Origin of the sequence: Pseudoduganella guangdongensis (genome assembly GCF_009857475.1) — a bacterium.
GTDB lineage: Bacteria > Pseudomonadota > Gammaproteobacteria > Burkholderiales > Burkholderiaceae_D > Rugamonas > Rugamonas guangdongensis.
Genome location: NZ_WWCJ01000027.1, coordinates 1 through 56,925, shown reverse-complemented (window position 1 = coordinate 56,925; position 56,925 = coordinate 1). Strand labels below are relative to the sequence as shown.

The 56,925-nt window shown below is 66.1% G+C and carries 49 protein-coding genes and 1 riboswitch (1 of these 50 only partly in view); of the genes, 31 read left to right on the top strand and 18 right to left on the bottom strand.

Features of this window, described 5'->3' with window-relative positions; genetic code table 11:
* The 8 genes from GTP41_RS24705 to GTP41_RS24670 all read left to right on the top strand — a co-directional run.
* Positions 1–329, top strand: the 3' portion of a protein-coding gene (locus GTP41_RS24705) for a DUF1800 domain-containing protein (protein WP_161028256.1). Its footprint begins 1,522 nt before the window's first position; 329 of the gene's 1,851 nt are visible here — the last part of the coding sequence; the start codon falls outside the window, past its left edge; its stop codon occupies positions 327–329.
* A gap of 15 nt (positions 330–344) precedes the next feature.
* Complete coding sequence (locus tag GTP41_RS24700; RefSeq protein WP_161028255.1) at positions 345–1,715, top strand: DUF1501 domain-containing protein; 1,371 nt, start codon at positions 345–347, stop codon at positions 1,713–1,715.
* A gap of 99 nt (positions 1,716–1,814) precedes the next feature.
* Positions 1,815–2,126: a hypothetical protein gene (locus GTP41_RS24695; RefSeq protein WP_161028254.1), complete on the top strand. Its 312-nt coding sequence runs from the start codon at positions 1,815–1,817 to the stop codon at positions 2,124–2,126.
* Positions 2,127–2,200: 74 nt separating this feature from the next.
* Entirely contained in the window at positions 2,201–2,521 is a 321-nt protein-coding gene (locus GTP41_RS24690) for a hypothetical protein (protein WP_161028253.1), read from the top strand.
* A gap of 58 nt (positions 2,522–2,579) precedes the next feature.
* Positions 2,580–4,688, top strand: a complete 2,109-nt coding sequence (locus tag GTP41_RS24685; RefSeq protein ID WP_161028252.1) for a TonB-dependent siderophore receptor — start codon at positions 2,580–2,582, stop codon at positions 4,686–4,688.
* 16 nt (positions 4,689–4,704) lie between these two features.
* On the top strand, positions 4,705–5,442 hold the full coding sequence (locus tag GTP41_RS24680) for an ABC transporter ATP-binding protein (RefSeq protein WP_161028251.1): 738 nt from the start codon (positions 4,705–4,707) through the stop codon (positions 5,440–5,442).
* Complete coding sequence (locus GTP41_RS24675; protein ID WP_161028250.1) at positions 5,439–6,872, top strand: DUF3526 domain-containing protein; 1,434 nt, start codon at positions 5,439–5,441, stop codon at positions 6,870–6,872. Before GTP41_RS24680 ends, GTP41_RS24675 begins: the two co-directional genes overlap by 4 nt.
* Positions 6,872–8,224, top strand: a complete 1,353-nt coding sequence (locus GTP41_RS24670) for a DUF3526 domain-containing protein (protein WP_161028249.1) — start codon at positions 6,872–6,874, stop codon at positions 8,222–8,224. Before GTP41_RS24675 ends, GTP41_RS24670 begins: the two co-directional genes overlap by 1 nt.
* 102 nt (positions 8,225–8,326) lie before the next feature.
* Here GTP41_RS24670 and orn read toward each other — a convergent pair whose 3' ends face one another.
* On the bottom strand, positions 8,327–8,914 hold the full coding sequence (gene orn, locus GTP41_RS24665) for an oligoribonuclease (RefSeq protein ID WP_202419872.1): 588 nt from the start codon (positions 8,912–8,914) through the stop codon (positions 8,327–8,329).
* Between the two features lie 57 nt (positions 8,915–8,971).
* Between orn and GTP41_RS24660 the strand changes: the two genes are divergently transcribed.
* The 13 genes from GTP41_RS24660 to GTP41_RS24600 all read left to right on the top strand — a co-directional run bounded on the left by GTP41_RS24660 (position 8,972) and on the right by GTP41_RS24600 (position 25,197).
* Positions 8,972–10,243, top strand: a complete 1,272-nt coding sequence (locus tag GTP41_RS24660; RefSeq protein WP_161028248.1) for a M48 family metallopeptidase — start codon at positions 8,972–8,974, stop codon at positions 10,241–10,243.
* 8 nt (positions 10,244–10,251) lie between these two features.
* Positions 10,252–10,593, top strand: a complete 342-nt coding sequence (locus tag GTP41_RS24655) for a 4a-hydroxytetrahydrobiopterin dehydratase (RefSeq protein ID WP_161028247.1) — start codon at positions 10,252–10,254, stop codon at positions 10,591–10,593.
* Positions 10,590–11,489 carry a ribosome small subunit-dependent GTPase A gene (gene rsgA, locus GTP41_RS24650; RefSeq protein WP_161028246.1) on the top strand — a complete coding sequence of 300 codons (900 nt, stop codon included), beginning with the start codon at positions 10,590–10,592 and terminating at the stop codon, positions 11,487–11,489. The genes GTP41_RS24655 and rsgA overlap by 4 nt, the downstream gene beginning before the upstream one ends.
* Positions 11,490–11,499: 10 nt before the next feature.
* Complete coding sequence (locus tag GTP41_RS24645; protein WP_161028245.1) at positions 11,500–14,346, top strand: tetratricopeptide repeat-containing sensor histidine kinase; 2,847 nt, start codon at positions 11,500–11,502, stop codon at positions 14,344–14,346.
* A 45-nt stretch (positions 14,347–14,391) separates the two neighbouring features.
* Complete coding sequence (gene argF / locus GTP41_RS24640; protein WP_161028244.1) at positions 14,392–15,321, top strand: ornithine carbamoyltransferase; 930 nt, start codon at positions 14,392–14,394, stop codon at positions 15,319–15,321.
* A 20-nt stretch (positions 15,322–15,341) separates the two neighbouring features.
* On the top strand, positions 15,342–16,574 hold the full coding sequence (locus GTP41_RS24635; protein ID WP_161028243.1) for an argininosuccinate synthase: 1,233 nt from the start codon (positions 15,342–15,344) through the stop codon (positions 16,572–16,574).
* A 96-nt stretch (positions 16,575–16,670) separates the two neighbouring features.
* Entirely contained in the window at positions 16,671–18,482 is a 1,812-nt protein-coding gene (locus tag GTP41_RS24630) for a methyl-accepting chemotaxis protein (protein WP_161028242.1), read from the top strand.
* Positions 18,479–18,937: a chemotaxis protein CheW gene (locus GTP41_RS24625; RefSeq protein ID WP_161028241.1), complete on the top strand. Its 459-nt coding sequence runs from the start codon at positions 18,479–18,481 to the stop codon at positions 18,935–18,937. The genes GTP41_RS24630 and GTP41_RS24625 overlap by 4 nt, the downstream gene beginning before the upstream one ends.
* Entirely contained in the window at positions 18,934–20,184 is a 1,251-nt protein-coding gene (locus GTP41_RS24620; RefSeq protein WP_161028240.1) for a CheR family methyltransferase, read from the top strand. Before GTP41_RS24625 ends, GTP41_RS24620 begins: the two co-directional genes overlap by 4 nt.
* A complete protein-coding gene (locus GTP41_RS24615; RefSeq protein WP_161028239.1) occupies positions 20,181–20,852 on the top strand; it encodes a chemotaxis protein CheW in 672 nt (223 codons plus the stop codon). The genes GTP41_RS24620 and GTP41_RS24615 overlap by 4 nt, the downstream gene beginning before the upstream one ends.
* Positions 20,849–23,161 carry a hybrid sensor histidine kinase/response regulator gene (locus GTP41_RS24610; RefSeq protein ID WP_161028238.1) on the top strand — a complete coding sequence of 771 codons (2,313 nt, stop codon included), beginning with the start codon at positions 20,849–20,851 and terminating at the stop codon, positions 23,159–23,161. The genes GTP41_RS24615 and GTP41_RS24610 overlap by 4 nt, the downstream gene beginning before the upstream one ends.
* Entirely contained in the window at positions 23,158–24,183 is a 1,026-nt protein-coding gene (gene cheB / locus GTP41_RS24605; RefSeq protein WP_161028237.1) for a chemotaxis-specific protein-glutamate methyltransferase CheB, read from the top strand. The genes GTP41_RS24610 and cheB overlap by 4 nt, the downstream gene beginning before the upstream one ends.
* 9 nt (positions 24,184–24,192) lie before the next feature.
* On the top strand, positions 24,193–25,197 hold the full coding sequence (locus GTP41_RS24600) for a diguanylate cyclase (protein WP_161028236.1): 1,005 nt from the start codon (positions 24,193–24,195) through the stop codon (positions 25,195–25,197).
* On the opposite strand, the gene murB is transcribed toward GTP41_RS24600, so the two are convergent.
* Entirely contained in the window at positions 25,190–26,215 is a 1,026-nt protein-coding gene (gene murB, locus GTP41_RS24595; RefSeq protein WP_161028235.1) for a UDP-N-acetylmuramate dehydrogenase, read from the bottom strand. The two genes, GTP41_RS24600 and murB, sit on opposite strands and share 8 nt — an antisense overlap.
* Before the next feature lie 134 nt (positions 26,216–26,349).
* Between murB and GTP41_RS24590 the strand changes: the two genes are divergently transcribed.
* Both GTP41_RS24590 and GTP41_RS24585 read left to right on the top strand, forming a co-directional pair.
* A complete protein-coding gene (locus GTP41_RS24590) occupies positions 26,350–26,835 on the top strand; it encodes a YajQ family cyclic di-GMP-binding protein (protein WP_161028234.1) in 486 nt (161 codons plus the stop codon).
* A gap of 13 nt (positions 26,836–26,848) precedes the next feature.
* Positions 26,849–28,108, top strand: coding sequence for a nitronate monooxygenase (locus GTP41_RS24585; protein ID WP_161028233.1), 1,260 nt, complete (start codon positions 26,849–26,851; stop codon positions 28,106–28,108).
* An 89-nt stretch (positions 28,109–28,197) separates the two neighbouring features.
* Here GTP41_RS24585 and GTP41_RS24580 read toward each other — a convergent pair whose 3' ends face one another.
* Positions 28,198–29,121 (bottom strand): exopolyphosphatase, encoded by a 924-nt coding sequence (locus GTP41_RS24580; protein WP_161028232.1) that lies wholly within the window; start codon positions 29,119–29,121, stop codon positions 28,198–28,200.
* Between the two features lie 51 nt (positions 29,122–29,172).
* Complete coding sequence (locus GTP41_RS24575) at positions 29,173–30,096, bottom strand: LysR family transcriptional regulator (RefSeq protein ID WP_161028231.1); 924 nt, start codon at positions 30,094–30,096, stop codon at positions 29,173–29,175.
* 97 nt (positions 30,097–30,193) lie between these two features.
* Here GTP41_RS24575 and GTP41_RS24570 point away from each other — a divergent pair, with 97 nt between their 5' ends.
* Complete coding sequence (locus tag GTP41_RS24570; protein WP_161028230.1) at positions 30,194–30,922, top strand: SDR family oxidoreductase; 729 nt, start codon at positions 30,194–30,196, stop codon at positions 30,920–30,922.
* Here GTP41_RS24570 and GTP41_RS24565 read toward each other — a convergent pair.
* From GTP41_RS24565 to GTP41_RS24550, 4 genes are read right to left on the bottom strand one after another with little or no spacing between them, the layout of a single operon-like run.
* The gene (locus GTP41_RS24565) at positions 30,874–32,367 is read right to left on the bottom strand and encodes a DUF3482 domain-containing protein (RefSeq protein ID WP_161028229.1); all 1,494 of its coding nucleotides are present in this window, start codon (positions 32,365–32,367) and stop codon (positions 30,874–30,876) included. The genes GTP41_RS24570 and GTP41_RS24565 overlap by 49 nt on opposite strands.
* Entirely contained in the window at positions 32,364–33,770 is a 1,407-nt protein-coding gene (locus GTP41_RS24560) for a DUF2868 domain-containing protein (protein WP_161028228.1), read from the bottom strand. The genes GTP41_RS24565 and GTP41_RS24560 overlap by 4 nt, the downstream gene beginning before the upstream one ends.
* Positions 33,767–34,258, bottom strand: a complete 492-nt coding sequence (locus GTP41_RS24555) for a nuclear transport factor 2 family protein (protein ID WP_161028227.1) — start codon at positions 34,256–34,258, stop codon at positions 33,767–33,769. The genes GTP41_RS24560 and GTP41_RS24555 overlap by 4 nt, the downstream gene beginning before the upstream one ends.
* Positions 34,259–34,273: 15 nt before the next feature.
* Complete coding sequence (locus GTP41_RS24550; protein ID WP_161028226.1) at positions 34,274–35,722, bottom strand: family 16 glycosylhydrolase; 1,449 nt, start codon at positions 35,720–35,722, stop codon at positions 34,274–34,276.
* Positions 35,723–35,995: 273 nt separating this feature from the next.
* Here GTP41_RS24550 and GTP41_RS24545 point away from each other — a divergent pair, with 273 nt between their 5' ends.
* The 3 genes from GTP41_RS24545 (at position 35,996) to GTP41_RS24535 (ending at position 40,710) form a co-directional block, all read left to right on the top strand.
* Positions 35,996–38,914 (top strand): TonB-dependent receptor, encoded by a 2,919-nt coding sequence (locus tag GTP41_RS24545; protein ID WP_229503056.1) that lies wholly within the window; start codon positions 35,996–35,998, stop codon positions 38,912–38,914.
* A gap of 73 nt (positions 38,915–38,987) precedes the next feature.
* Positions 38,988–39,713 carry a SapC family protein gene (locus GTP41_RS24540; protein ID WP_161028224.1) on the top strand — a complete coding sequence of 242 codons (726 nt, stop codon included), beginning with the start codon at positions 38,988–38,990 and terminating at the stop codon, positions 39,711–39,713.
* On the top strand, positions 39,697–40,710 hold the full coding sequence (locus GTP41_RS24535) for a cupin-like domain-containing protein (RefSeq protein ID WP_161028223.1): 1,014 nt from the start codon (positions 39,697–39,699) through the stop codon (positions 40,708–40,710). Before GTP41_RS24540 ends, GTP41_RS24535 begins: the two co-directional genes overlap by 17 nt.
* On the opposite strand, the gene GTP41_RS24530 is transcribed toward GTP41_RS24535, so the two are convergent.
* From GTP41_RS24530 to GTP41_RS24495, 8 genes are all read right to left on the bottom strand, one after another.
* On the bottom strand, positions 40,700–41,968 hold the full coding sequence (locus GTP41_RS24530; protein WP_161028222.1) for a sugar MFS transporter: 1,269 nt from the start codon (positions 41,966–41,968) through the stop codon (positions 40,700–40,702). The genes GTP41_RS24535 and GTP41_RS24530 overlap by 11 nt on opposite strands.
* Before the next feature lie 9 nt (positions 41,969–41,977).
* Positions 41,978–44,425 carry a glycoside hydrolase family 3 protein gene (locus GTP41_RS24525; protein WP_161028221.1) on the bottom strand — a complete coding sequence of 816 codons (2,448 nt, stop codon included), beginning with the start codon at positions 44,423–44,425 and terminating at the stop codon, positions 41,978–41,980.
* A gap of 9 nt (positions 44,426–44,434) precedes the next feature.
* Positions 44,435–45,805 carry a GH1 family beta-glucosidase gene (locus GTP41_RS24520; protein WP_161028220.1) on the bottom strand — a complete coding sequence of 457 codons (1,371 nt, stop codon included), beginning with the start codon at positions 45,803–45,805 and terminating at the stop codon, positions 44,435–44,437.
* 82 nt (positions 45,806–45,887) lie between these two features.
* Positions 45,888–46,916: a LacI family DNA-binding transcriptional regulator gene (locus tag GTP41_RS24515; RefSeq protein ID WP_161028219.1), complete on the bottom strand. Its 1,029-nt coding sequence runs from the start codon at positions 46,914–46,916 to the stop codon at positions 45,888–45,890.
* A gap of 14 nt (positions 46,917–46,930) precedes the next feature.
* On the bottom strand, positions 46,931–48,037 hold the full coding sequence (locus GTP41_RS24510; RefSeq protein ID WP_161028218.1) for an ABC transporter ATP-binding protein: 1,107 nt from the start codon (positions 48,035–48,037) through the stop codon (positions 46,931–46,933).
* A gap of 4 nt (positions 48,038–48,041) precedes the next feature.
* The gene (locus tag GTP41_RS24505) at positions 48,042–48,887 is read right to left on the bottom strand and encodes a carbohydrate ABC transporter permease (protein ID WP_161028217.1); all 846 of its coding nucleotides are present in this window, start codon (positions 48,885–48,887) and stop codon (positions 48,042–48,044) included.
* Entirely contained in the window at positions 48,884–49,702 is an 819-nt protein-coding gene (locus GTP41_RS24500) for a carbohydrate ABC transporter permease (RefSeq protein WP_161028271.1), read from the bottom strand. The genes GTP41_RS24505 and GTP41_RS24500 overlap by 4 nt, the downstream gene beginning before the upstream one ends.
* 15 nt (positions 49,703–49,717) lie before the next feature.
* The gene (locus tag GTP41_RS24495; protein ID WP_161028216.1) at positions 49,718–50,941 is read right to left on the bottom strand and encodes an ABC transporter substrate-binding protein; all 1,224 of its coding nucleotides are present in this window, start codon (positions 50,939–50,941) and stop codon (positions 49,718–49,720) included.
* 170 nt (positions 50,942–51,111) lie between these two features.
* Positions 51,112–51,206, top strand: a riboswitch (glycine riboswitch).
* A 150-nt stretch (positions 51,207–51,356) separates the two neighbouring features.
* On the opposite strand from GTP41_RS24495, the gene GTP41_RS24490 reads away from it, so the two are divergent.
* Together GTP41_RS24490 and GTP41_RS24485 are read left to right on the top strand one after the other, a co-directional pair.
* On the top strand, positions 51,357–52,004 hold the full coding sequence (locus GTP41_RS24490) for a hypothetical protein (protein ID WP_161028215.1): 648 nt from the start codon (positions 51,357–51,359) through the stop codon (positions 52,002–52,004).
* 12 nt (positions 52,005–52,016) lie between these two features.
* Positions 52,017–52,598, top strand: a complete 582-nt coding sequence (locus tag GTP41_RS24485; protein ID WP_161028214.1) for a C39 family peptidase — start codon at positions 52,017–52,019, stop codon at positions 52,596–52,598.
* A gap of 25 nt (positions 52,599–52,623) precedes the next feature.
* On the opposite strand, the gene GTP41_RS24480 is transcribed toward GTP41_RS24485, so the two are convergent.
* The gene (locus tag GTP41_RS24480; protein ID WP_161028213.1) at positions 52,624–53,949 is read right to left on the bottom strand and encodes a metallophosphoesterase; all 1,326 of its coding nucleotides are present in this window, start codon (positions 53,947–53,949) and stop codon (positions 52,624–52,626) included.
* 115 nt (positions 53,950–54,064) lie between these two features.
* On the opposite strand from GTP41_RS24480, the gene GTP41_RS24475 reads away from it, so the two are divergent.
* A complete protein-coding gene (locus GTP41_RS24475; RefSeq protein ID WP_161028212.1) occupies positions 54,065–55,468 on the top strand; it encodes an MBOAT family O-acyltransferase in 1,404 nt (467 codons plus the stop codon).
* Positions 55,469–55,470: 2 nt separating this feature from the next.
* Positions 55,471–56,685, top strand: coding sequence for an alginate O-acetyltransferase AlgX-related protein (locus GTP41_RS24470; protein WP_161028211.1), 1,215 nt, complete (start codon positions 55,471–55,473; stop codon positions 56,683–56,685).
* Between the two features lie 45 nt (positions 56,686–56,730).
* On the opposite strand, the gene GTP41_RS24465 is transcribed toward GTP41_RS24470, so the two are convergent.
* Positions 56,731–56,925: integrase core domain-containing protein (locus GTP41_RS24465; RefSeq protein ID WP_161028210.1), on the bottom strand; the 195-nt coding region annotated here is incomplete at its 5' end.

The window sequence follows — 56,925 nt, the reverse complement described above, 5'->3', positions numbered from 1 at the left end:
CGCTCCCCGGCAAGCCCGAGCTGTTCGGGCCCGAGTTCCAGCTCTACACGCCGGCGCAGGCGATTGGCCGCGCCAATTTCCTGTACGGCTTCATCGCCGGCAATTTCTCCGGCATGGCCAGCATCAACCTCGCGCCCTACCAGGCCGTGGCCGGCGACCCGACCGCCCTGCTCAACCTGGTTGACGCCAATCTGCTGCAGGGGCGCATGACGCCTTCGACGCGCGCCGCCATCGGCGCCACCCTGCAAGCCACCACCGACCTGAAGCAGCGCGCCATCACCGCCCTGTATCTGACCGCCATCGCGGCCGACTTCGCCGTACAGCAGTAAGAAAGGACACACACCATGTGCAAAGAAAAAATGTCGCGCCGCCGCTTCCTCGGCGCCAGTGCGCACGCCGGCATGCTGGGCGCCATGTCCACCCTCGGCCTGCTGGGCATGACGCGCCCCGCGCAAGCCGCCGTGGGCGACTACAAAGCCCTGGTCTGCCTCTACCTGTACGGCGGCAACGACGGCAACAATATGATCGTGCCGCTGGACGCCGCGCACTACGGCGCCTACAGCAATATCCGCCGCAGCGGCGGCCTGGCCTTGTCGGTGGAAGCCAAGACCCTGCTGGCCGCGCGCAGCGCCCGCCTGCAGGATGGCACGGAGCAGCCCTTCGCCTTCCACTACGGCATGCCCGAGATCGACGCCCTGTTCGCGCAAGGCCAGGTGGCCGCCCTGCTCAACGTCGGCAACCTGCGCCAGCCGCTGACCAAGGCCCAATACCAGAGCGGCGCCGGGGTGCCGCCGCAACTGTTCTCCCACCCCGACCAGAACCAGCAGAACCAGGCCGGTACGCCCTCCGGCGCCGGCACCGGCTGGGGCGGCCGCCTGGCCGACGCCCTCGGCGCCAATGGCGACCTGGACGCCGTCTCAATCGGCACCAACGGCCTGTTCGTGTCCGGCACCACGGTGCAAAGCAACCTGCTGCCCGGTAATGGCCAGTTGAGCCTGGCCGGCATGAACTTCTGGCCGCAAAGCGAAGCCGACAAACGGCGCGCCGCCCTGGTGCAAGCGCTCTCGGCCAGCAACCCCAACCTGATCGCCACCGCCGCCAACAAATCGCTGCTGAACGGCATGGAGCTGGCCAAGGACTTGCAAGCCGCCGCCAACGGCGCCGCGCTGCAAACCGTGTTCCCCGGCTACGCTATTGCGCAGCAGCTGAAGACCGTCACCCAATTGATCCGCCTGCGCGCCGCGCAAGGACCGGGGCGGCAGGTCTACTTCGTCTCGCTGGGCGGCTTCGACACGCACGGCGGCCAGGCCTGGCAGCAATTCGACTTGCTGCGCCAGGTCTCGCAATCGGTGGCCGCCTTCCAGAACGCCCTGCGCGAGATCGGCGCGGAACAGAACGTCACCACCTTCACCATGTCCGACTTCGGCCGCACCCTGCAGCCCAACAGCGGCGGCACCGACCACGCCTGGGGCAACCACCAGTTGATCATCGGCGCCGCCGTCAAGGGCGGCCTGTACGGACGCTTCCCCGAGTTCGTGCTGGGCGGCAAAGACGACGCCACCGGGCGCGGCGCCTGGATCCCCCACCTCTCGAACCAGCAGTACGGCGCCACGCTGGGCCGCTGGTTCGGCGCCGAACCGGACGCCCTGGAGCAGCAGGTCTTCAAGAACGAGCTGGCGAACTTCCCCCTGAAAGACCTCGGCTTCATGCTGTAGAAAATTCGGGGTCAGGTCTGACAATCGGACAAAAGATGCGCTTCGCGCAACTTTTGTCCGATTGTCAGACCTGACCCCGAATTGCTATACTGGCGCGTGATGAATACGACCGCACTCCGCAAGCACGGAATTTGGCGCCTGGTACTGGCGCTGTGCGCGCTCGTGTTCGCTTTGCAGATGCTGGCCGCTGCCACGCACAAGCACGATCTCGCTGACAAGATCGATGATTGCGTGGCGTGCCAGATGTCCTCGCATTTCCCGGCTGACTTGCCGGCGACGCCGCCGGCTTTGCTGGCAGTCTTCCTGGCGGTGGCCTACCTGCTGGCACGCCTGCCTTCGGCACCGGCTTTCGTTGCCTCTCCCCGCTACCTGATCCCGCCGCGGCAAGCGCCGCCCCGCATCACTGCGTGACCTGACGCCCCTGCCCTTTTGCGCGCAGGGTTCCTAGCCACGTTCGCGGTTTGCTGCCGCTTTCCCTGATGCTTATGACCCGACGCACCGGCGTGCCGTCGCGGCCTGCTACCCGCTTTGCGCTGGTTGCCCTACTGGCGACGGCGCTGCTGATGGCAGTTGCGGCCGGCCTGCGCCATCGAATCGTCCATGCCTGGCCCGATGCTGCGCTGGCACATGCCTGCCTGGCCTATGACGCGGCCACCCTGGCCGAGCGCTTGCCGGCGGCGGCGCCTTTGCTGGCGCCTGCCGCCAGCCTGCCGCGCCCGCAGCCTTGCGCGGCGCCGGTTTCGCACGCGCGGCCTGCTGCGCCGCCATATCTGCCGCGCGGGCCGCCCGTGCTCGCCTTGCCCTGACCAAATCCGGCGCCGCCGTTGTGGTGGCGCCTTGTTCAAGCAAGACGAGAAAGACAATATGACGAAGAATTTACGCTTGCGCGCCGTTCCGGCCGCGCTGGCACTGCTCATCCCTACGGTTCATGCGGAACCAATCGAAGCCGTTGAAGTGGTGGGCCGCCGCGACTCGGGCAGCTACCTGGCGGACGACGCGCAAGGCAGCAAATCCAGCCTGCCGCTGCGCGAGCTGCCGCAAGCGGTGCGCATCATGCCGCGCCAGGCGCTGGACGACCTGGGCGCGCTGCGCATCGACGATGCGCTCGATTACGCCGGCGGCGTGTCGCGCCAGAACAGCTTTGGCGGGCTATGGGACAACATCGCCATTCGCGGCCTGGCGGGCGATCCGAACAACGGCATGGCTTTGCTGCTGAATGGCTTTGCGGCCAACCGGGGCGGCATCAATGCGCCGCGCGATACCGCCAATGTGGAGCGCATCGAGTTCCTGAAAGGACCGGCGGCGGCGCTGTACGGCTCCAGCGAGCCCGGTGGCACGCTGAATATCGTCAGCAAGCGTCCGTTGTGGCGGCCGGCACTGGCGCTGGATGCAGTGGTGGGCAGCTTCGGCCTGCGCCGCGCGGCACTGGATGCGACCGGGCCGCTGGGCGAGTCGCTGGCCTGGCGCCTGAATGCTGCCAGCGAGCGGCGCGACAGCTTCCGCGACCATGTTCAGACGCGCCGCAACTTGCTGGCGCCGGCGCTGAGCTTCAAAGCCGGGCCGGATACGCGCATCGAGTATCGCGGCGAGCTGCTGCGCCATGTGGGCACGCTGGACCGGGGCATCCCGGCCATCAACGGCAAGCTGGGAGTGGTGCCGCGCGAACGCTTCCTGGGCGAGCCGGGCGACGGCGATATCCGCATCTTCAACAGCACGCAGCAGCTGATGCTGGAGCATGCCCTGCCCGGCGACTGGCAGTTGCGCGCGGGCCTGCTGTGGAAGCGCGCCACGCTGGACGGCTATGCCACCGAGCAGGCGGCCGCGCTGGATGCCGACCAGCGCACGCTGCGCCGCCAGCGCCGCCTGCGCGATTACGCATCCGACGACCTGGGCGCGCATATCGAGGTGGCGGGCCGCATCGCGCCCGGCCACGAGCTGTTGCTGGGCGTGGAGGCCTTCCGCTTCGACTACGACCTGCGCATGTTCCGCGCCAACCCGAGCGCGGCGGCGCCCTATGCGATCGACGTGCTGGCACCGGTGTACGGCCAGCCGCGGCCGGTGCCGCCGCTGCATACCGATACGCTGGAGAAGCAACGCAACACCGCGCTGTATGTGCAGGACACGTGGCGCCTGGGCCAGCAGTGGCGCGTGATAGCGGGCATCCGCCACGACCGCCACGAGCAGAGCCTGGCCAACCGCCGCAATGGCAGCGTGGCCGTGCAGGAGCCGAACGCCAGCTCGCCGCGCATCGGCGCCAGCTACCTGGCCACGCCTGAGTGGACGCTGTTCGCCAACTGGGGCAGCTCCTTCCGTCCCAACACCGGCAGCGATGCGCGCGGGGCGGCCTTCGATCCGGAACGCGGCAAGGCGAGCGAGGCCGGGCTCAAATGGGAGCAGGCCGGTGGGCGCCTGGGCGCGACCCTGGCGCTGTTCGATATCCGCAAGCGCAATGCGCTGACCACCGATCCGCTGCAGCCATCCTATTCGGTGGCGGCGGGCGAGGTACGCAGCCGGGGGCTGGACCTGGACGTGGCGGGCCAGCTGGCGAAAGGCTGGCGCGCCAACGCCAGCTTCTCGCTGATCGATGCATCCGTCGAGCGTGACAACACGCTGGAAGTCGGCGGGCGCCTGCTCAATGTGCCGCGCGTGAACGGCAGCCTGATGCTAATGCACGAAGGCGCGCTGGCCGATGGCCGCCGCTATGCTTTCGGCGGCGGCGTCACCCACACCGGCCGCCGCCTGGGCGAAGCGCGTACCCAGGCGCAGGCCAATGCCGGCGCCGCCGCGTTCGAGCTGCCGGCCTACACGCTGGCGCGCCTGGTGGCGCACTGGCAGATCGCGCCGCGCCTGCGCCTGTCGCTCGATATCGACAACCTGTTCGACAAAACCTACTACACCAGTTCCTACCAGCGCACCTGGGTCGCCCCCGGCTCGCCGCGCGCGGTGTCGCTCGGCCTGCAGGCTTCCTACTGAACCAAGGAGAAAACACATGCAACGCATAGCACTTGAAACCACCGACCTGGCAGTGCGCTACGGCGCCTCCACCATCCTGAATGGCCTGAACCTGCGCGTGATGCAGGGCGAGATCTACGCCCTGCTGGGCGGCAACGGCGCCGGCAAATCGACCACGCTGAACGCCTTCCTCGGCTTTGCCCGCGCCGAGCAAGGCCTGGTCCGCGTGTGCGGCATCGACGTCGGCGACGATCCGCTCGGCGCGCGCGCCAGCCTGGCTTACGTGCCGGAAAACGTGTCGCTGTACGAGCACCTGTCTGCGCGCGAAAACCTGGAATACCTGCTGAACATGGGCGGCCGCACCGGCACCGCCACCACGATCAACACCCTGATCGAAGCGGCGCTGAACGATGTGGGCCTGGCGCGCGAGGCCTGGGACCGCCGCCTCGGCGCCTACTCCAAAGGCATGCGCCAGAAGGTCGCCATTGCCCTGGCGGTGGCGCGCGCGGTGCCGGTGCTGCTGCTGGACGAACCGACCAGCGGCCTTGACCCGCACGCCACCAGCGAGTTCAACGCCCTGCTGCTCAAGCTGCGCGCGCAAGGCGTGACCGTGTTCATGGTGACGCACGACCTGGTGGGCGCGGCGGAAGTGGCCGACCGCATCGGCTTCCTCGATCATGGCCGCATCGCGCACGAGATCAGCGCGCACGGTCCGCAACGCTTCGATGTGCAGCACCTGTTCCAGCGCTACGCCGATGCGCGGAGGGCGGCATGACGGCCCGCTTCTTCGCTAGCGTCTGGCGCGTGGCACTCGGCGAATGGCGCGCAATGCGGCGCAGCAAGGTGGCGCTGGCCGCCGCCGCCCTGCTGCTGGTGCTGACGCTGGCCGCCGTCTTCGTCAGCCTGGAGCGCGCGCACAGCGTGGAAATCCAGCGCCAGCGCCTGCAGCAAAGCGCCGACGCGCAGTGGAACAGCCAGCCGGACCGCCATCCGCACCGCGTGGTGCACTACGGGCACTACGTGTTCCGCCCCCTGACGGCGCTCGCCTTCTTCGACTTCGGCGTGGCGCCGTTCACCGGCAGCACGCTGTACCTGGAAGGCCATCGCCAGAACAGCGCCAATTTCAGCGACGCCGGCCAGTCCTCGCTGCTGCTGCGCTTTGGCCAGCTGACGCCGGCCTTCGTGCTGCAGGTGCTGGCGCCCTTGCTGCTGCTGTTCCTGGCATTCGGCGCGCTGGCGCGTGAACGCGAAGGCGGCCAGCTGCGACTGATGCTGGCGCACGGCGTCAGCGGCGCGGCCCTGGTGGCAGGCAAGCTGGCCGCACACGGCACGCTGGCCCTGCTGCTGGCGGCGCCGGCGCTGCTGGCCCTGGGCAGCATCGCCGCGCTGCAGCCGGGGCTTGGTGTCGCGGCGGCCTGGCTGGCGGCCGGCTACGCGGCCTACCTGCTGCTCTGGTCCTGCATTGCGGTGCTGGTGTCGGCACTGGCGCGGCGCGCGCGCGACGCCCTGCTGTTGCTGGTCGGCCTGTGGGCGCTGGCCGTGATCCTGCTGCCGCGCGTGTTGCCCGATATGGCGGCCGGCATGGTGCCGCGCCCGACCCGGATCGAGATGGAGGCCGTCATCCACGCCGAGCTGGCGCGCATCGGCGACAGCCATAATCCGGACGATCCCTATTTCAAGAGCTTCCGCGACAGTGTGCTGAAGCGCTATGGCGTGAGCAAGGTGGAAGACCTGCCGGTCAACTACAAAGGCCTGGTGATCGAGGAAGGCGAGCGCCTGACCAGCGAGCAGTTCCTGGCCAGCATGCAGCGCGACTTCGCCCTGCAATCGGCGCAGGGGCGCGTGCTGCAAACGGCGGCGCTGGCGGTGCCCGTGCTGGCCTTGCGCAGCATGTCCGCCGCGCTGGCCGACACCGACCGCGCCGCGCACGAACGCTTCCTGCTGGCCGGTGAGGACTACCGCTACCGCCTGATCCAGGCGCTGAACCGGCTGCACGCGGAAAAAGTGAAGTACCACGACGACCGCGCGCAGCGCATCTCCGCCGACTACTGGCGCGCTTTGCCGCGCTACCAGCACCCGCAATCTCCGCTGGAAGCCACCGTCACCCGCCACGCCTGGCCGGCGCTGGGCATCCTGGCCGGCTGGCTGGCGGCCATCATGCTGGCCGCCGCCTGGGCCGCACGTCGCATGGAAAGGAATATTTGATGAAGAACCTGAAATTCGAACTACTGCTGTTGCTGCGCTCACGCCCGGCGCTGGCCGCGCTGGTGCTGCTGCTGTTGCTGTCGGCATTGTCGGTGTGGAGCGGCATGCGCACCGTGGCCGAACAGAACGCCGCGCTGCAGCGCATTGTCGCCGTGCAGGCCAAGGACATTGCCGAGCGCACCGCGCGCCAGGCGCCCGACGCCGAGGCCGGCCTCACCGCCTACTACGTGCCGCACCTGACCATCGACCCGCCCGCGCCGCTGGCTTTCGCCGCCATCGGCCAGCGCGATGTGCAGCCTTACGCACTGCAGGTGCGCGCGCTCGGCCTGCAGGCGCAGCTCTATGAGTCGGAGGCCTTCAATCCCGAACTGGCCGCGCCGGGGCGTTTCGACTTCGCCTTTGTGCTGGTGTATGTCGCGCCGCTGTTCATCATCGCGCTGATGCACGATATGGTGAGCGGCGAACGCGAAGCGGGACGACTGCGTTTGCTGTCCTCCCTGCCAGCGACGCCGGGAGCGCTATGGCGCCGGCGCGTGCTGCTGCGCCTGGCCCTGGTCGGCGCCGCGCTGCTGCTGCCGCTGCTGGCGGGCGCGCTGCTGTCCGGCGCCGCGGTTGGCGAAAGCGCCATGCTGGCCGCAGCCGCCGCGCTGTACCTCGCCTTCTGGTGCGGCCTGGCCGCCTGGGGCGCCGCCGTCGCGCGCACGGCAGCCGCCGGCGCCGCCGTGCTGCTGGCCGCCTTCGTGCTGCTGGCACTGGTGCTGCCGACCGGCGTCAACGCCGCGCTGGAACGCGCCCTGCCCGTCGCCCAAGGCGCCGAGCTCGCGCTGGCCCAGCGCCAGGCCGTACACACCGCATGGGACAAGCCGAAGGAGGAAACGATGCAGAGCTTCTTCCGCAGCCACCCCGAGTGGAAGGACACGCCGCCGCTGCCGGAAGGCTTCCACTGGAAGTGGTACTACGCCATGCACCAGGCAGGCGACGACGCGGTGGCCGCGCAAGCCGCGCAATACCGGGATTCCTTATGGTCGCGGGAAGAGTGGACGCGCCGCGCAGGCCTGCTGCTGGCGGGGGTGAATGTGCAGGTGCTGTTGCACCGGCTGGCCGGGACCGACCTGGAAGCGCGCCTGGCCTACATGGACCGCATCAGCGCCTTCCACGGCCAAGTGCGCCAGCACTTCTACCCCTATGTGTTCGACGAGCGCCCGTTCGGCCCGGGAGAGTTTGCCAAGCTGCCAAGCTACCAGCCCGCCAGCGCCGCCGGCCGCCCGCCCTGGCCGCTGGTGCTGGCATTGGCCGCACTCGCCGCCGCCACCCTCCTGCTCGGGATGCGCCGCACCGCCCGTTGCAGTTGATGCAATAAATGTCCACCCTGGGGTCAGGAAGAAAAGTGGACATTTCCCTCACGAAAATGTCCACTTTTCTTCCTGACCCCAAGGTGGACATTTACTCGGGAGTTACAGTTTGATGAAGTGCTCGCGGTAGTACTTGAGCTCTTCGATCGATTCGATGATGTCGGCGAGCGCGGTGTGCTTTTGCGCTTTCTTGAAGCCGGCGACCATTTCCGGCTTCCAGCGGCGGCCGAGTTCTTTCAGGGTGGAGACGTCGATATTGCGGTAGTGGAAGAACGCTTCCAGCTTCGGCATGTACTTGACCATGAAGCGGCGGTCCTGGCCGATGGTGTTGCCGCACATTGGCGCTTTGCCTTTCGGAACCCATTGGCGCATGAAGGCCAGGAATTCGGCTTCGGCTTGCTCTTCACTCACGGTGGAGGCTTTGACGCGGTCGATCAGGCCGGAGCGGCCGTGCGTGCCTTTGTTCCAGGCGTCCATCTTGTCCAGCGTCTCATCCGACTGGTGGATCACCAGCACCGGGCCTTCGGCCACCACGTTCAGGTGCATGTCGGTGACGATCATTGCCACTTCGATAATGCGGTCGGTGTCCGGTTCCAGGCCGGTCATTTCCATGTCGACCCACACCAGGTTCATCTCGTTCGGGCGCTGCTGGTTGGCGGGGCTTACTGGGGTGTCGTTCGCTTGTGACATAATTCTCTCTATAGCAATTTAAAGCAGATTAATCTGCCATTTTCTCACAGGCATAGAATGTCATCACACGCGTTTTCGTTTTTATTCATTGCCTTTTTGGCACTAACCTTGATTGTGCGCTTTTGGCTTGCCTCGCGCCATATCCGCCATGTGATGCAACACCGCGCCGCTGTGCCGGCCGAGTTCGCGGAAAAAATTCCCCTTGCGGCGCACCAGAAGGCGGCCGATTACACCGTGGCGCGCACCAAGCTGGGCATCGTCGGCATGCTGGTGTCGGGCGCGGTGCTGGTGGGCTTTACCTTGCTGGGCGGCCTGCAGTGGCTGTCCGTGACGGTGTTTAACGCCACCGGCGGCGGCATGGCGTACCAGCTTGGCCTGGTGGTGGCGTTCGGCGTGGTCTCGGGCCTGCTCGACCTGCCCCTTGATTACTACCGCCAGTTCACGCTGGAGGAGCGCTTCGGCTTTAACAAGATGAGCAAGCGCCTGTTCTTCTTCGACCTGGTGAAAGGCGTCGGCCTGGGCGCGGCCCTCGGCCTGCCGCTGGTGTGGGTGATCCTGGTGCTGATGGAGAAATCCGGTTCGCTGTGGTGGCTGTATGCCTGGTTCGTGTGGTGCGGTTTCCAGCTGCTGGTGATGGCGCTCTACCCTAACCTGATCGCGCCGCTGTTCAACAAATTCACGCCGCTGGCGGATGAATCGCTGAAGCAGCGCATCGAGGGCCTGATGGCGCGCGTGGGCTTCGCTTCCAAGGGGCTGTTCGTGATGGACGGTTCGAAGCGCAGCGCGCATGGCAATGCCTACTTCTCCGGCTTCGGCGCGGCCAAACGCATCGTGTTTTACGACACCCTGGTGTCGTCGCTCGCGCCGCAGGAGGTGGAGGCGGTGCTGGCGCATGAACTGGGCCACTTCAAGCTGAAACACATCGTCAAGCGCATCGTGGTGATGTTCGCGCTGTCGCTGGGCTTCCTGGCTTTGCTGGGCTACCTGAAAACCCAGCTGTGGTTCTACACCGGCCTGGGCGTGAACCCGATCATCGTGCCGGGCCAGTCGAATGATGCGCTGGCCCTGATCCTGTTCATGTTGGCTCTGCCGGTCTTCACGTTCCTGTTTGGCCCGCTGACTTCGCTCAGCTCGCGCAAGCATGAATTCGAGGCGGATGCATTCGCCGCCAAACACACCGATGCGCGCGACCTGGTGTCGGCGCTGGTCAAGATGTATGAGGATAATGCGTCGACCCTGACGCCGGACCCGCTGCATTCGGCCTTCTACGATTCGCACCCTCCCGCCAGCGTGCGGATTCGTCAACTTAACCTGGCGATATCCCAATGAATGCGCCAATGACATCCCATATCCTTTCCGCAGCCGACCTGCGCGCCCTGCGCTGCAGCCACCAGAGCACCGCGCTGGACGCCCCCGAGGCGCTGCGCCTGGTGCAGTTGCTCGATGGCTGGAGCATGGCCAGCGGCAAGCTGGTGAACACCTTCGGCTTCAACAATTATTACGAGACCATGGCCTTCGTGAATGCGCTGGCCTTCATCTCGCACCGCGAGGATCACCACCCGGAACTGGTGGTGAGCTACAAGACCTGCCAGGTGCGCTATGACACGCATTCGGTGAACGGTTTGTCGATCAACGATTTCATTTGCGCCGCCAAGGCCGATGCATTGGGCCAGGCATGAGCAAGGGGGATAAACGCACCGGCACCATCATCGCGGCCCACGGGCGCCACTATCTGGCGGAGGCGGACGGCCTGCGCCTGCAGTGCGTCACGCGCGGCAAGAAGACCAACGTCGCGGTGGGCGACCTGGTGGACCTGACCCTGACCTCGCCCGACCAGGCGGTGATCGACAAGATCCAGGAGCGCAAGACGCTGCTGTACCGCTCCGACCAGTACAAGTCCAAACTGCTGGCGGCCAACGTCGACCAGCTGTTCATCGTGGTGGCGACCGAACCAAGCTTCTCGGACGACCTGGTGTCGCGCGCCCTGGTGGCGGCGGAGGCGGCCGGCATCCATGTGCGCCTGCTGCTGAACAAGGTGGACGTGACGGAGATGCTGGAGCATGCGCGCAAGCGCCTGCAGGTCTATTCGGCCATGGGCTATGAGGTGATCGAAGTGTCGGCCACCGGCCAGCCGGAGCAGACCGGGGCTACGCTGGCGCCGCTGCTGCAGGGCCATTCCTCGATCCTGATCGGCCAGTCCGGCATGGGCAAATCGTCGCTGATCAACATCCTGGTGCCGGACGCCGATATCGCCACGCGCGAAATCAGCGAGGCGCTGGATACGGGCAAGCACACCACCACCTTCACCCGCCTGTACCACGTGGGGCCGGATTCGAGCGTGATCGATTCGCCGGGCTTCCAGGAGTTCGGCCTGTACCACCTGAGCGAGGGCATGCTGGAGCGGGCTTTCCGCGATTTCCAGCCCTACCTGGGCAACTGCCGCTTCTACAACTGCCGCCACCTGAGCGAGCCGCAATGCGCGGTGCTGGACGCGGTGGGGCAAGGCAAGATCGCCAAAATGCGCCACACGCTGTACGGCCAGTTGCTGCACGAGTCGTCGCAAACCCTTTATTAACAGGAGCACCATGCAGCAGCTGTATGCCGACGACGATGCCGTAGCGCGGTGGGAACTGGAACTCCTGCCCCTGCGCGGCAATGCCCGGCTGCCGCTGCTGCTGCCGCTGTCCTGGCACTTGCGCCAGCGCGCGCCCAAGCGTGCCATGCAGCTGGCGCAGGAGGCGCTGGCCCTGCTGCCTTCGGCCCACTTGCCGGACGCCGGGCGCAGCGCGCTGGAGGCGCGCCTGCAACTGGTGGACGGCGAGATCCGCTGGCTGGACGGCGAGCTCGATGCCGCCGCCGCGCTGGCGACGCGCGCGCTGGAGGCCTTCCAGGCGCAGCAGGGCGCAGCGGGCCACGCGGGCCGCGCCGATGCGCACTGGCTGCGGGCCTGGATCGCGGTGGACCGCGGCAACCATGCCCTGCGCGACGCCGAACTGGAGGCGTGCGCCGCCGCTGCCCACGCAGCGGGCGACCAGGAGCGCGCTGCCATCGCCGATGCGGCGCAGGCGCGCTGGGCGGCGCTGCGCGACCTGCATGCGGCCAGCGAGCGCTGGGGCAAGCGCTTCGACCTGGCGCAGGACTTTGCGCCCGGCGTCGATTGCTGGGTCAACGACTTTTTCGGCATCGCGGCCAGCCAGGCCGGCGATATCGGCAATGCCGCCGGCTTCTACATCCGCAGCTACGAGGCGGCGCTGGAAACGGGCCAGGTGCGCGCCGCCGCCACCGCCGCCACCAACATCGCGGAAAAATTCTCGCACCTGAACGACCACCACTCCGGCCTGGAATGGATGCAGCGCGCCATGGAGCTGGCGCGTCCCACCGGCTGGCCGCGCAGCATCGGCTCCTGCCTGGTGCACACGGCCGACATCGTGCGCCGCCTGGGCCGGCTGGACGCATCGGAGGAGCTGCTGCGCGAAGCGCTGGTGATCCTGGCGCCGCAGGCCAATGGCCGCAGCTACGCCATCGCCTTGCAGCACCTGGGCGACCTGTGCCTGGACAAGAAGGATTTCGGCGAGGCGCTGGACGCCTTCCAGCGCCTGAACGAGCGCGCCGAAGCGCTGCAGCAGGGCGACTTCAAGATCGTGGCGCTGCGCGGCCAGGCCCATGCCCTGTGCTACCTGGACCGCCCGCAGGAGGCGCTGGCGATGGCGCAGCAGGCGGTGGAGCGCGCCGCGCGCCACCACAACGCCTTCCACCACATCGCCGCGCTGCGCGTGCTGGCACGCATCCACGGCCAGCACCGCACCTTGCCGCAGCCGCCCGGCATGAGCGCGCCCAACGCGCGCCTGCACTACCTGCACAAGGCGCTGGCGGCGGCGGAAACCATCCAGGGCTACACCGTGCCGGGCGACCTGTACGACGCGCTGGGCGAGGAGTATGCGCGCCTGGGCGACTACGGCTGCGCCTACGAAATGTCGACCGCCGCCAGCGCCGCGCGCGAAAAAACCCACACGCTGGAGGCGACCAGCCGCGCCATCGCCATGCAGGTGCACCACCAGACCGAGCAGGCGCGCGCCGAGGGCCTGCACCACCGCGAGCTGGCCATGTCGGAGGCGCGCCGCGCCGAAGTGCTGCAGCAGACCAGCAAGCTGCTGGAGCGCCTGTCGGCCATCGGCCAGGAAATCACCACCCACCTCGACGCCGGCGCCGTGTTCCAGGCGCTGGACCGGCACGCGCACGCCCTGCTGTCGGCCAACACCTTCGCGGTCTACCTGGTGGACCAGGCCGGGCGCACGCTGGAACGCGCCTTCGGCGTGGAGGCCGGGCGCGCCCTGCCGCGCAACAGCATCCCGCTCGACCACCCCACCGCCTACACCGCGCAGTGCCTGCGCGAGCGGCGCGAGGTGTATATCGACCAGATTCCACCGGAGCGCAACAACACGGTGACGCCCGGCACGGCGGCCAGCGTATGCGCGCTGTACGTGCCGCTGCTGGTGGGCGAGCGCGTCTTGGGCGTGATGACGGCGCAGGCCATGCACGCCAATGCCTACGGCGAGCGCGAACGCCTGATCTTCCGCACGCTGTGCTCCTACGGCGCAATCGCGCTGGACAACGCGCACGCCTACAGCCAGCTGCAGGAGGCGCAGTCGCAGCTGGTGTCGCAGGAAAAGCTGGCGGCACTGGGCTCGCTGATGGCGGGCGTGGCGCATGAATTGAACACGCCGATCGGCAACAGCCTGCTGATCGCCAGCACGCTGGAGCAGAAGACCATCGAGCTGGAACAGGCGATCAACGGGCCGGGCCTGCGCAAGTCCGAGCTGCTGGCCTTTATCGACGACACGCGCAAGGCGTCCACCCTGGTGATGCGCGGGCTGCACAGCGCGGCCGACCTGGTGTCGAGCTTCAAGCAGGTGGCCGTGGACCGCACCACGGAGCAGCGCCGCATGTTCAACCTGCACCAGGTCACGCATGAAATCGTGGCGACGGTGATGAACCGCATCCGCAACGCCTGCCACAAGATCGAGTACGAGGTGCCGGACACCATCGCGCTGGACAGCTACCCCGGCCCCTTCGGCCAGGTGGTCACGAACCTGATCAACAACGCCCTGCTGCACGCCTTCGACGGGCGCGAAGGCGGCAAGATGCGGCTGGTGGCCTCGACCCCGGCGGAGGGGCGCGTGCTGGTCGTCTTCAGCGACGACGGCGGCGGCATCGCGCCGGCGAACCTGACGCGCATCTTCGACCCCTTCTTCACCACCAAACTGGGGCAAGGCGGTTCGGGCCTGGGCCTGTCCATCAGTTATAACATCGTCACTTCCCTGCTGGGCGGCCAGATCGCCGTCGACAGCAGCAGCGCCGGCACGACCTTCACCCTGGACCTGCCGTTGACCGCGCCACGGCACGATCCCGAACGCCCGGCCACCATTTATTGAAATGCCCGTATAATCTTTAGTCCACCGCAGCAAACCTTTGCAAAGATGTCTATACCACCTAAACGGATCAAACACTACCTCCAGTTCAACGACCTGTCCCTGGAGGAGTATGAATATGTCATCGCCCGCGCCGCGGAAATCAAGCGCAAATTCAAGGCGTACGAGATTTACCACCCGCTGATCGACCGCACCCTGGTCATGGTGTTCGACAAGAATTCGACCCGTACCCGCCTCTCCTTCGAGGCCGGCATGCACCAGCTGGGCGGCGCCGCCATCTACCTGAACACGCGCGACTCCCAGCTGGGGCGCGGCGAGCCGGTGGAGGACGCGGGCCAGGTCATGTCGCGCATGTGCGACATCATCATGGTGCGCACCTTCGGCCAGGACATCATCGAGCGTTTCGCCGCCCATTCGCGCGTGCCGGTGATCAACGGCCTGACCAACGAACACCATCCTTGCCAGGTGTTTGCCGACATCTTCACCTATATCGAGCATCGCGGCTCGATCAAGGGCAAGGTGGTGGCCTGGGTCGGCGACGCCAATAATATGCTGTACTCCTGGCTGCAGGCGGCGGAAGTGTTCGGCTTCCACGTCAACGTCTCCACGCCGCACGGCTACGATATGGACATGTCGCTGGTCTCGACCGACCGCTACACCTTCTTCGCCAACCCGTCGGACGCCTGCCAAGGCGCGGACCTGGTCAACACCGACGTCTGGACCTCGATGGGTTACGAAGAGGAAAACGCGGCGCGCCTGAAAGCCTTCGACGGCTGGATCGTGGACGGCGCCAAGATGGCGCGCGCCAAGCCGGACGCCCTCTTCATGCACTGCCTGCCGGCCCACCGCGGCGAGGAAGTGGCGGCGGAAGTGATCGACGGCCCGCAATCCGTGGTCTGGGACGAGGCCGAGAACCGCCTGCACGTGCAAAAGGCCCTGATTGAGTACCTGCTGCTCGGCCGCCTCGACACCAAATAACCCAACTGACTGAGAAAACCATGAGCGACGTAAAAAAAGTAGTCCTCGCCTACTCCGGCGGCCTGGACACCTCCGTGATCCTGAAATGGCTGCAGGATAACTACAAGTGCGAAATCGTGACCTTCACCGCCGACCTGGGCCAGGGTGAAGAGCTGGAGCCGGCGCGCGCCAAAGCGCTGAAATTCGGCATCAAGCCTGAGAACATCTTCATCGACGACGTGCGTGAAGAGTTCGTGCGCGACTTCGTGTTCCCGATGTTCCGCGCCAATACCGTGTACGAAGGCGAATACCTGCTGGGCACCTCGATCGCGCGTCCGCTGATCGCCAAGCGCCTGATCGAGATCGCCAACCAGACCGGCGCCGACGCCATCTCGCACGGCGCCACCGGCAAGGGCAACGACCAGGTGCGCTTCGAACTGGGCGCCTACGCGCTGAAACCAGGCGTGCGCGTGATCGCGCCGTGGCGCGAGTGGGACCTGCTGTCGCGCGAAAAACTGCTGAAGTACGCGGAAGACGCCGGCATCGCCGTCGACATGAAGCACAAGAACGGCGGCGCGCCGTACTCGATGGACGCCAACCTGCTGCACATCTCCTTCGAAGGGCGCCACCTGGAAAACCCGAGCGCCGAAGCCGAGGAATCGATGTGGCGCTGGACCGTCAGCCCGGAAGCGGCGCCGGACCAGGCGGAATACCTGGATATCGAATTCGAAAAAGGCGATATCGTGGCCCTGAACGGCACCCGCATGTCGCCCGCCACCGTGCTGACTGAACTGAATCGCCTGGGCGGCAAGCATGGCATCGGCCGCCTGGACCTGGTGGAAAACCGCTACGTCGGCATGAAGTCACGCGGCTGCTACGAAACCCCGGGCGGCACCATCATGCTGAAGGCGCACCGCGCCATCGAGTCGATCACCCTGGACCGCGAAGTGGCGCACCTGAAGGACGACCTGATGCCGCGCTACGCTTCGCTGATTTACAACGGCTACTGGTGGGCGCCGGAGCGCGTGGCGCTGCAAACCCTGATCGACCACACCCAGGCCACCGTGAACGGCTGGGTACGCGTCAAGCTGTACAAGGGCAATGTGATCGTCGTGGCGCGCGATTCGAAGACCGATTCGCTGTTCGATCAGACCATTGCCACCTTCGACGAAGACGGCGGCGCCTACAACCAGGCCGACGCCGGCGGCTTCATCAAGCTGAACGCGCTGCGCATGCGCATCGCCGCCAATGCGCGAAATAAACGTGGCCAATAAGCTTTCTTGCACCGCTTAAAACGGGCCGCCTTTGCGCGGCCCGTTTTTTTTGTTACATTGCCTTGGAATAAAGCCATCCTCCCCGGAGACCCGCGCATGAACAACCTGAGCGTCAAGAATAAACTCTACCTCGGCTTCGGCACCATAGTCGCAATCATCTTGCTACTGCTGATCCTGGCCTATAACAACTTCAACCGGCTGTCGGAAGCGAACGCGTGGGACAAGCACACGGCAGATGTGCTGCTCGAGTTGGCCAGTGTCTCGTCCACCTCGCTCGAAGTGCAAAACGATGTGCGCGGCTACCTGCTGACGGGCGACGAAACCTACCTGGCCAGCAAGCAGGAACACTACGAGGAGATGAAACAGCACCTGGAAAAGGCGCTGCGCCTGACGAACGACAATCCGCGCCAACAGGAACGCCTGAAGCGCGCGCAAGCCATCTTGCTGAATTGGGGCGACGTCCTGATCCAGCGCCAGGTCGACCTGCGCAAGGAGCTGCGCGACACCAAAGGCGCGGCCGATGCGGTGGGCCAGTCGAGCGCGCTGAAAGAGGCGGTGCAAGTGCGCCGCCGCGGGCGCGACCTGCTGGATGAGACGGCCAACGAAGAACGCAGCCTGCAGGCCGAGCGCCTCGCCAACAGCAAAAAGCTGCAGGAAACCCAAGGCAACCTGTTTGCGGTCGGCGGCGCCGCCGTGGTGGTGCTGTCGCTGCTGGTCTCGATCCTGCTGGCGCGCGCCATCCTGGGCCCGCTGGCCAGTTTGACCAGCATTCTGGCGCGCCTTGGCGCCGGCGAGCTGAGCGCGCGCGTGGCGGTGACGACGCGCGATGAGATGGGCCAGCTGGGCGAGGACGTCAACAAGATGGCGCAGCAGCTGCAGGATGGCACCGCGCGCGAACTGGCGCAGACCAATGACCTGCGCGCCAAGGTCGATGCGCTGCTGGAGACGGTGTCGCGCGCCGCCGGTGGCGACCTGACCGGCAAAATCACCGTCGGCGGCGACGATGCGATCGGCCAGCTGGGCGACGGCTTGCGCCGCATGTTCGACAACCTGCGCCAGCTGCTGAACAATGTGCAGAAGGCCGGCATCCAGGTCACCACCTCGGCCACCGAGATCGCGGCGTCGGCCAAGCAGCAGGAAGCCACCGGCGTGGAACAGGCGCAGACTTCGGTGGAGGTGCTGAGCACCACCAAAGAAATCTCCTCCAACACCTCGCAGCTGCTGAAGACCATGGAAGATGCGACGGCGGTGGCCGACTACACCACCTCCGCCACCTCGGAAGCCCAGGGCAACCTGCGCCGCATGGACCAGACCATGCAGAATATGGTGAACGCGACCGATTCGATCAACGCCAAGCTGGCGGCACTGTCGGAAAAAGCGTCGAATATCAATTCCGTGCTGACCACCATCACCAAGGTCGCCGACCAGACCAATATCCTGTCGCTGAACGCCGCGATCGAGGCCGAGAAGGCGGGCGAGGCCGGGCGTGGCTTCTCGGTGGTGGCGACGGAAATCCGCCGCCTGGCCGACCAGACCTCGGTCTCGACCTGGGATATCGAGCAGATGCTGAAGGAGATGCAATCGGCCGTCTCGGCCAGCGTGATGGGCATGGACAAGTTCTCGGAGGAGATCCGGCGCAGCGTGGGCGAGGTGCGCCAGGTGACGGACCAGCTGTCCGGCGTCATGGACCAGGTGCAGAAACTGGCGCCGCAATTCGACGCCGTGCTGCAGGGCATGCAGGCGCAGGCGGTCGGCGCGCAGCAGATCACCGAGACCATGATGCAGCTGAACGATGCCACCCAGCAGACGGTCGAATCGCTGAAAGCCACCAGCGAGGCGGTGCACCAGCTGCAATACGCGGCGGGCGACCTGCAGACCAGCGTCGCCACTTTCTCCGTGAGCGCATGAAAGTCCTGGTCTTCCACATCGGCGCCGACCGCTACGGCTTGCCGTTGCGGCAGGTGCGGCGCGTGCTGCCCCTGCTGGAACTGAAGGGCATTCCGCTGGCGCCGGACAGTGTGGCGGGCCTGATGAATTTACACGGCGCGCCGGTGCCGGTGATCGACCTGGCCCGCATCAGCGGCGCGCCCCCTTCGCGCCGGCATTTCGACACGCGCATCGTGCTGGCCGATTACACCGCGCCCGATGGCGCCGTGCATGCCCTGGGCCTGATGGCCGAGCGGGTGCTGGGCGTGCAGGAAGTGGCGCAGCAGGACCTGGCGCCGAGCGGCGTGCAGGGCGCGCCCTTCCTTGGGCCGGTGGCGGGCGACGCGCGCGGCATGGTGCAGCTGATGGAGGTGAATGCGCTGCTGCCGGCCGAGCTGCGCGCGCGCCTGTTCCCGGCCGGAGCGGCGGCGGAATGACAGTCCAGGCCACACTGCGCCGCATGACGGGCCTGAACCTGGCCCGCAGCACCGTCGAACACGCGGTGAAGCAGCGCATGACGGCCACCGGGCAGGCCGAGCGCAAGGCCTATGTCGACGCGCTGGACGAGGCCGAGCTGCGCGAGCTGGTGGAGCTGGTGGTGGTGCCGGAGTCGTGGCTGTTCCGCGACCCGCTCGCCTTTTCCGCTGCGATCGCGCACATCCGCGCGCGGCAGGCGGAGGGGGCGAAGGTGGTGCGCATCCTGTCCGTGCCCTGCGCCGGCGGCGAGGAGCCGTATTCGATGGCGATGGCCCTGCTCGACGCGGGCGTGGCGCCGCGCAGCTTCCTGATCGATGCGCTCGACATCAGCGCGGCTTGCGTGGCGCGGGCGCAGGCCGGGGTGTACGGCCGCAATGCGTTCCGCGCCCAGGATTTGTCGTTCCGCGACCGCTACTTCAAGGCGCTGGGCGAGGACTTTTACCAGATCGACGATGCGCTGAAGGCGCGCATCCGCTTTGCGCAGGGCAGCATCCTGGAGGGGCCGCTGGGCAGCGCGCGCCAGTATGACGTGATCTTTTGCCGCAACCTGCTGATTTATTTCGACGACCCGACCACGGCGGCGGCGATCGCGCGCCTGTCGGCGCACCTGGCCGACGACGGCATCCTGCTGGCGGGGTATGCCGAAGTCCCCTCCTTCGTGCGCCATGGCTTCGCACCGCTGCCGCACCGGCAGGCATTCGCCTTGCGCAAGGACCTCAAACTGCCCGGCGCCCCGGCCCAGCCCGCCCTGCCCCCTGCCGCCCCCCGCCTCGCCCGCGCGCCGACCGCCGCACCTGCCGCGTCGGGGCCCGGCCGGGCGGCGCCAGGCGCACCGATTCCCGCCAAGCCAAACAGCGCCAGCACTGCCGCGGCGCCGACGCTGGTCGCGGCCGGTGACGACAGCCTGCTCAAGCAGGCCCGCACCCTGGCCGACGCCGGCAAAGCGCAGGAAGCCGATGCCGCCTGCCGCGCATTCCTGGCGCGCCAGCCCGAATCGGCCGAAGCCTACTTCATCCTCGGCCTGCTGGCCGAAAGCGCCAGCCAGCCGGCCGACGCCGAAGTCCAGTGGAAACGCTGCCTCTACCTGCAGCCGGACCATTACGAGGCGCTATGCCACCTCGCCCTGCTGCACGAGCAAAGCGGCAACAGCAGCGCCGCCGCCACCCTTAAGGCGCGCGCCGCGCGCGCATTCCAGAAACGACCATGACAGAGCCCACACAAGAACTGGACGCCTGCTGGAACCGCATCGGTATCACCGGCGACCATAGTTGCGAAATCCTGCAGCAGGCCGTGCACTGCCGCAACTGCGAAGTGTATGCCAAGGCCGCCGTGCGCAACCTGCAGCGCCCCGTCGGCCAGCACTACCTGCGCGAATGGGCCGACCATTTCCGCGCGCCGGAGGATCAGGGCGCGCGCCAGGACAATTCCTGCGTCGCCTTCCGGATCGGCCGCGAATGGCTGGCCCTGCCCACCTCCATGTTCCAGCAGATCGCGCCCAAAGCCATCCCGCACCGCCTGCCCCACCGCAGCGCGCGCGGCCTGCGCGGCGTGGTCAATGCCGGCGGCAAGCTGTATCCCTGCATCTCGCTGGCCGACCTGCTCGGCATCGACGAAGCCGGCGGCGAGGCGCGCGCCGGCCGCCACACCTTCGCCCGCATGCTGCTGGTGCGCTGGGAAGAACAGAGCTACGCGCTGCCGGTGGCCGAGCTGCACGGCATCATCCGCTACGCCTCCGGCGCGCTGAAACCGCCCGCCGCCACCATCAACAAGGGCATCGAACGCTACCTGGCCGGCGTGCTGGCGCATGAGGACATCCAGGTCGGCTGCCTGGACGACAGCCTGCTTGGCTACCAACTCGCGAGGACGCTGCGATGACCGACAAAAGGGATGACCTGAGCCAGTTTTCCATGCTGGACCTGTTCCGCATGGAAGCCGACAGCCAGACCCAGATCCTGACCGACGGCCTGCTCTCCTTCGAACGCCGCAACGACCCGTCCGATATCGAGCCGATGATGCGCGCCGCGCATTCGATCAAGGGCGCCGCCGCCATTGTCGGGCTGGACATGGTGGTGCAGCTGGCGCACGGCATGGAGGACGCCTTCCTCGCGGCCCAGGCCGGCAAGCTGAAACTGACGCCGAACCGGGTGGACGCGCTGCTGGCCGGGGTGGACCTGATCGTACAGTGCTCGCGCGTCAACGACGATATGGACGCCTGGCTGGCCGCGCACGGGGCGCGGATTGCCAAAACCATGACCGATGTGCAGGGCATCGCCTTCCTGCCGGAGCCGCTATGGACGCCGTCGGCCTATGCCGCGCCCGCCGCCCCGCCGGCGCCGCCCGCCGCGCCCGCACCGCTCGCGCCGGCCATGCCGGCCGCCCTGCCCGCCGCGGCCGGCGCCGAGCCGCCGCCGGCCGAGCTGGCGCCCGAACCGGGCATTCCCGGCCGCGCACTGCCGCCGATGAAGAACGCGCAGAACTTCGACCGCCTGCTGGCCCTGGCCAGCGAAGGGCGCATTAACGCGCACCAGCTGCATCCCCTGATCCAGGGCATCCAGCGCCATAAGCGCAACCAGGCCACCCTGTTCTCGGTGCTGGAAGAACTGATGGAAGCGGCCTCGCACGCCAGCGATCCCACGCTCAAGGAAAAGGCCCTGCTGGCAATCCAGAAAAGCCAGCCGCTCAAGCAATTCATGCTGGAGCACATCACCGACATGGAAAACTACGAACGGCGCCTGCTGATCGGCTCCGAAAACATGGTCGACGAAGTGCTGGCCCTGCGCATGCGCCCCTTCCGCGACGGCATCCAGCACTTTCCGCGCATGGTGCGCGACCTGGCGCGCAGCCTGGGCAAGGACGTGGTGCTGCAGATCGAAGGCGACGACACCCTGGTCGACCGCGATATCCTGCTGCGCATCGAGAGCCCGCTCAACCACATGCTGCGCAACGCCATCGACCACGGCATGGAAACCCCGCAGGAACGCCTGGCCGCCGGCAAGCCCGCCACCGGCACCATCCTGATGGAAGCGCGCCACCGCGCCGGCATGCTAAACATCGACATCAGCGACGACGGGCGCGGCGTCGATCCGGAAAAGGTGCGGCGCACTGTGCTCGAACGCAAAATGGCAAGCGAGCAGATGGTGGCCGCCATGTCGCAGGCCGAGCTGATGGAATTCCTGTTCCTGCCCGCCTTCAGCCTGAAAGGCAGCATCACCGAGATTTCCGGGCGCGGCGTCGGCCTCGACATCGTGCACGACACCATCCGCCAGCAGAACGGCACGGTGCGCATTGAAACCGAATTGGGCAAGGGCTTCCGCAGCTCGATCACCCTGCCGCTCACGCAATCGATCGTGCGCGCCCTGGTGGTGGACGTGAAAGGCGAAGCCTACGCCATTCCCATCGTCAAGGTCGAACGCATCCTCAAGGTGGCGCAAAGCGCCGTGCACACGCTGGAAAACAAGCAGTTCTTCGACCACGACGGCGAGCATCTTGGCCTGGTGGGCGCGGCCCACCTGCTCGAGCTGGGCGAGCTGGAACCGGCCGACGAAATGCCGGTGGTGGTGATCGGCGGCAACACGCGCCGCTACGCCCTGGTGGTGGACCGCATCCGCGGCGAGCAAAGCCTGGCGGTGCAGGCGATCGACCCGATTTTCGGCAAGATGCGCGACATCTCCGCCGCCGCCCTGCTGGACGACGGCGAGCCGGTGCTGATCCTGGACGTGCCCGACCTGCTGCTTTCAATCGAGAAGCTGTTGCAGGAAGGCGGCTTGCACCAACTTACTCGCTCAGACCATGCTGGACGGCGTAAAATGAAACGCATCCTTGTCGTGGACGATTCGCTCACCGTGCGCGAAATGGAGCGCAAACTGCTGGTGGGACGCGGCTTTGAGGTGGACATCGCCATCGACGGCATCGACGGCTGGAACGTGGTGCGCAGCGGCGACTACGACCTGGTCATCACCGACGTCGACATGCCGCGCATGGATGGCATCGAGCTGGTCAACCTGATCAAGAAGGACCTGAACTTGCACAAGCTGCCCGTGATGATCGTTTCCTACAAAGACCGGCCGGAAGACCGCGCGCGCGGCCTGGCGGCGGGCGCCGATTATTACCTGACCAAGGGCAGCTTCCACGACGAGACGCTGCTGGACGCCGTGGCCGACCTGATCGGCGAAGCCTACCGATGAGAATCGCCATCGCCAACGACGTGCCCATGGCCGCCGAGGCGCTGCGGCGCGTGGTGGCCAGCACGCAGGAGCACCAGGTGGCCTGGATCGCCCGCACCGGCCTGGAGGCGGTGCACAAATGCAGCACCGACCGGCCCGACCTGATCCTGATGGACCTGAACATGCCGGAGCTGGACGGGGTGGAGGCGACGCGCCGCATCATGGAAGAATGCCCGTGCGCCATCCTGGTGGTGACCGGCCGGCCGCAGGACAATGTGAACCAGGTGTTCCGCGCCCTGGGCGCCGGCGCGCTGGACGTGACCGCCACCCCGGTCCTGCAAGGACAGCAAGGCGGCGACGCCGAACTGCTGCACAAGATCAAAACCATGGACAAGCTGATACGCCACAGCGGCGGCAGCCAGTCCATGTCGCCCCGGCGCCACAGCCCGCAGCCGGACGCGCAGGCCGCCGTGCGCACCCTGGTGGCCATCGGCGCCTCCACCGGCGGACCGCTGGCGGTGGCGCGCATCCTGGCCGGCTGGACCCCGCCGCTCAGCTGCGCCGTGGTGGTGGTGCAGCATATCGACGAGAACTTTGCCGACCATTTTGCCAAATGGTTATCGGAACAGCTGGCCGTTCCGGTGCGCGCCATCGAAGGCCGCACCCAGTTGCAAGGCGGCGTGGTGATGGTCGCCAAGAGCAACGACCACCTGGTACTGGATGAAAAGTATCAACTGGGTTACGATGCCAACCCAAAGGACTATGCATACCGGCCCTCGGTCGATGTGTTTTTCAACTGCGTGGCGCAGCACTGGCGCGGCGACGCGTTCGGCGTCCTGCTGACCGGCATGGGCCGCGACGGCGGCGAAGGCTTGCTGGCCATGCGGCGCGCCGGCAAGACCACGATAGCACAGGACCAGGCCAGCAGCGCGGTGTACGGCATGCCGCGCGCCGCCATGGAACTGGATGCCGCGCAAACGATACTGCCGCTGGATAAGATCGGACCTTTCCTGCGCAGCGCGATCGGAGGCAAACTGATTTGAAGGAAAGCGATGTCTGACATACTCACCTTGAACCTGGAAACCGAACCAAGCCTGACCAACTTCAAGGTGCGCGTGCTGCTGGTGGACGACCAGCTCATTATCGTGGAAGCGGTGCGGCGCATGCTGGCCGGCGAAGACGATATCGAATTCCACTTCACCACCGATGCACGCGAAGCGATCGATATCGCCGACTCGCTGCAGCCAACCGTGATCCTGCAAGACCTGGTGATGCCCGACGTGGACGGCTTTGAGCTGATCCGACGCTTCCGCGCCGAACAAGCGCACGCCCACGTGCCGATCATCGTGCTGTCCGCGCGCGAAGACCCCAAGCTCAAAGCGCACGGCTTTGCCGTCGGCGCCAACGACTACCTGGTCAAGCTGCCCGACCGCCTGGAGCTGCTGGCGCGCGTGCGCTACCATTCCAACGCCCACATCAACCGCCTGCAGCGCGACCAGGCCTTCTGCTTCCTGCGCGAAAGCCAGCAAAAGCTGGCCGCCGCCAATGTGGAACTGCAAAAGCTGACGGCGCTCGACCCGCTGACCGGCATCGGCAACCGCCGCCGCTTCGATGAGACGCTGGTACTGGAATGGCAGCGCGGACAGCGCGACAAGACCCCGCTATCGCTGCTGATGGTGGACGTCGACCACTTCAAAGCCTACAACGACCACTACGGCCACCCGGCCGGCGACCTGGCGCTGAAAAAAGTGGCCGCGGTGCTGACCGAGAACCTGAAGCGCCCGGCCGACCTGGTGACGCGCTACGGCGGCGAAGAATTCGCCATCATCCTGCCCGAAACCGACAGTGCCGGCGCCATGAAGGTGGCGGAATCGTGCCTGCAGCTGCTGGCGCACTTGCAGATCGAGCACAGCCAGGCCCCGCAAGGCGTGCTCACCATGTCGATCGGCGTGCACACGGCCGTGCCCGACAAGAGCGCCAGCTGGAGCCAGCTGGTCGCCAGCGCCGACCGCGCCCTGTACGACGCCAAAGCCGCCGGCCGCAACCAAATTAAATGAAGACCGGCTCCGGTTCGAGATTGACGCCGTAGCGGGCGGCGACGTCGGCCTGGATGGCGGCGGCCAGGGCCTGCACTTCGGCGCCCGTGGCGCCGCCGTTGTTCACCAGTACCAGGGCCTGTTTCGGGTAGACGCCGGCCGCGCCCAGCGTCTTGCCCTTCCAGCCGCATTGGTCGATCAGCCAGCCGGCGGCCAGCTTTTCGCTGCCGTCGGGCTGGCGGTGGTGCACCAGGTCCGGGAATTGCTCCAGCAGGCGCGCACAGTGCTCGCCGCTCACCACGGGATTCTTGAAGAAGCTGCCGGCATTGCCAAGCTGCGCCGGGTCCGGCAACTTGCGGCGGCGGATGGCGATCACGGTGTCGGCCACTTGCTGCGGCGTCGGCGCCGCCAGGCCCTGCCCGGCCACGGCGTTGGCCAGTTCGGCGTAGCGCAGGTTGGGCTGCCAGGCGCGCGGCAAGGCGTAGCTGACGTCCAGGATCACCAGCTCCCGGCCCTCGTGCTTGAAGACGCTGTCGCGGTAGGCGAAGCGGCAGGCGGCGCCATCCATGGCGCGCACCTCGCCGCTGGCCGGGTCGAACGCGCTCAGCGACAGGAAGTAATCCTTGGTTTCCGCCCCGTACGCCCCAATATTCTGGATCGGTGCCGCGCCCACCGTGCCCGGGATCAGGGACAGGTTTTCCAGCCCGCCCACGCCTTGCGCCAGCGTCCATTGCACGAAGCCGTGCCAGTTTTCGCCGGCGGCGGCGCGCACATGGTGGTGGCTGGCGGTGCCGGGCAGGATTTCGCGCCCTTCCAGGGCGATGTGCAGCACCAGGCCGGGAAAATCGCGCGTCAGCAGCAGGTTGCTGCCGCCGCCCAGCACCAGGCGCGGCATGGCGGCCAGCTGCGGCTCGGCCAGGGCGGCGCGCAACACGTCCAGCGATGTCACGCGCAGGTAATGTTTGGCGCGTACATCAATACCGAAGGTATTTAAATGTTTTAGTGGGAATTGGTGCTGGATTAAATCGCTGAAAGGCATGGGCAGATCAAGTTTTTGCTCGATTATAGTGCAATAGTGACAAAAACGACCGAGCGTTCGCTTGTTTGTCCGTTAAAATGTCGCTTCTTTTGAATCCGCCCTTTGGGCGGTTGCTTCATTGTAAAGGAAAGAATATGCCATCGTTTGACGTAGTATCCGAAGCGGACATGATCGAGGTGCGCAACGCCGTCGATCAAAGCAACAAGGAAATCACCACCCGTTTCGACTTCAAAGGCAGCGATGCGCGCGTAGAACAAAAAGAAAACGACCTGACGGCATTCGCCGATTCGGAATTCCAGCTGAGCCAGGTCCGCGATGTCCTGACCAACAAGCTGGCAAAACGTAAGGTCGACGTGCGTTTCCTGGATGAAGGCAAGATAGAAAAGATTGGTGGGGACAAAGTCAAGCAGGTCATCAAGGTGAAAAATGGTCTCGATACCGAGACCGCCAAAAAGATCACCAAGGTTATCAAGGAAAGCAAGATGAAGGTCCAGGCCAGCATCCAGGGCGAATCGGTGCGCGTCACGGGCGCCAAACGCGACGACCTGCAGGCTGCCATGCAGCTGCTGCGCAAGGACGTGCCGGACACGCCACTGGAATTCAACAATTTCCGCGATTGATCGAAGGACTGTAATGAAACGTGTTGACGATTTCCGCCTCAAGTTTGGTGACAAGGAGTACGTGCCAATCATGATCGGCGGGATGGGCGTGGATATTTCCACGACCGAACTGGCGCTGGAAGCAGCGCGCCTTGGCGGCATCGGCCATATTTCCGATGCCATGGTGGAGGATGTCTCGGACCGCAAGTTCGACACCACCTTCGTCAAGGACAAGACCCGGCTGTACAAGCACAACATCAACAATATGGACAAGTCCGAGGTGCAGTTCGACCTCGGTCGCCTGGCCGAAGCACAGCGCCGCCACATCGGCGACACCATGCAGCGCAAGCAGGGCCCCGGCCTGATCTTCGTGAACTGCATGGAGAAGCTGACCATGAACGGCCCGAAGGAAACCCTGCGCACGCGCCTGAACGCGGCGCTGGACGCGGGCATCGACGGCATCACCCTGTCGGCCGGCCTGCACTTCGGCTCCTTCGCGCTGATGGCGGACCACCCGCGCTTCCGCGAAGCCAAGCTGGGCATCATCGTCTCCTCCGTGCGCGCGCTGCAGATCTTCCTGCGCAAGAACCAGAAGCTGAACCGCGCGCCCGACTACGTGATCGTGGAAGGCCCGCTGGCCGGCGGCCACCTGGGTTTCGGCCCGGAAGACTGGAAAGACTACGACCTGCACACCATCACGCGCGAAGTGCTGGACTACCTGAAGGGTGAAAACCTGGATGTGCCAGTGATTGCCGCCGGCGGCGTATTCACCGGCAGCGACGCCGTATCGTTCCTGGAAATGGGCGCGGCCGGCGTGCAGGTGGCGACCCGTTTCACCGTGACCAAGGAATGCGGCCTGCCGGAAGAAGTGAAGCAGGAGTACTTCAAAGCCACCGAAGAAGACGTGATCGTGAACGGCATTTCGCCGACCGGCTACCCGATGCGCATGCTGCAGCAGACCCCCGCGATCGGCTCCGGCATCCGTCCCGGCTGCGAATCCTACGGCTACCTGCTGGATGCCACCGGCAACTGCGCCTACATCAATTCGTACAACCGCGAAGTGGTGGCCAACGGCGGCAGCGACAAGGGCATCAAGGTGATGGACAAGACCTGCCTGTGCACGCACATGCGCAACTTCAACTGCTGGACTTGCGGCCACTACACCTACCGCCTGAAGGACACCTCGTTCAAGAAACCCGACGGCACCTACCAGATGCTGACGGCCGAACACGTGTTCAAGGACTACCAGTTCTCGACCGATAATTCTATAGCGTTACCCGAGAAAGAGTTCTAATTCCGTAGACGTAAAATTCGGGGTCAGGTCTGACAATCGGACAATTTGCGCAGCAAATTGTCCGATTGTCAGACCTGACCCCGAATCTATTAGCCTTCTTTGTTGATGCGCGCGATCAGGGCGCCCAGCACATCTTCCGCCATTTCATTCTCCACCTGGCAGGTGCCGGCGTTCTCGTGGCCGCCGCCGCCGTATTCGAGCATCAGCGCGCCGATATTCGTTTTGGAGGTGCGGTTCAGGATCGATTTGCCGGTGGCGAACACGGTGTTCTGGTTCTTCAGTCCCCACAGCACGTGGATCGAGATGTTCTGGTCAGGATACAGGGCGTAGATGACAAAGCGGTTACCGGCGTAAATCGTCTCTTCATTCCGTAAATCCAGCACCACCAGGTTTTTGTGCACCGTGGCGCAGCGCCTGATCTGCTCTTTGCATTTCTCGGCATGCTCGAAGTACAGGTCCTTGCGTTCCTTCACGTCCGGCAGCGCCATGATTTCCTCGATCGAGTGCGAGCGGCAGTAGTCGATCAGGTCCATCATCAGGTTGTAGTTCGAGATGCGGAAGTCGCGGAAGCGGCCCAGGCCGGTGCGCGCGTCCATCAGGAAGTTCAGCAAGTCCCAACCCTGCGGGTTGAGCACTTCGTCGCGGTTGAACTGGGCTGAGTCGCCTTTGTCCACCGCCAGCATCATGTCGTTCCAGGATGAGGGGAATTTGTTGCCGCCGCCGTAGTAGTCGTACACCACGCGCGCGGCGGAGGGGGCGTTGGGGTCGATGACGTGGTTCTGCCGTTCACCGGTGTTGCGGATGGTCTCGGACAAGTGGTGGTCGAAGGCCAGATGGGCGCCGGACACATAGGGGAGATTGGTGGTGATATCGCGGCTGGTGATGGCGATCTTACCGTCCTGCATGTCTTTGGGGTGCACGAACAGGATCTCGTCGATCAAGTCCAGGTGCTTGAGCAGCACCGCGCACACCAGGCCATCAAAATCACTGCGGGTTACTAGGCGAAACTTCATGGAAGACACCCCTATCGCTGATAAGTTGGAACCCCATAGTACCGTGAAGCCTCAGAGCCTGTCGAGCCGCCCGGCAAAGTCCATGCCCTGCAGTTGAGCCAGCACATAGTCGACGAAGGCACGCGTCTTGGCCGGCAACAGCTTCTTGCTTGAATAGTAGATGGAAAGCGGCCCCACTTCGGCGTGCCAGCCGGGCAGCAGGCGCACCAGCCGGCCCGATTCCAGCAAGGGCGCGGCGTGGGGTCCGGGCAACAGGGCCACCCCCAGGCCCATGCAGGCCGCCTGCGCCATCGCTTCCGGGTCGTCGAAGGTGGCGATGGTGCGGAATTCGGCCAGCGCTTCCTCCCCGGCCGCGTTGCGCAGCAGGTAGTCGCGCAGGCGGCCACTCTCGGCGGAGCGGCGCGCGATGCCATCCCAGCCGGCCAGCTGCGACGGGTGCTGCGGCAGTCCCCGCCCGGCCAGGTACGCCGGCGCGGCCACCGCCAAAATACGCGGGCGCCCCAGCTCGCGCGCCACCACGCCCGGCGCCAGCTCGATGCCGCCGCCAATGGCCACGTCGTAGCCTTCGCCGATCAGGTCCACGGTGCGGTTGTCGAAGCGCCAGTCGTGCTGCACCGCCGGGTAGCGTTCGATGAAGCCTTTCAGCAGCGGCAGCAGGTACATGCGCCCCACCCCGTGCGCCACCGCCACCTTCAAGGTGCCGGCCGGTTCGCCGGCGTCCTGCGCGGCGCCGGCCATGGCGCCCTGCAGCTCGGCCAGCGGGCCGCGCACTTGCTGCAGCAGGCGTTCGCCGGCTTCGGTCAGGGCCAGGCGGCGCGTGCTGCGCTGGAACAGGCGCACGCCGAGCCGGGCTTCCAGCCGCGCCACGTTCTTGCTGACGGCGGCCGGGGTCATGCCGAGGCGCCGCGCCGCTTCGGAAAACCCGCCGCCTTCGGCGCTCTGCAGGAAGGATTCAAGCAGGTTCAGGGGCAGCATTTGATACCTTTGGTTGAAAGTGATAGTCAATATTACCAGCTAGTCGCCACACAATGCGCGGGACATACTGGCTCCATCAACAACCAAGGAGCAAATCATGAACAAAATCGCTTTCGTTACCGGTGGTTCGCGCGGCATCGGTGCCGCCATCGTGCGCCGTCTCGCCCAAGACGGCGCCACCGTCGCCTTCACCTACCAGAGCTCCGGCGCCGCGGCCGACGCCCTGGCCAGCGAAATCGCCGCCGCCGGCGGTACTGCGGTGGCGCTGCAAGTGGACGCGTCCGACGCTGCCGCCAGCCGCGCCGCCATCGACGGCATCGCCGCCCGCTTCGGCCGCATCGATATCCTGGTCAACAATGCCGGCGTGCTGCACCTGGGCGACGTGTCGGAGCTGACGCTGGAAGCCTTCGACCACACCATCGCCGTCAATGTGCGCGGCGTGTTCGCTGCCACGCAGGCGGCGGTGGCGCATATGCCGGCGGGCGGCCGGGTGATCAATATCGGCTCCACCAATGCCGAGCGCATGCCCTTCCCCGGCGGCTCGGTGTATGCCATGAGCAAATCGGCGCTGACCGGCCTGGTGCAAGGCCTGGCGCGCGACCTGGGCCCGCGCGGCATCACCATCAATAATGTGCAGCCCGGCCCGGTGGATACGGATATGAACCCGGCCCACAGCGATTTCGCCAAGGGCTTGCACGAGCTGATGGCGATCAAGCGCCACGCGCGCGGCGAGGAAATCGCGGGGATGGTGGCCTACCTGGCCAGCGACGAAGCGGGCTACGTGACCGGCGCCGGCCTTAACATCGACGGCGGTTTCGCCGCCTGACCCTCCGGGTAAAGCCGTGCCAGCACGTGGGCCGTGATCGCGGTGACCACGGCGCTGGCCGGCGCCAGCTCGCGCTCCTCCTGCTCGCGCAAAATCTTCCACAGCGCCGTCACATCGGTTTCGTGCAGCGCCACCGCCTGCTCCACTTCCTGCTGCCAGAACGGCGGCGCTTCGCTTTCCACGAAATTGCCGCGCCCGCGCCCGTAATGGGCCACGGCCAGGTAGCGCAGCACGCTCGACACCAGCAGCGTGCGCAGGAAATCGTCGGACAGGGTAATGGTCGGCACGTCGCGGTCCATGCTGGCGTTGAAGCCCCAGGCCGCGCCGGCGAAGGTCAGCGCGCCGATCACGCCGCCCAGCAGCGCGCCCGTACCCAGCGTCAACCCGCCCGCCGCCAGGTCGGCCGAGAAGCCGGTGGCGGCGCCGGAGACGATGGCGCCCAGCAGGGCCGCCTGCCCTTTATCCACCGGCGCCAGCACCTGGAAATGCTTGCTGACGCGCGCATTGATCTTGGGCGCCTCGCTCGGGTCCAGCTTGTGCAGCGCCAGCAGGTTGACCGTGGCATGGCCGATCGACAGGTTGAGGCGCGCCACCAGGGTATTCATGGCGCGCTCCTGGCGCTTGCGGTCTTCGCCCTTGCCGATGCCGATGATCTTGAGCGCGGAAGCGATCACGCCGCGCTCCACCGCATCCACCACCTGCTTGTCGTGCGCCGCGTCAGCCAGTTGCTGCGCCATGACCGCCATGGATTGCTTGAAGCGGCGCGCATTGGTCTCCTCCCATACTGAAAACAGGCGCTCGTAGGCTGGCTGTTTGTCCGGCCCGACCAGGGCGCCGAGCGCGTCGTAGAACACGCGCTCGTGCACCCAGCAGCGGGCGAAGGCGTCCAGCGGCAGCACTTCGCGCACCTGGCCGAATTGCAGCATATGGTCCTTCCAGCGCAGCAGTTCGGCCTGCTCTTCCGGCAGCGGGCGCGGTGGCCCCATCTGGTTCAGCAGCACCAGCACCGGCTTGCCGAGCCAGTCGAGAATGCGCATTTCAGCGGCGATGTAGCCGGCGTCGCCCGGGCTTTCGGTGGAATTGACAAGGTAGAGCACGACGTCGGCCTCGTCGCGCGCGGCGCGCAAGGCTTGCTGGCTAAGCCAGAATGGGCGGTCGCGGTAGCGGTCCACCACTTCGCGCAGGAACCAGCCGATCGGGTTGCCGGTCATGGCCAGGCGCTTCATCAGGCGCACCGAGTCGCCGAAGCCGGGCGTGTCCCACAACACCAGGCGGTCGCCGTTCTGGGTCGTCATCAGGGTGTGCGCTTCGGCGAAGGCGGTCACGTGGGCGGCATCGCGTACCTCGCCCACGTCGGCGCCCAGCAGGGTGCGCGCCAGCGTGGTCTTGCCGTTATTGGTGTGCGAGACCAGGGCCAGCTGGATGGTGGCGGGCGCGCTGCTCATGCCTGGTGCTCCTTCGCGGTTGGCGGCGCCAGCAGGTCAACTACTTTCGGCTCGGCGCCGTGCAGGATGCAGAACTCACGCCACAATTCTACGCGCTCGCGCAGGCGGGCGGCGTCCAGCCGCGCGGCCAGCGCCGACTGGTCCAGCAGCACCACCAGGCGCCGCCCCTTGCCCAGCGCCGCCAGGAAGGCGCCGTGGTTCTCCTGTTCCGGCGTGGCGGCGATGCCGAACAACACCGCCGTGGTCGCGCCGCCCGCCGCCTCCAAGGCCGGGGCTTCGCTGCCGTAGGCTGCCGGGGGCAGCAGGCGCACGCGGGCCTGCTCGCCGAGCATGTCCTGCGCCACCGCATCCAGTCCCTTGCTGCGCGCCTCGTCCACCGTCAGGCTGTACGGCAGCACGCGCAGCAGGCCCGGCTCGCCGCCCGCCGCGGCGGACAGCTGCTGGAAATATGGCTGCTCCAGGTCGAGCGGGAAGTGTCGGCGCAGCCAGGCCGCGCGCAGCGTCGCCAGCGCGCCCAGTACAAGGCGCGGCAGCACCACGTACAGCAGCAGGCTGGCGGCATACAGGTGCACCCAGCGCGCGCCGTTGCCCAGGCGCGCGTCGGCCCAGTCCTGCAGGCCAGCCACTTCGGCCAGCGTGAAGCCTTGCAGGCCGAACACGGCTACCGCCGGCGCGAACAGCAGCGACAGCAGCTGGTGCACCTGCCCGGCATCGAGGAAGGTGCTCTCCCAGCCGGTCGCGTAGCGTTCCACAATGCCGCGCACGTACAGCGACAGCACGGCGCCGGCGGCAAAAGCGGCGGCGGAAAAATGCAGGATGCGCGCAATGCGGGCCAGGTTCAGCCGCGAGCTCAGGCGCGCCCACTCCACCGTGAACTGCAGCACGCCGGCGGCCAGCACGTGCGGCAGGCGGCGCGGCACGTGGCTGCCGCCCAGGCCCATGCGGTTGGCCAGGCCGCGCCGCAGGCCGCTGCGGCGGCCGGGCAGCAAGGCCAGCACCGCCAGCGCCGCATAGGCCAACGCATTCCAGGCGATGATGCCTAGCAGCGGCAAGGACAGCAGGTCGACATGGGTACGGTCGGCAAAACGCTCGGACAGCGCGCCGATGACCAGGGCCAACACCGGCAGCAGCCAACTGGCGCCCCACAGGCCGCTGTGGCCGTGCGCCACGGCGCCGAATGCCTTGTGGCGCGCGACCAGGCGCTTCAGCAGCTGTTCGGCGCGCTGCTGCAGGAAATCCGGCAGGGTCGATGCGGAACGGGCTTCAGCGGCCTGCCAGTGGGCCAGCTCGCGCGCGGTGCGGCTGGCATATTTGCGGTCATCGTCGGTCAGCACTTCCTTCTGCTGGTCGGCCTCTTCTATCGCCTTGACCAGCATGATGGCGCGCGCCGCTTCTTCCTTCATTGCCCCTCCAGGCAAACGCCCGGCTTGCCGCCCTGCAGCGAGACCGGGCTGCCCGGCCGCTCGACCTGGTAGTAGAGGGAGATGATGCGCCAGCCGTCCTCGGCGCGGTACAGCTGGATGCTGTTCACGCCCGTGAAATTCGCCTTGGCCGCGTTGCGCTCGGTGCGCGATTCCACCACGCTGTAGACGGTGGCGAAGCGGTCGTACTGGCGCACTTCGCGCGCCACTTCGCATTCGTAGAAACCCTTCTCACCGACGCGGCCGATGCCGGCGGCGAAGTCGGTGCCGCGCGCCACCGACAGCGCGGGCGCGCCGTCACGGTAGCGGGCGCCGTAGACCATGGCGTCGGGATGGAGGATGGCGCGCAGCGCGGCTTCATCGCCGGCCTTGCCCGCATCATGGCTGATGGATCGCCACAGCGTGGCGACCGCCTGTTCCGGCGTGGCCGGGGCGGCCAGCAAGGCCGCAGCGAGGACGATTGCATTCATGCGCCGAGTGTACCACTACTGCACTGTCTGATAGATGCGCACATAGTCGACCAGCATCTGCTGCGGGAAGCGGGTGGCGGCATCCGGATAGCCGGGCCAGTAGCCGCCCACCGCGAGGTTCAGCAGCAGGAAGAAGGGATGCTCGAACACCCATTCGCCGCGCACCGTCGCCGGCCGCGCGGTGTGATAATGCCGGCCGTCGCGGTACCAGCGGATTTCGCCCGGCTCCCACTCCACCGCGAACACGTGGAAGCCGTCGGCGTAGCGCTGGCCCGGCGCCAGCGCCGAGGGCGCGCCGAAGGCCTTCTCGCCCGCGTAGCCGGGGCCGTGCACGGTGCCATGCACGATGCCGGGCTCCTTGCCGATATTCTCCATGATGTCGATCTCGCCGCTGCGCGGCCAGCCCACCCGGTCGATATCGGCGCCCAGCATCCAGAACGCCGGCCAGATGCCCTGCCCGCGCGGCAGCTTGATGCGCGCCTCGAAGCGGCCGTACTGGCGTTCCACCAGGCCCGCCGTCTTCAGCCGCGCCGAGGTGTAGCGCCTGCCCTGCCAGTCCTCCTGGCGCGCCTCGATCACCAGGTTGCCGCCTTCCACCCGCACGTTTTCACGGCGCGCCGTGTAGAACTGCATTTCGTTGTTGCCGAAACCGTGGCCCGCCACTTCCGGCACCCATTTACGGACGTCGAGCGCGTCGCCCTCGAACTCGTCGGCCCAGTCCAGCACCCAGCCGGCCTTGGCGCCGCGCTGGTGACGCACGATGTCCAGGTAGGTGGCGCTCCAATACTCCTTGCGGTGCGCGGCGAGGAAGGCCAACAGCTCCTCGTGCGCTTCTTTGCTGACGGACAGGTAATCGCCGCCGATGCCGTGGAAGACCAGGTTCACCACGCCGCCTTGCGCGCCCTGCTCCTTTACCAGCGCCACCAGTTGCGCGCCGCTCAGGCCGGCGGTCGCCGGCCCGGCCGGGCGCAGCGCCACAAACTCATCGCGCAGCGCTGGCCAGTAAGGCTGGCCGCCGGCCAGCGCATCGCCGCAAGGTGCGTTGAAGGTGCGCTCGCGCCGGCCGTCGATGGCGTGCAGCATGGCGTTCGCCACGCGCGCCTGGTCCAGCATGTGCGCCACGCTGGTGCTGTCCAGGTCGCGCTGCGCCGCCACCCATTCGCGCCCGGGGCCCTTGCCGGAACACTGGTGGAACAGGGTGTGGTTGCCCAGCTCATGCCCGCCCTGCGCCGCCGCGCGCCATGCGGCCAGGCGCCGCTGCACCGGCGGGTTGGCCAGGGTCAGGTAGAACGTGGCTTTCACGCCATGCCGGTCCAGCGCGGGCAAGGCATGGTCAAGCTGCGAATCGAGGGCGTCGTCGTAGGCCAGGCTGACCGCCGCGCGTGCCCCGTTTGGCCACGTTTCCAACGCATGGGCGCCCGGCAGCGCCAGCAATGCGACACAAACTGCAAGGATTTTTCTCATGGCGCCCCCTGTGGAAACGTTCCCATTTTAGCTGTTGACTTCATTTTTTGAACAGTGCTATATTGGCAAAACCGGCATGGAAACGTTTCCAATATGATGACGAAAATCCCACACTCCGTGCCGGGCCCCGGCGTATTTTATTGACAATTGATTTTGCTGCCCCTAGTATTTTTCAAGCGTTACATGGAAACGTTTCCATGCGGGTTGGGGAGGCGGCCAGACTATAAGAACCAAGGAGACCAAATGTACCATCCAAAGGCGAAGCAGAAATTGATGAGCCTTGCAGTAGCGGCAGCATGCGCTGCGTTCATCGCACCGGTCCACGCACAGGAGTCGGACCAGGCAGGCGTCTCGCCTGCTCCTTCCAACAGCGGCGAGGTGCAGACCGTGGTGGTTAGCGGCCTGCGCGCCAGCCTGGGTTCTTCCATGAACCTGAAGCGCAATGCCGACGGCGTGGTGGACGGCATCGTGGCGGCGGACATCGGCAAATTCCCGGACACCAACCTGGCCGAATCGCTGCAGCGTATCAGCGGCGTGTCCATCGACCGCTCCATCGGCGAGGGTTCCAAGGTCACCGTGCGCGGCGTCGGCCCCGACTTCAACCTGGTGCTGCTGAATGGGCGCCAGATGCCGACCTCCAACCTGGGCGACCTGAATGGCCGCGCCTTCGACTTCGCCAACGTGGCGTCGGAAGCGATCTCGCAGATCCAGGTCTACAAGACCGGGCGCGCGGAAAGCCCGACCGGCGGCATCGGCGCCACCGTCAACGTGATGACGGCGCGCCCGCTGGAACGCCCGGGCATGGTGGCCAGCTTCGGCGCCAAGGCGGTGCATGACACCTCGCACAACAACCTGCCGGGCGATATCAAGCAAGGCAGCGCGACCACGCCGGAATTCTCCGGCATCTACAGCAACACCTTCGACAACAACCGCTTTGGCGTGTCGCTCAGCGCCAGCTACCAGGAACGCAACCTGGGCTTCAACCAGGCAGCGGTATCGAACGGCTGGCGCGGCCCATGGAAGGCCGGCGAAGGCCCGATCACCCAGTCCAGCGCGACCAATCCGCCCAAGGCCGGCGAGGTCTATTCGCTGCCGCAAAACCTGAACTACAACATGAACGGCGTGCAGCGCGAGCGCACCAACGGCCAGTTGACCTTGCAGTGGGCGCCGCTGCGCGAGCTGACCACCACCCTGGACTACACCTACTCCGAGAACAAGATCCACACCCGGCGCCAGGACTTGTCGGCCTGGTTCAACTTCGGCCCGTCCGTCTCCACCTGGGGCAACGGCCCGGCGGCCGGCCCGCTGCAGTACACCGAGCTGATTCCGGGCGGGAACGCCGACATCGCCATGGGCGGCGCCGACTTTGCCACCAGGACCCAGAACAAATCGCTCGGCTTCAACGCAGCATGGAAGACCGACGACCTGAAACTGGAACTGGACGTGCACAAGTCCAGCGCCACGTCCGGCGCCGACAGCCCGTTCGGCTCCAGCAACGTGCTGGGCACCGCGAGCTTCAGCCGGGGCGATACCACCGTTGATTTCAGCAATGCCTTCCCGGTCCTGAGCATCAAGGGCGCCGACTTCACCAAGGCGCCGCAGCAGGTCACCGGCTCGGTGTTCCAGAATGGCTATATGAAGGGCGAGATCGAGCAGGCCCAGTTCAAGGGCAACCTGAAACTGCTGGAAGCGTCCAGCCTCAAGTTCGGCCTGTCCGCAAACGAAGTGAAGAACCGCTCCGCCATCTCCACCCAGCAGCGCGACACCTGGGGCGGCGCCACCAAGCCATCGGACTACCCGGCCAGCATGTTCCACCAGGAGTCGCTGAGCAAGTACTTCGACCAGTTTGGCGGCAGCAAGAACCCGAACCTGTTCACCCAGTTCTATACCTTCAACTTTGCCGAGCTGCGCGCGCTGACGTCCAAGCTGACCGGGCTGCCCGAGCTGTACCTGCCGAAGAACACCTTCGACACCGACCAGCGCACCCAGGAAAAATCGAAGAGCGCCTACCTGCAGTTCGGCACCGACTGGAACACCGCGATCCCGATGCACACCAATATCGGCGTGCGCTACGAGACGACGGACGTGGTATCGACCGCGCTGGTGCCGGCAGCCACCGGCATCAGCTGGGTTTCCGCCAACGAGTTCCCCTTGAGTTTCGGCGCGCCCACCTTTACCACCCTGACCGGCAAATACAAGCACTGGCTGCCCAGCGTGGACTGGGATGCCGACATCCGCTCGGATATGAAGCTGCGCGCCAGCTACGGTGAAACCATCGGCCGTCCGCGCTATGACCAGATCCAGGGCGGCACCACCCTGGACCGCCTGGCGCGCGACTTCGGCGGCACCGGCAGCCAGGGCAACCCGCAGCTGAAGCCGGTCAAGTCGAAGAACCTGGACCTGTCGTGGGAATGGTATTACGCGCAGCAGAGCTTTGCCTCGCTTGGCCTGTTCTATAAGAACCTGAGCAACTACGCCGGCCAGTCCAAGTTCACCGACACGCCGTTCAACCTGCATACGCCGGTCGGCGGCGCGCTGTGGAACGAGGCGGTCAGCAAGGGCAACTGCGGCACCGACCGCGTCTGCATCCGCAACTACATCTTCCGCAACCACGCCAACGCACCGGGCGTGACGCGCGGCGCGGATGATGCGAGCGGCAACGCCACCGGCACCATCGTCGGCCAGCCAAGCGATCCGGTCATGTCGTTCGAGATCAACAGCTTCTCCAACCAGAAGAAGGAAAGGCTGAAAGGCGCCGAACTGAATGTGCAGCATATGTTCGGCGACAGCGGCTTTGGCTTGTCGGCCAACTACACCTGGGTAGATTCGGGCCTGAAATACGACAATGCCAAGGTCGGCGAACAGTTCGCACTGGTCGGCCTGAGCAACTCGGCCAACCTGGTCGGCATCTACGAGGACAAGAACTGGACCGTGCGCGCGGCCTACAACTGGCGCGACAAGTTCCTCTCCTCCACCTTCGACGGCGCCGGCCCCAACCCGAACTACACGGAGGCGTACGGCCAGCTGGACCTGAGCGTGGGTTATGCCTACAACGACAAGCTTAGCTTCCAGTTCGAGGCGATCAACGTGACCAACGAAACCCAGCGCGTGCACGGCCGCGCCGAATCGATGGCGCTGTTCGTGACCCAGGCCGGTCCGCGCTACATGCTGGGCGCACGCTACAAGTTCTAAGGCTCCCAAAGGCTTGGGGCGCAGCCGGTTCGCCGGTCGCGCCCCTTTTTTGCTTCCCTCACAAGGTATCATCATGGCCAACCACGTCCTGCTCAACAACATCGACCACAAGGACCTGCACGTGCAGACCGCGCGCGGCGCCGGTTTCGGCGACGATGTCATGTCCGCCCTCACCTTCCCTTCCGAATTCCGCGACATCCAGGCCTGCTACCCGATCGTGTTCCGGCAGGCGGCGGACGGCAGCTACGAGGCGCACGCCTTGTTCGGCCTGCAGGACGGGGAAAACCTCTTCCTCGGCCAGCATGGCTGGGATGCGCCCTACCTGCCGCTGTCCATCGCGCGCCAGCCCTTCCTGATCGGCATCAACGGCACGGAACTGATGGTGCATGTCGACCTCGACCACCCGCGCATCGGCCGCAGCGCCGGCGCAGGCGATGGCGGCAGCGAACCCCTGTTCCGCCCGCACGGCGGCACCTCGGAATACCTGGAGCGCGTCAGCTCCACCCTGCTCGCCATCCACCAGGGTTTGCAGCAGGCTGGCGGCTTCCTGGCGGCGCTGCAGGAGCACCAGCTGCTGGAACCCTTCGTCCTGGATATCGAACTGGACGACGGCACGCCGTACCGCCTGGCAGGCTGCCACACGATTAATGAGGAGCGCCTGGCCGCCTTGCCCGGCGCCGCGCTGGAAAACCTGCACCGCGCCGGCTACCTGCAGCCGATCTATATGGTGCTCGCTTCCATCTCCAATTTCCGCACCCTGATCGAACGCAAGAACCGGCGCCATGCTGGCCGCTGCTAAGCCGATCCGCGAGCTGCACGGGATCACGCCGGGCGACCTGGGCGACAGCGTGCTGGCAGCCACCGAGCCGCTGGTGCTGCGCGGCCTGCTGGCGCACTGGCCCGCGGTGCAGGCCGGCCGCCAAGGCAACGCCAGCGCCGACGCCTACCTGCGCCGCTTCTGCCGCGACGCCACCGTCAACGCCATGCTCGGCCCGCAGCATATACACGGCCGCTTCTTCTACAACGAAGACATGAGCGGCTTCAATTTCAACTCCGTGCGCGCGCGGCTCGAAGATGTGCTGCAGGAGCTGGCGCGCCAGCGCGGCAACCCGCAGCCGCCCGCCATCTACGTCGGTTCCACCACGATAGACACCGCCCTGCCCGGCTACTGCGAGGAAAACCCGCTGGACCTCGGCCCGCGCGACGCGCTGGCCAGCATCTGGATCGGCAACCGGACCCGCATCGCCGCGCATTACGACCTGCCCGACAACCTGGCCGGCGTGACTGCCGGCCGCCGCCGCTTCACCCTATTCCCGCCGGAACAGCTGCCCAACCTGTATATCGGCCCGCTCGACCTGACACCCGCCGGGCAGCCAATCAGCCTGGTCGACCTGCACCAGCCCGACCTTGCGCGCTACCCGCGCTTCCTGGAAGCGATGCGCCACGCGCAGACGGCCGAACTGGCGCCGGGCGACGCCATTTTCATCCCCAGCATGTGGTGGCACCATGTCGAGGCGCTGGAAAGCTTCAATGTGCTGGTCAACTACTGGTGGCGGCAATCGCCCGCCTATATGGACACGCCGGTGCATGCGCTGATGCTGTCGCTGCTCTCGATCCGCGACTTGCCGCCAGCGCAACGCGCCGTCTGGCAGGACATCTTCCGCCACTACGTATTCGAAGCGGGAGAGGAAACCGCCGCCCATATCCCCGGGCCGGCACGCGGTGTGCTCGGCCCGATGGGCGACGCTACGGCGCGCATGCTGCGCGCCCATTTGCTGCGCAAGATCAACCGTTAGAAGAGTACAGGGAGGCGTACTTCACGCCGAAGAACAGGATGAAGGCGTAGCAGGCCGCAGGCAGCACGAACGACACCTGCACGCCCATCGCATCGGCCAGCGCGCCCTGCGCGAACGGCACGATCGCGCCGCCGACAATCGCCATGCACAGGATGCCCGAGCCCTGCCCGGTGTATTTGCCCAGCCCATGCAGCGCCATGCTGAAGATGGTCGGGAACATGATCGAATTGCACAGGCCGACCGCCAGGATCGCCCACATCGCCACCTTGCCGGAGCCGAATACCGCCGCCAGCACCAGCGCAATCGCCAGCAGGGAGTTGAAGGCCAGGGTCTTGCCCGGGCTGGCCACGCGCATCACGGCAAAACCGATGAAACGGCCCACCATGGCGCCGCCCCAATAGACGCTGACGTAGTCCGCCGCGGCGGCGTGCGACAGGCCGGCAATATGCGCTTCGCCCAGGAAGTTGATGAGGAAGCTGCCGATGCTCACTTCCGCGCCAACGTAGAGGAAGATGCCGATGGCGCCCAGCACCAGGTGGCGGTGCGCCCAGGCCGAGCCCTGGCCCTCGCCGGCCAGCGCAACGTCTTCGGTGGCGGCGATCTGCGGCAGCCTGGCGAACGCGAACATCACGGCCAGCAGCGCCAGCGCGCCGGCCAGCGCCAGGTAGGGGCCGCGCACGGCGGCCGCCTCCGCCGCCGCATTCAGCGCCGCGCCCGCGGCGGACAGGATCAGCAGGCCGCCAGCGAAGGGGCCGATGGTGGTGCCGAGCGAGTTGAAGGCCTGGGTCAGGGTCAGGCGGCTGGACGCGGTGCGCGCCGGGCCAAGCACGGTGACGTAAGGATTGGCCGCCACCTGCAAGATGGTGATGCCGGACGCCAGCACGAAGAAGGCGAACAGGAACAGGCCGTAGCCGCCGAAGGACGCCGGGTAGAACAGCAGGCAGCCCACGGCGGCGATCAGCAGACCGCACACCGCGCCCTTCTGGTAGCCGATGCGGCGGATCAGCGCCCCCGCCGGCATCGAGACAATGAAGTAGGCGCCGAAGAAGCAGAACTGCACCAGCATCGCCTGCACATAGCTCAGGGTATAGATCGCCTTCAGGTGCGGGATCAGCACGTCGTTCAGCGACGTGATCAAACCCCACATGAAGAACAGGATGGTGACGATCACCAGCGCTCCGCTGTTGCCGTTCCGGACTCCGCCCGCCGCGTCCAGCGGCAGGGCGGGAGCCGCGTTATTGGGTGCCATGCTTGCCATACTGTCTCCTTAATATAGTTCTTCGCAGCGTACTGCATCCGGCGCGCTGGCGGCGCCACCGGCGATGTCGATATTCGCAATGGCCGCCGCAAACGGCGCGTCGGCGCTGATGCTGAACGGCGTATCCACGCCTTCCAGCTGCAGTCCGCGCGCCGTGAAGCAGGCCAGCGGCAGCTTGACCGTCTGCTTGCCCTTGCCGGCCAGGCGGGTGAACAGCCGCGTCGCATCGAGCGCCGTGCCCTGTATCGCCACACTGACCTTGCCCTGCGGGGCGTTGGCGACAATAGTATCAAACTGCAGCGCGCCATCGCGCGCGGCAGCCGGCGGCAGCCGCATCGCGTTCGCGCCGCGCGCCGCCAGGCTGGCAGCAGGCGCGCCGGCGCGGGCAGCGCTCCAGGTCACCAGTTTGGCGTCCTGCTGGGTGTTCACCTGCGCCGTCTGTACACTGATGCCCGGCAGGCGGAAGGTCGCGTTCAGGTCCGCCCCCAGCGCCAGCTGTTCACTGCCGCTGCGCAGCACCAGCGGGAAGCTGGCACGGTCGGCCTGGCCGTGCACCGGGAACACATCGCTCGCGCCGCAACCGCCGGGCGCAAAGGAAGCGTCCAGCTTGCCGAGTGCGGAACGCTGGCCCTTGCGCAGGCCGTAACCCAGCGCGAACAGCGGCGCATAATCCGCGTCGCCCGCATTGAGCGGCGTCTGGCAGGCCGACTTCGGCCAGGAGAAGGACAGTGTGCCGCGGAAGTCGTACGCGCGCGGCCCCTTCACCAGCAGGTCGGAGACGCCCTTGCCTTCCGTGCCCGGCAGCCAGGCGGCGATAAAGGTGTCCGACAGGTTGAGCAGGTCGTTCACGAACAGGGGGCGGCCCGCCACGAACACGGTGATGACCGGCTTGCCCTTGCCCGCCACCGCCTGCAGCACGGCCAGGTCTTCCGGATAGCGGCTGCTATGGCGCAGCGTGCCCGATGGGCCGATATCGCCGTCGCCTTCCGCATACGGGCGCTCGCCCACTACCGCCACCACGGCGTCGAAGCGCGCCAGGTCCACGCCCTTGCCGTCCACGCTGAATTCGACGTTGCCGGCGCCGGCCGCCGCGCGCAGACCGGCCAGGATACTGTCCGCATGCGGGAAGTCGGCATTGGTATTGTCCGTGCCCTGCCAGGTCAGCGACCAGCCGCCGGTCTGGTTGGACAGGTTGTCGGCGCTCTTGCCGACCACCAGGAGCTTCTTGCCGCGCGCCAGCGGCAGCGCCGGCCCCTCGTTCTTCAGCAGCACCAGCGATTCGCGCACCGCACGCCGCGCCAGCTCGCGCCCCAACAGGGCCTGGTCCTTGCCGGCGTGGGCGTTCTGCGCCGGGCTCTTGCCGAACAGGCCGGTGCGCAGCTTGACGCGCAGGATGCGGGTCACCGCATCGTCGATGCGCGCCATCGGGATCTCGCCCGACTGCACCTGCGCGATGGTGTTGGCGATGAAGGCCTTCCAATCGTCCGGCACCATCACCATATCCACGCCGGCATTGATCGACTGCGGGCAGCTGTCGTTGCGGCAGCCCGGCACTTCGGCGATACCGTTCCAGTCGCTCACCACAAAGCCGTCGAAGCCCATCTTCACCTTCAGCACATCGGTCAGCAGCTCGCGGCTGCCGTGCACCTTGACGCCGTTCCAGCTGTTGAAGGACGCCATCACGGTCTGCGCGCCCGCAGCCAGCGCCGGGGCGTACCCGGCGCCGTGCGAGGCCAGCAGCTCGGCCAGCGGCAGTCTGGTATTGCCGCGGTCTTTGCCGTGCTCGGTGCCGCCGTCGCCGATGAAGTGCTTGGCGCTGGCCAGCACATTGGCGTCAGACTTGAAGCTGCCCTGCAGGCCCTTCACATACTGGCCGGCATAGCTGGCCACCAGCTTGCTGTCCTCGGAAAAGCTTTCGTAGGTGCGCCCCCAGCGGTCGTCGCGCACCACGGCGATGGTCGGGCCGAAGACCCAGGCGATGCCGGTCGCGCGCACCGCCTTGCCGGTCGCTGCGCCGACTTCATAGGCCAGCTTCGGGTTGCGCGCGGCGCCCAGGCCGATATTGTGCGGATACAGCGTGGCGCCGAACACATTGCTGTTGCCGTGGATGGCGTCGATGCCCCATACCACCGGCACTTTGACCTTCATATCGGTCGCCATCGACGCCGCATGGTACTTCTCCGCCAGCGCCAGCCACTCGGCGGCATTGGCGCGCTTGTTCCCGTTCGGCCAGCTGCCGCCGCCGTTCAGCACGGAACCCAGGTAGTAGCGCCGCACATCATCCGGCGACGCGGTCTTGATTTCGGGCTGGGTCATTTGCCCGACCTTCTGCTCCAGCGTCATGCCGGCAACAATGGCAGCGATACGCTTCTCCAGCGCGGCATCGACGGCCACGTTGGTGGCCGCGCCTCCAATAGCGGGCGCCAGCAGCGCCGCCAGCAAAGCAAGCTTCTTCATCCTGTCTCCTCAGTCGGGCTGGCGCAGGAAGGCGCGATACCACTTGCCGCTCTCCTTCAGCCTTCGTTGTTGTGTGTCGTAGTCTATATGCACCAGGCCGAAGCGGCGCAGGTAGCCTTCGGCCCATTCAAAGTTGTCGACCAGGCTCCAGGCGAAGTAGCCCTTCACCGGCACCCCGGCCGCAATCGCATCCTTCATCGCACCCAGGTGGCGCGCCAGGTAGCGGCGGCGGCCGGCATCGTTCACGCTGCCGTCGGCCTGCACCTCGTCGTCATAGCACGAGCCGTTCTCGGTGATGTACAGCTCCTGCGGCGCGTAATCGGCATGGATGCGGCCCAGCAGCTCGCCCAGGCCTTGCGGCGCCACTTCCCAGCCCATGGCGGTGGTCTCCGCGCCGGCGGGCGGCGGCAGCACGCGTGCATCCAGCGGCGCGTGGCCCGGCGCATCGGCGACCGTTTCGGGGAAGTAGTAGTTCACGCCCATGAAGTCGGTCGCCACCGCGATCGCCGCCATGTCGCCTTCATGCACCACCGGCGCGGCCGCCCCCACCTGCTCCAGCGTGGCGGCAGGGTAGCCGCGCCCATGCAGCGGGTCGAGGAACCAGCGGTAGCGCAAGCCGTCGTGGCGTTCCATCGCCGCGCGGTCGGCCGCGCTGTCGCTGGCTGCGCGCAGCGGGTGCAGGCTGAGGGAGATGCCGACCCGCGCAGCGGCCACATTGGCGCGGATCAGCGGCACCGCCTTGCCGTGCGAAAGCAGCACGTGGTGGCATACCTGCAGCGCGGTGCCGAAATCGGCCAGGCCCGGCGCGTGGACGCCCTCGTAGTTGCCGAGGATGGCGGTGCACCACGGCTCGTTGTGGGTGATCCAGTGCTGCACGCGGTCGCCCAGGCGGCGCGTCACCGCGTCCACGAACTCCAGGTAGCGCTGCACGGTGTCGCGCTCGGCCCAGCCGCCGCGCTCCTGCAAGTACTGCGGCAAGTCCCAGTGGTACAGCGTGGCCCAGGGCTGGATGCCGCGTTCCAGCATGCCGTCCACCAGGCGCGCGTAGAAGTCCAGCCCCTCCTGGTTGGGCGCGGCGCCGATGCCCGGCATCACGCGCGGCCAGGCGATCGAGAAGCGGTAGGCATTCAGGCCCATGTCGCGCGCGATATCCATGTCCTCCGGCCAGCGGTGGTAGTGGTCGCAGGCCACCGCACCGCTGGAGCCGTCGCGCACCTTGCCTGGCGTGGCGGCAAAGCGGTCCCAGATCGACTCGACGCGGCCGCCTTCAGCGGCAGCGCCTTCGATCTGGTAGGAGGACGTGGCGCAGCCCCACAGGAAGTCGCGGGCAAAGTCGCTGCGCGCCGGGGCGCCTGGTTCTGGGTGGTCTGAAGTAGTCATGTTGAGTAGTGTACAGGGTTTTGGAAAGGTTTCCACATTGACCCGAAAAAAAGGGCGCACGCGCCCCCTCCCCCGAACCGGTTTATGCCGCCTTGCGTTTTCCGCTTGCCGCCTTGGCCAGCGAGGCGCGCAGCGTCACCGTGACCGGGAAGCTGCGCGTCACCGTGCGGCGCAGGTCGTAGCAGCGGTTCAGCAAGGCACTCAGGCCGCTCATCGTCATTTCGCGCCACGGCATATGCACGGTGGTCAGGCGCGGCGCGGAGAACTCGGCGCTCGGCGTGTCGTCATACGCGATCACCGACAGGTCGTGCGGCACGCGGATGCCGGCCTCCTGGAAGTAGGACAGCGCGCCGACCGCCATTTCATCATTGGCGCAGAACAGCGCGGTGCAAGTGTGGCCCGATTCGACCAGTTCCTTGGCGGCGGCCCAGCCGCCGGCCGGCGAGAAGTCGCTCTCGGCCACCCACATGCGGCTGGTGTCCACGCCGCCAGCCTGCAGCTCCTCCATGAAGCCTTCGATGCGGGCCACGTTATCGACCAGGCGCGCGGGCCCGGCCACCACGGCGATGTCGCGGTGCTTGTGGTCCAGCAGCGCGCGTGCCGCCAGCCGGCCGCCCAGCTTGTGGTCCACCGTGAAGCACTGGTCGGGAATATTCGGCAGATGGTGGTTCAGCACCACGATGCGGCTTTGCTGCACGCCCAGCGCTTCGATATCTTCTTCCAGTAAGGCGCTGGTCATCACGATCAGGCCGTCGCAGCCGCGCTCCATCAGGAACTGGATGCCGTCCTTGGCCTGCTTGCGCTCGTCGCCCAGGCCGACGCCGAAGGCCACCACCATATGCAGGCCGGCGGCGCGCAGCTCGGTGTCGATGATTTGCAGGATGGGCGTGTAGAAGGTACCGCTCAGGACCGGGATGTAGACGCCGATCATCTGGCTGGTGCCGGTCAGCAGTGTGCGCGCGGCGTGCGAGGGCCGGAAACCCAGCTCGTCGATCGCCTTTTTCACTTTCTCCAGGGTAGCCGGGGACACCGAACCCTTGCCGCTCACAACGCGGGAAGCGGTGCCCAATCCTACGCCCGCCAGGCGGGCAACATCTTTGATAGTGGCCACTGTATTCCTTTAACTTAAACCGTCATCGCGAGCATACTTGAAGCGCCCGCTGTTTCAAAGCGCTTGCCGCTGTCCGGGTCGAACAGGCAGGCGCGTTGTGCATCAATCGTGAAAGCCACCATGTCATCCGGCGCAATCGCGCGTCCGCCCTGCACCATGCAGGACAGCTGCTTGCCGCCGCATTCAAGCCACACCACGCGGTGCGCGCCCATCGGCTCCACCAGGGTCACCCTGCCCTGCAGCCCGGCGGCGCCTGGCGCGCCGGGTGCCGGGGCCAGCGCAATGTGCTCCGGGCGCACGCCCAGCACGGCGCGCCGGGCGCCGCCGGGCGCCACGCCCAGCGCCAGCTGCAAGGCGCCGCCCGCGAACGTGCCGGCGGCATCGAGTTCGCCCTCGATGAAGTTCATCGCCGGCGCGCCCAGGAAGCCCGCCACGAACAGGTTGGCGGGCCGCTCGTAGACCTCGGCCGGCGTGCCTACCTGCTGGATCTCGCCCGCCCGCATCACCACGATGCGGCTGGCCAGGGTCATCGCCTCCACCTGGTCGTGCGTGACATAAATCATGGTCGCGCCCAGTTGCTGGTGCAGCAGCTTGAGTTCGCGCCGCAAGTCCGTGCGCAGCTTGGCGTCCAGGTTGGACAGCGGCTCGTCGAACAGGTAGACGCCGGCCTCGCGTACCAGCGCGCGCCCGATCGCGACCCGCTGCCGCTGGCCGCCGGACAAGGCCGCTGGCTTGCGCTGCAGCAGTTCGTCCAGGTGCAGCATGCCCGCCACGCGCGCGACGCGGCGTTTGATCTCCGCCTTCGGCACGCCGGCGATGCGCAGGCCGAAGGACATGTTCTTTTCCACCGTCATGGTCGGGTACAGCGCGTACGACTGGAACACCATGCCGATCCCGCGCTCGCTCGGATCGGTGCGCGACATATCCTTGCCGCCGATCTCGATCGCGCCGCCGCTGCACTCCGTCAGGCCTGCGATGCTGTGCAACAGCGTGGACTTGCCGCAGCCGGAAGGCCCCAGCAGCACCAGGAACTCGCCCTCCTCCACCTCCAGGTCCAGCGCGCGGATGATGGCGTTGCCGCCCAGGGTGATGCTCAGTTTTTTCAGGCTTACCTTGGACATCCGTTCAACCTTTCACAGCGCCGGCGGCGATGCCGCGCACGAACCAGCGGCCGGACAAGAAATAGACCGCCAATGGCACCATCGCCGTCAGGATCGTGGCGGCCATATTGACGTTGTAAAGACGGGTGCCCGTCGTCGTATTGATCACATTATTCAGCTGCACCGTCATCGGCAGGTTGTCACGCCCGGCGAACACCAGGCCCAGGATATAGTCGTTCCACACCCCGGTCAGCTGCATGATCGCCGCCACCACCAGCATCGGCACCGACAAGGGCAGCATCACATGCCAGAAGATGCGCCAGAAGCCGCCGCCGTCGATGCGCGCCGCGTGGAACAGCTCCTGCGGCAGCGCCGCATAGTAATTGCGGAACAGCAGCGTCAGCACCGGCATGCCGAACACCAGGTGCACCAGCACAATGGCGGGCAGCGAGCCGAAAACGCCCAGGCCGGCCAGCATGCGCACCAGCGGATAAATCATCACCTGCACCGGTACGAAAGCGCCCAGCAGCAGTATGCCGAACAGCAGGCCCGCACCGCGTGGCCGCCAGAACGACAGCGCGTAGCCGTTCAGCGCACCGAGTGCGATCGGGATCACGGTGCTCGGTACGGCAATGCGCACGGAGTTCCAGAAGCCGCCCTGCACGCCCTCGCAGGACGCGCCGGTGCAGGCCTCGCTCCAGGCCGCGCGCCAGGCGTCCAGCGTAGGCGCCATCGGCATGGCGAAGATATTCCCCAGCCGGATTTCGTCCATCGACTTCAGCGACGTGGCCAGCATCACATACAGCGGCAGCAGGAAGAACAGCGCCGCGCTGGCGAGGAAAGCATACAGCCCGATACGTGCCACCTTCATGCCGCCCCCTTCCGGCTGCGCGCGTAGGCCCACGGCGCCAGCAAGGCCAGGACCGTCAGCAGCAGCACCACGGCGCCGGCCGAGGCCAGGCCGATGTTCGCGCGCAGGAACAAGTGGTCCATGATGAATTTGGCCGGCACCTCGCTGGCGGTGCCGGGTCCGCCCTGCGTCATCGACACCACCGCGTCGTATAGCTTGACCACCATGGTCGCCAGCAGGATGAAGACAGTGGCCAGGGTCGGCGCCAGCATCGGCAGCACGATGGACAGGTAGACGCGCCACACCGGTATGCCGTCCAGCCGTGCGGCCTTCCAGATCTCGGGGTCGACGCCGCGCAGCCCGGCCAGCATCAGCGCCATGACAAAGCCGGACGCCTGCCAGACGGAGGCCAGCACCACCGTGTACACCACCATATCCTGGTCCACCAGCCAGTCCAGATCCACGCCGGGAATGCCGCCCGGCGTCAATATCCATTGCCACACCAGGCCCGTGGCCACGAAAGACATCGCATACGGGTACAGGAACACCGTGCGCAGCGCGCCCTCGCCCGCCACCTGGCGGTCGATCGCCGCCGCCAGCAGGAAGCCGATCAGCATGCAGGCCACGATGAACAGCACGCCGTACAGCGCCAGGTTGTGCAGCGAGAGCAGCCAGCGTTCGTTGTCGAACAGGCGCTCATACTGCGCCATGCCCACCAGCTTGTTGGTGGCGATGCTGCGCGAGCTGGTAAGCGAAACGTAGAAGGTCCAGGCGAACGAGCCAAGGTAGCCCACGCACACCGTCAGCAGCATCGGCAGCAGCGCCGCATAGGACATGGCTCGGCGCACGGTCTAGTTCCTCAGCGCCGCAGCCAGCGCCTTCTGCGCCTTCTCCACCGGCATCGAGGTGTTCCAGTAGGCGGTCAGCGCATCCTGCACCGCGCCATTCTGGTCCGGCGTCAGGTAGATCTCCGGCGCGCCGACCTGGCGGTTGCGGTCGCGCATGATGGCGGCGCCGGCGCGCGCGCAGGCATCGAGCTGGCTGGTGTCGGCATCGGCGCGCGGCGGCACCGAGCCTTTCAGCTTGTTGAAGCTCACTTGCGTTGCGGGCGCCAGCAGCACGCTGGCCAGCAGCTTTTGCGCCTTCTGCACGTCGGCGCGCTCGGAGCGCGGGAACACGAACGCATCGCCCTGGATCAGGTAGGGCGAGGCCGCGCCCAGGCCGGGAATGCAGCCGTAATGCACGCCCGGCTCCATCTTCGCGTTGCTGAATTCACCCTTGGCCCAGTCGCCCATGATCTGCACGCCGGCCTTGCCGCTGACCAGCATGGCGGTGGCGTCGTTCCAGTTGCGGCCCGGCGCGGCGGGATCGACATACGATTGCAGGCGCTTATACGCCAGCAGCACCTTGCGCACCGGCTCGGAATTGATGGCGCGCTGGTCGCGGTCGCGCAGCACCTGCAGGTAGAGCTGGCGCCCGCCGATATTGGCCAGCATGGCCGCGAACAGGATGTGCTCCTGCCAGGCCTGGCCGCCGTGTGCCAGCGGCACCAGGCCGGCGGCTTTCAGCTTGTCCAGCGCCGCGAACAGTTCGTCCACGCTGGCCGGCTCCTTCCCGATGCCGGCCTTCTTGAACGCCGCCTTGGAGTACCAGATCCAGGTCTGCATGTGAATGTTCATCGGCAGGGCGTAGTAATGCCCGTCGATGCGGATGGCGTTGACGATCGGCTCGGGCAGCGTCTTGTCCCACTGCTGCTGGCGCGCGACGTCGTCCAGCGGCGCCAGCATGTCCTGCTCCACGATATCGACAAACTGCTTGGAGATGTTGAACTGCGCCGCAGTCGGCGCCTTGCCGCCCACCATGCGGTTCAGGGTCACGGCGCGCGCCTGGTCGCCGCCGGCAATCGCCGTGTCGATCCAGTTGCCGCCGGCAGCGCGATAGGCGCTGGCCAGCTGTTTCACGGCGGCCGACTCGCCGCCCGACGTCCACCAGTGGATCACTTCCGCGCTCTGCCCGGCCGCCTGCGCGGAGGCGGCGCCCAGCGCCATGGCGCAGGCGAAAAACTGCTTGTACATCGTGTCTCCTGTTATGTGCTGCGACTTTTTGGAAACGTTACCAATTTCTTCCGGAAGTGTCAACAGAATAGCAGGAACTACAGTAATGGCGAAAACGCAACGGCAAGCGAAAAACGATTGATACCGTATAAATCCCTGCGCTATGCTGATTTCGCTGCCGGTGCATGCCGGCCGCGCGATCGGGAGAGTTTGTCCCAGCATGGACAACGCCGAAGGAGCAAGCCCGCCCCCGGAATCTCTCAGGCCAAAGGACCGGTCGCGTGTTTTCACAACTCTGAAGAGTCGCCAGCGCTCCAAGGCTGGCGCACCGAAGGAGCAAGCAGGCCGCCATGCCTGTGAAACTCTCAGGTCCAGCACAGAGGGGGCGATCCCACGCACCTTTCGAAATCTGATCAACCTTCAGAGGAGTAGTCACATGCATACGCATCGACTCTGGCTGCGCATTGCCTGCGCAGCGATGATGGCGGCCGTCCCGTTCCTGGCAAAAGCAGACAACGGCGCCGCTTTGCAGGCCGCCAAACGCGGCCTCGTGCAGTTCGCCGAGCAGCAGCAGGCCATACGCCCCGGCAGCGCGCCGGCCGACTTCCCGCTCGACATCACCGATGTGGGCGACCTGAGACAGGCCACGATCGGCCACGGCTTCCAGGTCTACACCATCGACCCGAAAGAGCTGCTGACACGCGGCGACCTGCCCTCGCTGGCGCGCCCCACCGGCGAATGGCGCTTCCTCATATCCCTGCGCGGCAAGCCGATCGGCCTGGCAACGGTGCAGCAAGTGAACGGCCGCTTCGAGACGATGGCCTACGGCGGCGCCGTGCTGGCAAAGGACGTGGATGCCGCCGCCAATGCGCACGGCAACGGCGCGCGCTCCAACCTGCGCTTTATCCGCATCTACCAGGCCCGCTCCGACTTGTTGGAAGTCGATCGCGCCAAATTCGCGCCGCTGCATTCCGCGCGCGAATCGCTGCTGCTGAAAAAGGCCGGCAGCCAGCTGGTCGACGGCGCCGAGCTGCTTGAACCGCTGCGCGCCGCCGTTAAAACCAATGTCGAAGCATTCCGCTAAGGAGACGCCGTCATGACTATCGCAAAAATCCTGGCCGGCGCCGTGCTGGCATTGGCCCTGCCCTCCGCCTTCGCGCAATGGAAAACCCTGAACGTCCCGCTCACCATCCAGGAGCACAGCCAGTGGTGCTGGTCGGCGTCGAGCAAGGCCGTCCTGGCCGTCTACAACCGCACGCCCAGCCAGTGCCAGATCGTGAACTGGGCCTATGGCATCAACTACGCCTGCGGCAACGGCACCTTCGACTGGAACAGCTACGCCAACCGGCCCAACAGCATGTACGGCAGCTCGGGCAGCGTGCAGAACATCCTGTCCAACTGGGGCGTGCCGAATACGGCAATTAACAACTACCTGTCGTGGAATTCGGTGGTGACCGAGATCAACGCCAACCGTCCCTTCGTCATCCGCTACGGCTGGACCAACGGCGGCGGGCATATCATGGTGGGACGCGGCTATGAAACCTATAACGGCACCAACTACATCTACATCATGAACCCGTGGCCGGGCGAAGGCCAGACTTACCGCACCTTCGCTTCCGCCGTCAGCGCGTCCGACCATAACTGGACGCACACGCAGCGTATGAACGTCAATCCTTAACGCAGTTGCCGCGCTCCCGCACTCCTCAATAGGGGTGCGGCAGGCGCGCCAGCTCGACGGCGCGCCAGGCCGAGCGGCCCAAGGCGCGCCAGTCGCTGGCGGAAGCGAACTGGAAATCGCGCTGCTGGCCGCGCGCCTTCTGCTCCGGCGGCAAGCCCCGGTCCAGCACTGGAACCACCCGCGCTTTGCCGCCCTCAAACACCAGCGCCTCGTCGGCGGCGTCATTGGTGTTCACATCGACCGCGATCACGCGGCCGCCGTGCAGCATCGTGACCTTGTCGACCAGGGTATGCCCCACCACCACGGTGCTGGCGCCGAAGCGGTCCAGCACATGCTGCACATCCTCGGCGCTGGCTAAGCCGTCCGCCTCGTCCAGGTAGCCGCGATACTGGGTGACGCCGCCTTGGCCCAGCACCGCGTCCAGCGCCGGCTTGGCCGATGGCGTGCCGCTCCAGTAATTACGCATGGCTTCATTCAGCTGCGCCACAGTAAGGCCGCTGTCGGCCGTGGCCTTGCTGATGCCGCCGTGCGTGAACAGCACGGTCCCCATCTGCAGCACCACCGGTTGCGCGCGCAGCCAGCCACCGATCATGGTATCGGCAGCGAAGGCCGCGATCGGACCGCCCAGCTGGTCCAGCGCGTACACATGTTCCAGGTGGGCGCGCGTGGTATTCCCGCGCAGGATGTACTGTTCGTGATTCCCCAGCAGCATATGCACGCCGCCGCCGGCACGCTGCGCTTCCTGCGCCAGCGTGTACAGCCGCCACAACACCGCGAAGACGTCGCGCCCGCGGTCGACAGCGTCGCCCACGATGACCAGGTGGCCCTTGCCGTAAGCCCAGGCGCCGGCGGCATCGGTCACGCCCAGCTTGGCCAGCGAGCCATCCAGGAAAGGCAGGTTGCCTTCGATATCACTCAGCACCGCGACCCTCTCCGGCATCAGCAACACGCCGCCGTTCGCGGCCGGGGCCGGGGCGGGGGCCAGGGCCAGGGCAATCGGGTAAACGCTACGTTTGCCGCCGCAGTCGATCACCAGTTGCGCATCCGCTGCCTGCTGTTGGTGCGTGCGGTCCTCGCAGAACCAGGCGGCGTTCCAGCTGCCGTCGGCAGCGCGGCGCACGACGGGGCCGTCCAGGAAGCCGGGCAAGGTGGCGTTGTCGCCGGTCCCGGCAAGCATGCTCACTTTGCCGTACTTCATACTGCTGACGGGAACGTACAGGCGGCTATGCACGCCGTTCGGGGTCACCTCGAGCTTGGAGTTATAAAGAGCCACACCGGCAACTGCAAGCAACAGAACAAGCATGCCGCTCAGCAGGATTGCGAGCCAGCGCAGGGATTTTTTAATATTCATCTGGCAATAGTAGCAAACATTGCTGAAAAAGCAAAAAAAAGGCGGTTCACCATTGAACAGGTCTGGCGTTGCCTCATGGTAAACTAATGGTCTTTTAGTATCGCCTGCCCGCCGCATGATCTTTAGCTCGGTAACCTTCCTGTTCTATTTCCTGCCCTGCTTCCTCGCGCTGTATTACCTGCTGCCATGGAAAAACGCCGTCCTACTGGTGGGCAGCCTGGTCTTTTATGCCTGGGGCGAACCACGCTTTGTGCCGCTGCTGATGCTGTCGGCCCTCTTAAACTACGGCTTTGGCTACGCCATCTCGCGCGCCCAGGCGCCGCGCACGCGCCAGCTGTATATGTGGCTGGGCATCGGCATCAACCTGGCGGCCCTGCTTTACTATAAATATGCGGGCTTCTTTGCCCAGAGCTGGAATAGTGTGGCCGCCAACTGGGGCGGCAATGTTGCCATTCCCGAAATCGTCCTGCCGCTCGGCATTTCCTTCGTGACCTTCCAGGGCATTTCCTACCTGATCGACATTTACCGGCGCGACATCCCGGCCCAGTCCAGTCTGCTGCGCTTTGCCATGTACAAGGCCATGTTCCCGCAATTGATCGCTGGGCCGATCGTGCGCTATAGCCAGATTGCCGATGAAATCAGCCAGCGCGTCATCAGCAACGAGCGCATCTGGCGCGGGGTGCAGCAATTCGTGCTGGGCTTAGCGCAAAAGGTGCTGATCGCCAACTCGGTTGCCCTGGCGGCCGACCGCATTTTTGCCATCGAGCCGGACCAGTTGTCGACGCTGACCGCCTGGATCGGCATGGCATGCTACTCAGTGCAGATCCTGTACGATTTCGCCGGCTACTCGAATATGGCGATCGGCCTGGCGCATATGCTGGGATTTACCTACCCACCCAACTTCAACCGCCCTTATGCGGCGCAATCGATCACGCAATTCTGGCGCCGCTGGCACATCAGCCTGTCGAGCTGGTTCCGCGATTACCTGTACATCCCGCTGGGCGGCAACCGCGCAGCGCCATGGCGCACATATTTCAACCTGGCCCTGGTGTTCGTGCTGTGCGGCCTGTGGCACGGCGCCGCCTGGACCTTTGTACTGTGGGGTGTGTGGCACGGCGCGCTGCTGGTCATTGAACGCGTGGGACTGGGCAAGTTGCTGGAACGCCTGCCGGGCGTGGTGGTGCATGCGTACACCCTGTTGGCCGTGATGTTTGGCTGGGTTCTGTTCCGCGCTGATACTGTCGGCCAGGCCGCCGGCTATATGCGCACCTTGCTGGGCATGAGCAATGGATCTCAGCAATGGCAGATGCTGGCGGGGCCCTCGACGATGTGGGCGCTGGCAATTGGCCTGTTGCTGGCAGTGCTGCCCGACGGCTTCCTGCAGAAAACGCTGCACCGCCCGGCCTTCGCGCCGGTGAAAGCGGCGAGCCGACGCATCCTGATGCCGACTGCGTTTGCCATGTGCCTGCTGAGCCTTGCCGCTGACACGTACAACCCCTTCATTTATTTCCGCTTCTAAGTATGACGAGTTACAAAACCTGGATGCGGCACCACCTCGGCAAGAGCATCCTGCTCACGTTGTTGGCCACCCCTGGCATCGTCGCGACCGTGAAAAGCTCCAGCCAGAGCGGGGAGAATCGCAACTTGGCCGCAGCGCCGAAACTGCCGTCCGACTGGGCCAGCTTCCTGGCCCTGCCGGGCCAGACCGATGCCTGGATCAAGGACCATTTCGGTTTCCGCCAAGCCCTCATCAAAGGCAATAACGCGCTGCGCTACCACCTGTTCGGCGAATTCCCCACCATTCAGATAGCCAGCGGCCGCAATGGAAGGACCTTCCTGGCGGCGCACGGAACCAACGTGGCGCCGTACTCCGCGCTCACTGTCAGCTGCATAGGCGATAAGCGTGGCTTGACGGACTTCCGCGATTATCTGAACCGCATGTTCGATGACTTCCATGCGCAAGGTATGCATCCAAGACTGATGATTGTGCCATCGGCGCCGGCGGTCTATCAGGAAGACGTGCCGGCCTGGCTTTACGATCAGTGCAACCGGACGAACCTGCCGGCGCAACAGCTCATAGATGATCCTGCCTTGAGTGCGCCGGCGCGTGAGGCCATGTATTTCCCGCTGACCCAAATGCGCGCCATCAAGAGCCCAGCCACCCTGTTCCCCAAATCGTGGTTCCATTGGGCTGGCCCCGGGCTGGAAAAAGTCGCGGAAGACTCCGTGCGCCATCTGTTCCCTGAAATGCCGGCGCCCGGCGCGCCGCTGCAGCGGGTGACCTATCGCTGGAATTCCGACGTGGGTTTCCTGTTCCCTGGCGTGAAGTTGAAGAACGATGTGGTGGTGCCGGACTTGCCGGCGTCGAATATCAAGGAATGCGTGGGCAAGAAATGCTTCCCTGAATTTGCGGAATTTGCCGACTTGGTGGATGACGCAACGCGCTTCGAGAATCCGTCCGCCCCGGCGCGGCGCCTGGTGATTATTTCCGATTCCTTTGGTTCCAAGGTATCGGGCTGGTATGCGCGCCATTATGGCAAGGTGGAGCAGGTCGCCACCAACAATATCGGCCGTCTGACGGTGCCGCAGATCATGACGATGCGCAAGGTCCTGTTCCGCGATACGGCCAACACCGATATCCTCTTCCTCTATCACGATGCCGGCTTGTACGGCACCGCCCGTCTTGGCCTGCAACGCCTGCATGGCGATGGCAGCGCCACCTGGTCGCCATTCTGACGCAATTTAACTGCTTGGCCATTAGCGATTGACCTGCTACCCAATTTAGTACGGACCCGAACTGGAGTCCACGGTTAATAACCCTTCCGCAAACTGCTTCGGTGTCAGATTCCGCAGCGTACTGTGCGGCCGCTCCTCGTTGTACTCGTGGCGCCAGGCTTCGATCACCTGACGTGCATGCCGCAGTGAGAGAAACCAGTGCTCGTTTAAGCACTCATCGCGAAACTTGCCATTGAAGCT

What these genes read in the sequence shown, in the direction of transcription:
- cheB (WP_161028237.1), top strand. Translation starts at nt 23,158, where the DNA reads ATGAGAATCGCCATCGCCAACGACGTGCCCATGGCCGCCGAGGCGCTG.
- GTP41_RS24480 (WP_161028213.1), bottom strand. Translation starts at nt 53,949, where the DNA reads ATGAATATTAAAAAATCCCTGCGCTGGCTCGCAATCCTGCTGAGCGGC.
- GTP41_RS24635 (WP_161028243.1), top strand. Translation starts at nt 15,342, where the DNA reads ATGAGCGACGTAAAAAAAGTAGTCCTCGCCTACTCCGGCGGCCTGGAC.
- GTP41_RS24580 (WP_161028232.1), bottom strand. Translation starts at nt 29,121, where the DNA reads ATGAAGTTTCGCCTAGTAACCCGCAGTGATTTTGATGGCCTGGTGTGC.
- GTP41_RS24570 (WP_161028230.1), top strand. Translation starts at nt 30,194, where the DNA reads ATGAACAAAATCGCTTTCGTTACCGGTGGTTCGCGCGGCATCGGTGCC.
- GTP41_RS24560 (WP_161028228.1), bottom strand. Translation starts at nt 33,770, where the DNA reads ATGAAGGAAGAAGCGGCGCGCGCCATCATGCTGGTCAAGGCGATAGAA.
- GTP41_RS24565 (WP_161028229.1), bottom strand. Translation starts at nt 32,367, where the DNA reads ATGAGCAGCGCGCCCGCCACCATCCAGCTGGCCCTGGTCTCGCACACC.
- GTP41_RS24485 (WP_161028214.1), top strand. Translation starts at nt 52,017, where the DNA reads ATGACTATCGCAAAAATCCTGGCCGGCGCCGTGCTGGCATTGGCCCTG.
- GTP41_RS24630 (WP_161028242.1), top strand. Translation starts at nt 16,671, where the DNA reads ATGAACAACCTGAGCGTCAAGAATAAACTCTACCTCGGCTTCGGCACC.
- GTP41_RS24490 (WP_161028215.1), top strand. Translation starts at nt 51,357, where the DNA reads ATGCATACGCATCGACTCTGGCTGCGCATTGCCTGCGCAGCGATGATG.
- GTP41_RS24585 (WP_161028233.1), top strand. Translation starts at nt 26,849, where the DNA reads ATGAAACGTGTTGACGATTTCCGCCTCAAGTTTGGTGACAAGGAGTAC.
- GTP41_RS24680 (WP_161028251.1), top strand. Translation starts at nt 4,705, where the DNA reads ATGCAACGCATAGCACTTGAAACCACCGACCTGGCAGTGCGCTACGGC.
- GTP41_RS24500 (WP_161028271.1), bottom strand. Translation starts at nt 49,702, where the DNA reads ATGTCCTATGCGGCGCTGCTGCCGATGCTGCTGACGGTGTGCGTGGGC.
- GTP41_RS24655 (WP_161028247.1), top strand. Translation starts at nt 10,252, where the DNA reads ATGACATCCCATATCCTTTCCGCAGCCGACCTGCGCGCCCTGCGCTGC.
- GTP41_RS24540 (WP_161028224.1), top strand. Translation starts at nt 38,988, where the DNA reads ATGGCCAACCACGTCCTGCTCAACAACATCGACCACAAGGACCTGCAC.
- GTP41_RS24625 (WP_161028241.1), top strand. Translation starts at nt 18,479, where the DNA reads ATGAAAGTCCTGGTCTTCCACATCGGCGCCGACCGCTACGGCTTGCCG.
- GTP41_RS24660 (WP_161028248.1), top strand. Translation starts at nt 8,972, where the DNA reads ATGTCATCACACGCGTTTTCGTTTTTATTCATTGCCTTTTTGGCACTA.
- GTP41_RS24470 (WP_161028211.1), top strand. Translation starts at nt 55,471, where the DNA reads ATGACGAGTTACAAAACCTGGATGCGGCACCACCTCGGCAAGAGCATC.
- rsgA (WP_161028246.1), top strand. Translation starts at nt 10,590, where the DNA reads ATGAGCAAGGGGGATAAACGCACCGGCACCATCATCGCGGCCCACGGG.
- GTP41_RS24475 (WP_161028212.1), top strand. Translation starts at nt 54,065, where the DNA reads ATGATCTTTAGCTCGGTAACCTTCCTGTTCTATTTCCTGCCCTGCTTC.
- GTP41_RS24645 (WP_161028245.1), top strand. Translation starts at nt 11,500, where the DNA reads ATGCAGCAGCTGTATGCCGACGACGATGCCGTAGCGCGGTGGGAACTG.
- GTP41_RS24535 (WP_161028223.1), top strand. Translation starts at nt 39,697, where the DNA reads ATGCTGGCCGCTGCTAAGCCGATCCGCGAGCTGCACGGGATCACGCCG.
- GTP41_RS24695 (WP_161028254.1), top strand. Translation starts at nt 1,815, where the DNA reads ATGAATACGACCGCACTCCGCAAGCACGGAATTTGGCGCCTGGTACTG.
- GTP41_RS24600 (WP_161028236.1), top strand. Translation starts at nt 24,193, where the DNA reads ATGTCTGACATACTCACCTTGAACCTGGAAACCGAACCAAGCCTGACC.
- GTP41_RS24555 (WP_161028227.1), bottom strand. Translation starts at nt 34,258, where the DNA reads ATGAATGCAATCGTCCTCGCTGCGGCCTTGCTGGCCGCCCCGGCCACG.
- GTP41_RS24510 (WP_161028218.1), bottom strand. Translation starts at nt 48,037, where the DNA reads ATGTCCAAGGTAAGCCTGAAAAAACTGAGCATCACCCTGGGCGGCAAC.
- GTP41_RS24545 (WP_229503056.1), top strand. Translation starts at nt 35,996, where the DNA reads ATGAGCCTTGCAGTAGCGGCAGCATGCGCTGCGTTCATCGCACCGGTC.
- GTP41_RS24550 (WP_161028226.1), bottom strand. Translation starts at nt 35,722, where the DNA reads ATGAGAAAAATCCTTGCAGTTTGTGTCGCATTGCTGGCGCTGCCGGGC.
- GTP41_RS24530 (WP_161028222.1), bottom strand. Translation starts at nt 41,968, where the DNA reads ATGGCAAGCATGGCACCCAATAACGCGGCTCCCGCCCTGCCGCTGGAC.
- GTP41_RS24505 (WP_161028217.1), bottom strand. Translation starts at nt 48,887, where the DNA reads ATGAAGGTGGCACGTATCGGGCTGTATGCTTTCCTCGCCAGCGCGGCG.
- GTP41_RS24525 (WP_161028221.1), bottom strand. Translation starts at nt 44,425, where the DNA reads ATGAAGAAGCTTGCTTTGCTGGCGGCGCTGCTGGCGCCCGCTATTGGA.
- GTP41_RS24575 (WP_161028231.1), bottom strand. Translation starts at nt 30,096, where the DNA reads ATGCTGCCCCTGAACCTGCTTGAATCCTTCCTGCAGAGCGCCGAAGGC.
- orn (WP_202419872.1), bottom strand. Translation starts at nt 8,914, where the DNA reads ATGTCACAAGCGAACGACACCCCAGTAAGCCCCGCCAACCAGCAGCGC.
- GTP41_RS24495 (WP_161028216.1), bottom strand. Translation starts at nt 50,941, where the DNA reads ATGTACAAGCAGTTTTTCGCCTGCGCCATGGCGCTGGGCGCCGCCTCC.
- GTP41_RS24685 (WP_161028252.1), top strand. Translation starts at nt 2,580, where the DNA reads ATGACGAAGAATTTACGCTTGCGCGCCGTTCCGGCCGCGCTGGCACTG.
- GTP41_RS24620 (WP_161028240.1), top strand. Translation starts at nt 18,934, where the DNA reads ATGACAGTCCAGGCCACACTGCGCCGCATGACGGGCCTGAACCTGGCC.
- murB (WP_161028235.1), bottom strand. Translation starts at nt 26,215, where the DNA reads ATGCCTTTCAGCGATTTAATCCAGCACCAATTCCCACTAAAACATTTA.
- GTP41_RS24520 (WP_161028220.1), bottom strand. Translation starts at nt 45,805, where the DNA reads ATGACTACTTCAGACCACCCAGAACCAGGCGCCCCGGCGCGCAGCGAC.
- GTP41_RS24690 (WP_161028253.1), top strand. Translation starts at nt 2,201, where the DNA reads ATGACCCGACGCACCGGCGTGCCGTCGCGGCCTGCTACCCGCTTTGCG.
- GTP41_RS24670 (WP_161028249.1), top strand. Translation starts at nt 6,872, where the DNA reads ATGAAGAACCTGAAATTCGAACTACTGCTGTTGCTGCGCTCACGCCCG.
- GTP41_RS24590 (WP_161028234.1), top strand. Translation starts at nt 26,350, where the DNA reads ATGCCATCGTTTGACGTAGTATCCGAAGCGGACATGATCGAGGTGCGC.
- argF (WP_161028244.1), top strand. Translation starts at nt 14,392, where the DNA reads ATGTCTATACCACCTAAACGGATCAAACACTACCTCCAGTTCAACGAC.
- GTP41_RS24700 (WP_161028255.1), top strand. Translation starts at nt 345, where the DNA reads ATGTGCAAAGAAAAAATGTCGCGCCGCCGCTTCCTCGGCGCCAGTGCG.
- GTP41_RS24675 (WP_161028250.1), top strand. Translation starts at nt 5,439, where the DNA reads ATGACGGCCCGCTTCTTCGCTAGCGTCTGGCGCGTGGCACTCGGCGAA.
- GTP41_RS24610 (WP_161028238.1), top strand. Translation starts at nt 20,849, where the DNA reads ATGACCGACAAAAGGGATGACCTGAGCCAGTTTTCCATGCTGGACCTG.
- GTP41_RS24615 (WP_161028239.1), top strand. Translation starts at nt 20,181, where the DNA reads ATGACAGAGCCCACACAAGAACTGGACGCCTGCTGGAACCGCATCGGT.